General features: G+C 69.8%; 41 protein-coding genes and 2 pseudogenes (1 of these 43 only partly in view). 25 read left to right on the top strand and 18 right to left on the bottom strand.

The genetic code is table 11. The annotated features are described in order from the left end of the window. A protein-coding gene (locus KBZ12_RS09975; RefSeq protein WP_254957792.1) for a calcium/sodium antiporter crosses the window boundary here: on the bottom strand, nt 1-1,083 show its 5' portion. The gene continues 9 nt to the left of window position 1, outside the view; only the first 1,083 of its 1,092 coding nucleotides appear in the window; it begins with the start codon at nt 1,081-1,083; its stop codon lies off the left edge, out of view. Between the two features lie 147 nt (nt 1,084-1,230). On the opposite strand from KBZ12_RS09975, the gene KBZ12_RS09980 reads away from it, so the two are divergent. Next, nucleotides 1,231-2,844: a radical SAM protein gene (locus KBZ12_RS09980; protein ID WP_254957793.1), complete on the top strand. Its 1,614-nt coding sequence runs from the start codon at nt 1,231-1,233 to the stop codon at nt 2,842-2,844. Here the strand turns inward: KBZ12_RS09980 and KBZ12_RS09985 are convergent. Next, nucleotides 2,771-4,051 (bottom strand): O-antigen ligase, encoded by a 1,281-nt coding sequence (locus KBZ12_RS09985; RefSeq protein ID WP_254957794.1) that lies wholly within the window; start codon nt 4,049-4,051, stop codon nt 2,771-2,773. The two genes, KBZ12_RS09980 and KBZ12_RS09985, sit on opposite strands and share 74 nt — an antisense overlap. Before the next feature lie 49 nt (nt 4,052-4,100). Beyond that, nucleotides 4,101-4,955: a formyltetrahydrofolate deformylase gene (gene purU / locus KBZ12_RS09990; RefSeq protein WP_254957795.1), complete on the bottom strand. Its 855-nt coding sequence runs from the start codon at nt 4,953-4,955 to the stop codon at nt 4,101-4,103. Nucleotides 4,956-5,081: 126 nt separating this feature from the next. Between purU and psbQ the strand changes: the two are divergent. Both psbQ and KBZ12_RS10000 read left to right on the top strand, forming a co-directional pair. Continuing rightward, a pseudogene (gene psbQ / locus KBZ12_RS09995) lies at nt 5,082-5,537 on the top strand (photosystem II protein PsbQ); the annotation flags it as partial. 166 nt (nt 5,538-5,703) lie between these two features. After that, complete coding sequence (locus KBZ12_RS10000) at nt 5,704-6,801, top strand: FAD-binding oxidoreductase (protein WP_254957796.1); 1,098 nt, start codon at nt 5,704-5,706, stop codon at nt 6,799-6,801. A 76-nt stretch (nt 6,802-6,877) separates the two neighbouring features. Here KBZ12_RS10000 and dnaK read toward each other — a convergent pair whose 3' ends face one another. Further along, complete coding sequence (gene dnaK / locus KBZ12_RS10005; RefSeq protein ID WP_254957797.1) at nt 6,878-8,782, bottom strand: molecular chaperone DnaK; 1,905 nt, start codon at nt 8,780-8,782, stop codon at nt 6,878-6,880. 176 nt (nt 8,783-8,958) lie between these two features. On the opposite strand from dnaK, the gene KBZ12_RS10010 reads away from it, so the two are divergent. From KBZ12_RS10010 to KBZ12_RS10025, 4 genes are all read left to right on the top strand, one after another. Continuing rightward, nucleotides 8,959-9,873 carry a shikimate dehydrogenase gene (locus KBZ12_RS10010; RefSeq protein ID WP_254957798.1) on the top strand — a complete coding sequence of 305 codons (915 nt, stop codon included), beginning with the start codon at nt 8,959-8,961 and terminating at the stop codon, nt 9,871-9,873. Between the two features lie 36 nt (nt 9,874-9,909). Continuing rightward, the gene (locus KBZ12_RS10015) at nt 9,910-10,377 is read left to right on the top strand and encodes a Tic20 family protein (RefSeq protein ID WP_254957799.1); all 468 of its coding nucleotides are present in this window, start codon (nt 9,910-9,912) and stop codon (nt 10,375-10,377) included. A 91-nt stretch (nt 10,378-10,468) separates the two neighbouring features. Further along, entirely contained in the window at nt 10,469-10,831 is a 363-nt protein-coding gene (gene rpsF / locus KBZ12_RS10020; protein WP_216906981.1) for a 30S ribosomal protein S6, read from the top strand. Between the two features lie 114 nt (nt 10,832-10,945). Continuing rightward, nucleotides 10,946-11,542 carry a hypothetical protein gene (locus KBZ12_RS10025; protein WP_254957800.1) on the top strand — a complete coding sequence of 199 codons (597 nt, stop codon included), beginning with the start codon at nt 10,946-10,948 and terminating at the stop codon, nt 11,540-11,542. On the opposite strand, the gene KBZ12_RS10030 is transcribed toward KBZ12_RS10025, so the two are convergent. Together KBZ12_RS10030 and KBZ12_RS10035 are read right to left on the bottom strand one after the other, a co-directional pair. Next, nucleotides 11,505-12,752 carry an argininosuccinate synthase gene (locus tag KBZ12_RS10030; protein WP_254957831.1) on the bottom strand — a complete coding sequence of 416 codons (1,248 nt, stop codon included), beginning with the start codon at nt 12,750-12,752 and terminating at the stop codon, nt 11,505-11,507. The two genes, KBZ12_RS10025 and KBZ12_RS10030, sit on opposite strands and share 38 nt — an antisense overlap. Before the next feature lie 8 nt (nt 12,753-12,760). Next, nucleotides 12,761-13,018: a hypothetical protein gene (locus tag KBZ12_RS10035; protein WP_254957801.1), complete on the bottom strand. Its 258-nt coding sequence runs from the start codon at nt 13,016-13,018 to the stop codon at nt 12,761-12,763. A gap of 51 nt (nt 13,019-13,069) precedes the next feature. On the opposite strand from KBZ12_RS10035, the gene KBZ12_RS10040 reads away from it, so the two are divergent. The 3 genes from KBZ12_RS10040 (at nt 13,070) to KBZ12_RS10050 (ending at nt 14,743) form a co-directional block, all read left to right on the top strand. Then, nucleotides 13,070-13,321, top strand: coding sequence for a DUF3134 family protein (locus KBZ12_RS10040; RefSeq protein WP_216907275.1), 252 nt, complete (start codon nt 13,070-13,072; stop codon nt 13,319-13,321). A 34-nt stretch (nt 13,322-13,355) separates the two neighbouring features. Next, nucleotides 13,356-14,432, top strand: coding sequence for a phospho-N-acetylmuramoyl-pentapeptide-transferase (gene mraY / locus KBZ12_RS10045; protein WP_254957802.1), 1,077 nt, complete (start codon nt 13,356-13,358; stop codon nt 14,430-14,432). A 62-nt stretch (nt 14,433-14,494) separates the two neighbouring features. Beyond that, a complete protein-coding gene (locus KBZ12_RS10050) occupies nt 14,495-14,743 on the top strand; it encodes a hypothetical protein (RefSeq protein WP_254957803.1) in 249 nt (82 codons plus the stop codon). A 30-nt stretch (nt 14,744-14,773) separates the two neighbouring features. Here the strand turns inward: KBZ12_RS10050 and KBZ12_RS10055 are convergent, their stop codons facing one another. Beyond that, nucleotides 14,774-14,965: a 5'-phosphoribosylglycinamide transformylase gene (locus KBZ12_RS10055; RefSeq protein WP_254957804.1), complete on the bottom strand. Its 192-nt coding sequence runs from the start codon at nt 14,963-14,965 to the stop codon at nt 14,774-14,776. A gap of 61 nt (nt 14,966-15,026) precedes the next feature. On the opposite strand from KBZ12_RS10055, the gene purT reads away from it, so the two are divergent. Next, a complete protein-coding gene (gene purT / locus KBZ12_RS10060) occupies nt 15,027-16,232 on the top strand; it encodes a formate-dependent phosphoribosylglycinamide formyltransferase (protein ID WP_254957805.1) in 1,206 nt (401 codons plus the stop codon). A 135-nt stretch (nt 16,233-16,367) separates the two neighbouring features. Beyond that, nucleotides 16,368-17,297, top strand: coding sequence for an LCP family protein (locus KBZ12_RS10065; protein WP_254957806.1), 930 nt, complete (start codon nt 16,368-16,370; stop codon nt 17,295-17,297). Nucleotides 17,298-17,301: 4 nt separating this feature from the next. On the opposite strand, the gene KBZ12_RS10070 is transcribed toward KBZ12_RS10065, so the two are convergent. Genes KBZ12_RS10070 through KBZ12_RS10085 form a run of 4 tightly spaced genes read right to left on the bottom strand, consistent with a single transcriptional unit; the run spans nt 17,302 to nt 22,410 of the window. Beyond that, nucleotides 17,302-17,814 carry a TerB family tellurite resistance protein gene (locus KBZ12_RS10070; protein WP_254957807.1) on the bottom strand — a complete coding sequence of 171 codons (513 nt, stop codon included), beginning with the start codon at nt 17,812-17,814 and terminating at the stop codon, nt 17,302-17,304. 3 nt (nt 17,815-17,817) lie between these two features. Further along, on the bottom strand, nt 17,818-20,808 hold the full coding sequence (gene uvrA, locus KBZ12_RS10075) for an excinuclease ABC subunit UvrA (protein ID WP_254957808.1): 2,991 nt from the start codon (nt 20,806-20,808) through the stop codon (nt 17,818-17,820). A 51-nt stretch (nt 20,809-20,859) separates the two neighbouring features. Beyond that, a complete protein-coding gene (locus tag KBZ12_RS10080) occupies nt 20,860-21,795 on the bottom strand; it encodes an oxidoreductase (RefSeq protein WP_254957811.1) in 936 nt (311 codons plus the stop codon). 60 nt (nt 21,796-21,855) lie between these two features. Beyond that, nucleotides 21,856-22,410 carry a DUF4334 domain-containing protein gene (locus KBZ12_RS10085; protein WP_254957812.1) on the bottom strand — a complete coding sequence of 185 codons (555 nt, stop codon included), beginning with the start codon at nt 22,408-22,410 and terminating at the stop codon, nt 21,856-21,858. A 104-nt stretch (nt 22,411-22,514) separates the two neighbouring features. Between KBZ12_RS10085 and KBZ12_RS10090 the strand changes: the two genes are divergently transcribed. Continuing rightward, nucleotides 22,515-23,912, top strand: coding sequence for a glutamate decarboxylase (locus tag KBZ12_RS10090; protein WP_254957813.1), 1,398 nt, complete (start codon nt 22,515-22,517; stop codon nt 23,910-23,912). Here the strand turns inward: KBZ12_RS10090 and KBZ12_RS10095 are convergent. Beyond that, the gene (locus KBZ12_RS10095) at nt 23,878-25,908 is read right to left on the bottom strand and encodes an amylo-alpha-1,6-glucosidase (RefSeq protein ID WP_254957814.1); all 2,031 of its coding nucleotides are present in this window, start codon (nt 25,906-25,908) and stop codon (nt 23,878-23,880) included. The genes KBZ12_RS10090 and KBZ12_RS10095 overlap by 35 nt on opposite strands. Nucleotides 25,909-25,955: 47 nt before the next feature. On the opposite strand from KBZ12_RS10095, the gene KBZ12_RS10100 reads away from it, so the two are divergent. The 3 genes from KBZ12_RS10100 (at nt 25,956) to KBZ12_RS10110 (ending at nt 29,157) form a co-directional block, all read left to right on the top strand. Then, complete coding sequence (locus KBZ12_RS10100) at nt 25,956-26,177, top strand: hypothetical protein (RefSeq protein WP_254957815.1); 222 nt, start codon at nt 25,956-25,958, stop codon at nt 26,175-26,177. Nucleotides 26,178-26,179: 2 nt separating this feature from the next. Then, nucleotides 26,180-26,557: a type II toxin-antitoxin system VapC family toxin gene (locus KBZ12_RS10105; protein ID WP_254957816.1), complete on the top strand. Its 378-nt coding sequence runs from the start codon at nt 26,180-26,182 to the stop codon at nt 26,555-26,557. A 1,001-nt stretch (nt 26,558-27,558) separates the two neighbouring features. Continuing rightward, the gene (locus KBZ12_RS10110; protein ID WP_254957832.1) at nt 27,559-29,157 is read left to right on the top strand and encodes a B12-binding domain-containing radical SAM protein; all 1,599 of its coding nucleotides are present in this window, start codon (nt 27,559-27,561) and stop codon (nt 29,155-29,157) included. Nucleotides 29,158-29,201: 44 nt separating this feature from the next. Here KBZ12_RS10110 and recN read toward each other — a convergent pair whose 3' ends face one another. Then, the gene (gene recN, locus KBZ12_RS10115) at nt 29,202-30,920 is read right to left on the bottom strand and encodes a DNA repair protein RecN (protein ID WP_254957817.1); all 1,719 of its coding nucleotides are present in this window, start codon (nt 30,918-30,920) and stop codon (nt 29,202-29,204) included. A 164-nt stretch (nt 30,921-31,084) separates the two neighbouring features. Here recN and KBZ12_RS10120 point away from each other — a divergent pair, with 164 nt between their 5' ends. The 8 genes from KBZ12_RS10120 to KBZ12_RS10155 all read left to right on the top strand — a co-directional run bounded on the left by KBZ12_RS10120 (nt 31,085) and on the right by KBZ12_RS10155 (nt 42,258). Next, a complete protein-coding gene (locus KBZ12_RS10120) occupies nt 31,085-32,977 on the top strand; it encodes an AarF/ABC1/UbiB kinase family protein (protein WP_254957833.1) in 1,893 nt (630 codons plus the stop codon). A gap of 36 nt (nt 32,978-33,013) precedes the next feature. Then, nucleotides 33,014-33,616 (top strand): alpha/beta hydrolase, encoded by a 603-nt coding sequence (locus KBZ12_RS10125; RefSeq protein ID WP_254957818.1) that lies wholly within the window; start codon nt 33,014-33,016, stop codon nt 33,614-33,616. Between the two features lie 94 nt (nt 33,617-33,710). Then, nucleotides 33,711-34,769 carry a threonine synthase gene (gene thrC / locus KBZ12_RS10130; protein ID WP_254957834.1) on the top strand — a complete coding sequence of 353 codons (1,059 nt, stop codon included), beginning with the start codon at nt 33,711-33,713 and terminating at the stop codon, nt 34,767-34,769. A gap of 373 nt (nt 34,770-35,142) precedes the next feature. Next, nucleotides 35,143-36,315, top strand: a complete 1,173-nt coding sequence (dnaN, locus tag KBZ12_RS10135) for a DNA polymerase III subunit beta (RefSeq protein ID WP_254957819.1) — start codon at nt 35,143-35,145, stop codon at nt 36,313-36,315. A gap of 4 nt (nt 36,316-36,319) precedes the next feature. Further along, nucleotides 36,320-37,177 (top strand): RNA methyltransferase, encoded by an 858-nt coding sequence (locus KBZ12_RS10140; RefSeq protein WP_254957820.1) that lies wholly within the window; start codon nt 36,320-36,322, stop codon nt 37,175-37,177. 28 nt (nt 37,178-37,205) lie between these two features. Then, nucleotides 37,206-39,569: a phosphoribosylformylglycinamidine synthase subunit PurL gene (gene purL / locus KBZ12_RS10145; protein ID WP_254957821.1), complete on the top strand. Its 2,364-nt coding sequence runs from the start codon at nt 37,206-37,208 to the stop codon at nt 39,567-39,569. Further along, entirely contained in the window at nt 39,569-41,131 is a 1,563-nt protein-coding gene (gene purF / locus KBZ12_RS10150; protein ID WP_254957822.1) for an amidophosphoribosyltransferase, read from the top strand. Before purL ends, purF begins: the two co-directional genes overlap by 1 nt. A gap of 20 nt (nt 41,132-41,151) precedes the next feature. After that, entirely contained in the window at nt 41,152-42,258 is a 1,107-nt protein-coding gene (locus KBZ12_RS10155; RefSeq protein WP_254957823.1) for a glycosyltransferase family 4 protein, read from the top strand. Here KBZ12_RS10155 and KBZ12_RS10160 read toward each other — a convergent pair. The 4 genes from KBZ12_RS10160 to KBZ12_RS10175 are packed head-to-tail and all read right to left on the bottom strand — an operon-like array spanning nt 42,191 to nt 44,547. Next, complete coding sequence (locus tag KBZ12_RS10160; protein ID WP_254957825.1) at nt 42,191-42,958, bottom strand: phytochelatin synthase family protein; 768 nt, start codon at nt 42,956-42,958, stop codon at nt 42,191-42,193. The genes KBZ12_RS10155 and KBZ12_RS10160 overlap by 68 nt on opposite strands. A 47-nt stretch (nt 42,959-43,005) precedes the next feature. Further along, nucleotides 43,006-43,911, bottom strand: a complete 906-nt coding sequence (locus KBZ12_RS10165) for a GNAT family N-acetyltransferase (RefSeq protein ID WP_254957826.1) — start codon at nt 43,909-43,911, stop codon at nt 43,006-43,008. Further along, nucleotides 43,908-44,309, bottom strand: a complete 402-nt coding sequence (locus KBZ12_RS10170) for a type II toxin-antitoxin system VapC family toxin (protein WP_254957827.1) — start codon at nt 44,307-44,309, stop codon at nt 43,908-43,910. Before KBZ12_RS10170 ends, KBZ12_RS10165 begins: the two co-directional genes overlap by 4 nt. Next, the gene (locus KBZ12_RS10175) at nt 44,293-44,547 is read right to left on the bottom strand and encodes a type II toxin-antitoxin system Phd/YefM family antitoxin (protein WP_254957828.1); all 255 of its coding nucleotides are present in this window, start codon (nt 44,545-44,547) and stop codon (nt 44,293-44,295) included. Before KBZ12_RS10175 ends, KBZ12_RS10170 begins: the two co-directional genes overlap by 17 nt. 94 nt (nt 44,548-44,641) lie before the next feature. Here KBZ12_RS10175 and KBZ12_RS10180 point away from each other — a divergent pair, with 94 nt between their 5' ends. After that, on the top strand, nt 44,642-45,478 hold the full coding sequence (locus KBZ12_RS10180; protein WP_254957829.1) for an integron integrase: 837 nt from the start codon (nt 44,642-44,644) through the stop codon (nt 45,476-45,478). A gap of 30 nt (nt 45,479-45,508) precedes the next feature. On the opposite strand, the pseudogene KBZ12_RS10185 reads toward KBZ12_RS10180, so the two are convergent. Continuing rightward, nucleotides 45,509-45,880: pseudogene (locus KBZ12_RS10185) on the bottom strand (ISAs1 family transposase); the annotation flags it as partial. Nucleotides 45,881-46,057 lie beyond the last annotated feature (177 nt).

Genomic DNA, 46,057 nt, shown 5'->3' on the forward strand with positions numbered 1-46,057 from the left:
CCCCTGAACGGCCAGGAGCTTGCGCTGCTGCTTCCAGCGCAGCACCTGCCAGACCAGGAACACCATCAGCAGGGGCAGCACCGCCACCAACACCACGAACCGGAAGGTGTTGTCGACGATCTCACCGCCGGCGGTGGCCGCCAGGACCTGCTCCACCAGATAGAGCCCGTAAAGACCCAGCAGCAGCCAGCCCTCGAGGCGGCTGATCGTCCCGTTGCTCCAGAAGATCGGCAGGCAGGCCAGGGTGGTGGCCACCATGATCGGCAGGTCGCGGCTCACCATCACCGGGTCCACCGCCAGACCCTTGCCGCCGGAGAGCACGGCGCAGAGCCCCAGGATCACGATCTGGTTGAGCAGGTTGCTGCCCACCACGTTGCCGATGGCCAGGTCGGCTTTGCCCCGGTAGGCGGCCACCACGGAGGTGACCAGTTCCGGCATCGAGGTGCCGGCCGCCACGATCGTCAGGCCGATCACCGTCTGGCTCACCCCCAGGGCCACGGCCGCGGTGGTGGCCCCCTTCACCAGCAGCTGGGAGCCGAGCACCAGCAAGACCAGGCCGGCGGCCAGCTTCAGGCCGGCCACCAGCGGGGTGGCCCGCTCCGCTTCGTTGTCCTCGTCGTCCTCGGAATCCTCCGAGGCGGTGCGGATCTCCCAGACGAGATTGGCCACCGTCGCGAACAGCAGCGCCACCCCCGCCTGCCAGGTGAGCCGGCCCCCCGAGGCCATGCCCCAGACGGCCATCGAGATCCCCAGCAGCAGGGGCACGTCCCGCCGCACCAGACGGCTCCTGACGCGCAGGGGAACGATGGCCGCGCTGGCGCCCAGCACCACCAGGATGTTGAAGATGTTGCTGCCCACCACATTGCTGACGGCCAGGTCGGCATCGCCATTGAATGTGGACAGCACGCTCACGAACAGTTCCGGGGTGCTGGTGCCCAGGGACACCACCGTCAGGCCGATCACCAGCTGGGGAATGCCCAGAAGCAGGGACAGGGCGACGGAACCGGCCACGAACAGTTCCCCACCGCCGAACAGCACCAGGATGCCGAGGAGGATCTCAACGGAACTCGGCAGCGTGGGCATGACGGCTGTCGTAAAGGGCCCGAGCATAGGGAGACGCCACCGCGTCGGCTGGAGTGACACGCTGGAACTCCCAGTGCCGCCGCCCCCCTGAACCAGGAAACCCTGCTGTTTGAGCCGGCCCAGCCTGTCGCCGATGCCCTGCGCACCGTGCTGGCCTTCCCGAGCAGCTATTCGGTGGGGATCACCAGCCTGGGGTATCAGGTGGTGTGGGCCAGCCTGGCGCGTCGCAGCGACCTGGACGTGCGCCGGCTGTTCACCGATCAGGGGGATCCGCCGCACCGCCACTGCGACCTGTTCGGCCTGTCGCTCAGCTGGGAGCTGGACGGACCGGTGCTGCTCGACCTGCTCGAGCGCCAGGGCATCCCCCTCTGGAGCCACCAGCGGGGGGAGGACGACCCGATCGTGTTCGGCGGCGGCCCGGTGCTCACCGCCAACCCCGAACCCCTGGCCCCCTTCTTCGACGTGGTGCTGCTCGGCGACGGCGAGCTGCTGCTGCCGGCCTTCATCGACGCGCTCCTGGCCGGCCGCGCCCTGCCCCGCCCCGAACGCCTGCGGCAACTGGCCCGGGTTCCCGGGGTCTACGTGCCGGCGCTCTACGCCCCCCGCTACGACGCCGATGGCGCCCTGCTGGCGGTGGAGCCCACTGCCGCCGACCTGCCGGCCACCATCGCCAAGCAGACCTGGCGCGGCAACACCCTGAGCCATTCCACGGTGATCACGCCGGAGGCGGCCTGGCCCTCGATCCACATGGTGGAGGTGGCCCGCAGCTGCCCGGAGCTCTGCCGCTTCTGTCTGGCCAGCTATCTCACCTTGCCCTTTCGCACCGCCTCCCTCGACGACGGCCTGATCCCGGCGGTGGAAACGGGGCTGGCGGTGACCCAGCGGCTCGGCCTGCTGGGGGCTTCGGTGACCCAGCACCCCCAGTTCGGCGACCTGCTCACCTGGCTCGATCAGGACCGTTTCGAGGGCACCCGGGTCAGCGTCAGCTCGGTGCGTGCCGCCACCGTGACCCCCCAGCTGGGGCGGATCCTCGCCCGGCGGGGCAGCAAGTCACTCACGATCGCCATCGAAAGCGGCAGCGAACGCATGCGCCGGGTGGTCAACAAGAAACTGAGCGGCGAGGAGATCTTCGCCGCCGCCCGCTACGCCAGGGAGGGGGGCCTCAGCGGCCTGAAGCTCTATGGCATGGCCGGGCTGCCCAGCGAGGAGGACGCCGACATCGAAGCCACCGCCGACCTGCTGCTGGCCCTGAAGAAGGCCACCCCGGGGCTGCGGCTCAGCCTCGGGGTGAGCAGCTTCGTGCCCAAGGCCCACACCCCCTTCCAGTGGCAGGGGGTGCGCCCGGAGGCCCAGAAGCGTCTGCAGCGGCTGGCGCGGCGCCTGCAGCCGAAGGGCATCGAGCTGCGACCGGAGAGCTATGGCTGGAGCGTCATCCAGGCCCTGCTCTCCCGCAGCGACCGCCGCCTGGCGCCGGTGATCGCCGCGGCGCGGGGCCAGCACGACAGCCAGGGCGGCTGGAAGACGGCCTACCGGGCGGCCCGGGCCGGGGAGGTGGCCGCCCCCGCGGATCTGCCGTTCCCTCTGCCGCTGCCGCCCCCCTGGGAGGAGGTGGTCCACGCCACCTGGGCTGAGGAGAGGGTGCTGCCCTGGACCCATCTGGAGGGGCCCCTACCGCCGGCCACCCTGCTCAGGCACCGGCAGGAGGCGCTGGCTGGCGATAGCAGCGCAGACCCGCCAGCAGCACCCAGCCCGCCACATTGACCCGGCTGTCGTAGAGGGGGATGTCGGTGGCGTGCAGGGCCACCAGCACCAGGGTCGCCGCCCACCAGGCCCGATCGAACAGGCTGCCGCCGGCCATGCCCAGCCAGCCGGCCCGGCCCAGCAACCACAGCACCAGCCCCACCACAAGCACCGCGACCGGCACCCCGTGGCTCAAGGCCAGATCGATCGGCAGGTTGTGGGGATGGCCGTGCCAGAAGCCGGTGCGCATCGGGTAGATGATGCTGAAGGCGGCCGCCCCCCAGCCCAGCCAGGGCCGTTCGGCGATCAGCCCCACGGCCACCTGCCACTGGGCCAGGCGGGTGATCGCCAGCGGACGCTGGCCGCCGGAGTCCAGGTCGATCAGCCGGCCCCAGATCGCCTCGGGCACCAACTGGCGGGCCAGCTCCTGCGGGGTGGCCGGCACCCAGGGCAGGGTGGCCAGGCCGATCACCGCCAGCACCACCAGCAGCACCGGCAGCAGCCACACCCAGCTGAGCGGCCCCGCCACCAGGGGCACCGCCAGCAGCAGGGCCCCCCAGGCATTGCGGGAATCAGTGAGGAACACCGCCGCCACCAAGCTGGCGGCGATCACCAGCACCACACCCCGGCGCCGCCAGCCCCGGCGGGCTTCGAGCAGGGCCGCCAGGGTGAAGGGCCAGGCCAGGACCATCCAGGCCCCGGCGATGTTGGCGTAATCGAACAGGCCCGCCAGCCGCTGCGGCGGATTGCCGCCGGCCTTGATGTGCCAGATGATCAGGCCCCCCAGCGCCTGGAACGGTCCGCTCCAGCCCCACCAGAGCTGGCCCAGGCCGGTGAGGATCACCGGCACCGTGCCAGCGACCAGGGCCAGGGCCACCCGGCGGCGGGCGGCGGGGGTACCGAGATACACCTGGAAGCCCCAGAAGCCCCAGAAGAAGGGCAGCCAGTTGCCCATCCCCAGCCAGGCCAGCCCATTGCTCGCGGCCCGGAAGCAGCCCAGCACCATCAGCAGCGCCGCCACCAGAAGCACAGCATTGACCCGGTCGTCCAGGACCGGGCGGCGGCCGCGGCTGCCCAGGATCAGGGCCAGCAGCAGGGCCAGGCCACCCAGAAAGGCACTGCTGGCCAGCAGGAACATCCCCAGCTGGAAACAGCGCCAGCCCAACGGTGTGGCGGTGGCCGGCCGATGGGCCAGCAGGCGGTCGTCGAGGGCGGAAAAACGGATCACCGGGGCGGCGGCGGCAACGGGGGACCGACGGCGGGTCCCGGGGGAAGGCTCAATCAAACACAGCGGTTCGGCCGCGGTAGACCATCACCTGTCGCCGCAGAAACAGGCGCACCGCCCGGGCCAGGGCCAGCCGTTCGGTGTCGCGGCCCTTGCGGATCAGGTCCTCCACCTCGTCCCGGTGGCCCACGTGCATGGTGGCCTGCTCGATGATCGGGCCCCCGTCCAACTCCTCGGTGACGAAGTGGGCCGTGGCGCCGATCAGCTTGACGCCGCGCTCCCAGGCGCGGTGGTACGGCTGGGCCCCCTGGAAGGCGGGCAGGAAGGAGTGGTGGATGTTGATCACCTGGGAGAAGCGGGCCAGGAACGCCGGGCTGAGCACCTGCATGTACTTGGCCAGCACCACCAGCTCGATCCCTTCCTCCTCAAGCAGGGCCAGCTGGGCCTGCTCCACCTCCGAGCGGGAGGCCGCCGTGATCGGCAGGTGCACGAAACGGGCACCGAAATCAGCCGCGAGCGCCGCCAGATCCGGGTGGTTGGAGACCACCAGGGGCACCAGCATCGGCAGTTCCCCGGAGCGGGTGCGCCAGAGAAGGTCCACCAGGCAGTGGTCCTGACGGCTGGCAAAGATCGCCACCCGGGGCAGGGCATCGGAGACATGCACCTGGCCCTCACCGCCGAGGCGCCCCGCCAGGGCCGCCACCGCCGGCACGATCGCCTCGCGGGGCAGGCCAAAGCCCTCCAGGGCCCATTCGATCCGGCTCAGGAACAGCCCCGCCCCCGCATCGGTGTGGTGATCGGCGTGGAGGATGTTGCCGCCGTTGGCGGCCACCCAGCCCGAGAGTTCGCTCACCAGCCCTGGCCGATCGGGACAGATCAGCTGCAGGATCGCCGTGGGGGACCGCATCGATGATTCCGGAACGGAGCGAGGTCGGAACCGTCATGGTGGCGCAGGCGGGCCGGTAAAGTCACGGCACCAGCCACGTCACAGCACCGTCCCATGGCCGTCGCGTCGATCCCCGCCCCCATCGCCCTGATGGCTGGCCTGCGCCGCCTCGCCCTGCTCGCCGTGGCCCTGCTGCTCAGCGTGTCGCTGGTGGCCTGCTCGGGCGACCAGACCCGCAAGCCCCCGACGATCAGCCCCGCCGACATGACCCTGATCGCCCGTCAGGCCGAAGGGTTCCTGGCCTCGAAGGAGCGCCTGCCCGAACTGGCCGATCTGGTCAACGACCGCAACTGGGTCTTCACCCGCAACCTGATCCACGGTCCGATGCAGGATCTGGGTCGCCAGATGCTCTACATCAGCCAGCGCCTGCTGCCGGCCGACCGGGCCGAGGCCGGCAAGCGGGCCACCAAACTGAAGACCTCTCTCGCCAAGCTGGATGAGGCCGCCCGGCTCCAGGACGGCGAGAACCTCCGCAAGGACTACATCAAGGTGGCCACCGGCTTCAGCGCCTACGCCGAGGTGATCCCGGCCGAGGCCGTTGCCATGGCGAAAGCCTTCGCCGCCGAAGACAAACTGTCCAACGCCGTGCCCCCGGCCCCCTCGCCGACCACCCCTGCTCCCCAGCCGGTCTCGGTGAGCAACGCCGACGCCTGAAGCCAGCCCACCGCAAGGGCCGCCAACCGGCGCCGCCCCCAGCACGGTCATCGTGGTGGGGGCTGGGATTGTGGGCCTGGCCTGCGCCTGGTGGCTCCAGTGCCGGGGCCACCAGGTGCTGCTGCTGGATCCGGCCCTGGCCGGGGATCGACCGGGTGGCGACCCCGGGGGCGTGCAGCGCAGCGGCAGCCGGGCCGCCCTCGGCGTGCTGATGGCCGACAGCTTCCATCGCGACCGGGGCCGGGCCTGGGAGCTGCGACAGCGCAGCCTGGAGCTCTGGAGCCAGTGGCGCCGCGAGCTGGCGCAACGGGGACATCCGATCCCCTATCGGGCCGGGGTGCTGCTGCTGGCCGCCGATGGCGACGAGCAGGAACGACTGGCGGCGCTGGGAGCGCGCAAACGGGCCCTGGGCCTGCCCCTGGAACGGTGGGATCGACAACGGCTGGAGCCGCTCCAGCCCACCCTGCCCCAGCCCTGCCTGGAGGGGCTGCACTGCGGCCGGGATGGCCAGCTCGATCCCGCCGCCGCCCTGGCCGCCCTGGCGGCGGACGGCCGGCAGCGGGGACTTGCGCTGCGGGGAGACGCGGCCGTGGCCCTCCAGCCCGAGCGGGGTGGCTGGCGGGTGGAGCTGGCCGGTGGCGGCGCGGAGCAGGCGGCCTGGGTGGTGCTGGCGGCAGGGACCGGCGCAGGCGACCTGCTGGGGGCGGTCACCGGCGGCGACGGCAACCGCTGGGCGCTGGAGCCGGTGCTGGGCCAGGCCCTGGAGCTGGAACTGGCGGCCCCCCTGCCCACCAGCTGGCCGGGGACGGTGGTGTGGCGCGGCGTCAATCTGGTGCCCCGCCCGGACCTGGAGGGCGGCCGGAGACTGTGGCTGGGGGCGACCCTGGAACCCGGCGGCACGGCCGACCCCGACCAGCTCAGCCAGCTGCGCCAGCTGGGCGGTGCGGCACCGGAGTGGTTGCGGGGGGCCACGGTGGTGCGCCACTGGCAGGGCCTGCGGCCGAGACCGGTGGGCCGGCCGGCACCCCTGCTGGAGCAGCCGGCCGCGGGGCTGCTGCTGGCGGCCGGCCACTACCGCAACGGCCTGCTGCTGGCGCCGGCCAGCGCCGCCTGGGTGGCCGAGCGGATCGAGGCCGGCCCCCTCGGCGCCTGAACGCCGCAACGACCCATGAAAAAAGCCCCCCGAGGGGGGCTTGGTGCGGATGGATCCGGGCCGATCGGCCCAGAACTCACTTGCTCTCGGTGAACTCGGCGTCGATGACGTCATCGGCGGCGGCGGCGCTGCCGTTGCCATTGCCGCCGGGGGCGGCGCCGGCGGGAGCACCCTCGGCCCCGGCCTGCTGGTACACGGAGGCACCGGCCGCATAGAGGGCCTGCTGGAGTTGCTCGAGGCTGGCCTTGATGGCCGGGCTGTCGTCCTTCTCAAGGGCTTCCTTGAGGTCGGCGGAGAAGCCCTCCACCTTGGCCTTGTCCTCGGCGCCCACCTTGTCGCCCAGTTCGCCCAGCTGCTTCTCGGACTGGTAGATGAGGGTCTCGGCCTGGTTCCTCAGGTCGATCTTCTCGCGCTTCTCCTTGTCGGCGCTGGCGTTGGCCTCCGCATCCTTCACCATCTTGTCGACTTCGTTGTCGCTGAGGGTGGAGGCCCCGGTGATGGAGATGCTCTGCTCCTTGCCGCTGCCCTTGTCCTTGGCGGTGACACTCAAGATGCCGTTGGCATCGATGTCGAAGGTGACCTCGATCTGGGGCACGCCGCGGGGGGCCGGGGGGATGCCGTCGAGGCGGAAGGTGCCCAGCGACTTGTTGTCGGAAGCCATCTCGCGCTCGCCCTGGAGCACATGGATCTCCACGTTGGTCTGGCCGTCGACGGCGGTGGAATACACCTCCGACTTCTTGGTGGGGATGGTGGTGTTGCGGGTGATCATCTTGGTCATCACGCCACCGAGGGTTTCCACACCCAGGGAGAGCGGGGTGACGTCGAGCAGCAGGATGTCCTTGACTTCGCCGGCGAGCACACCGCCCTGGATGGCGGCACCCACGGCCACCACCTCATCCGGGTTGACCGTCTGGTTGGGGGTCTTGTTGGTGATCCGCTTGACCAGCTCCAGCACCGCGGGGATGCGGGTGGAACCACCCACCATGACGATCTCGTCGAGCTCGCTTGTGGAAAGCTTGGCGTCCTTGAGGGCCTGCTCCACCGGCACCCGGCAGCGGTCGATCAGCTTGGAGGCGAGCTCCTCGAACTTGGCCCGGGTGAGGGTGAGGTCGAGGTGCTTGGGACCTTCGGGGGTGGCGGTGATGAAGGGCAGATTGATCTCGGCCTGGGTGGCACTGGAGAGTTCGATCTTGGCCTTCTCGGCCGCCTCGGTGAGGCGCTGCAGGGCCTGCTTGTCCTGGCGCAGGTCGATGCCTTCGTTGGCCTTGAAGTTGTCGGCCAGGTGATCAACGATCACCTTGTCGAAGTCGTCGCCGCCCAGGTGGGTGTCACCGCTGGTGGAGAGCACCTCGAAGACGCCGTCGCCCACTTCCAGCACGGAGACGTCGAAGGTGCCGCCGCCGAGGTCGAACACCAGGATGCGCTCGTTGCTCTTGCGATCCAGGCCGTAGGCCAGGGCCGCGGCCGTGGGCTCGTTGATGATCCGCAGCACTTCAAGGCCGGCGATCTTGCCGGCGTCCTTGGTGGCCTGGCGCTGGGAATCGTTGAAGTAGGCGGGGACGGTGATCACCGCCTGGGTGACGGTTTCACCCAGGTACTTGCCGGCATCTTCAGCCAGCTTGCGCAGCACTTCGGCCGAGATCTCCTCGGGGGCGAACTGCTTGCTGAGCACCGGGCACTTGATCTTGACGTTGGAGCCGGCCTTCTCGACGCCGTAGCTGACTTCCTTCGACTCCTCGTTGACCTCATCGACCCGGCGGCCGATGAAACGCTTGACGGAATAGAAGGTGTTCTCCGGGTTCATGACCGCCTGGCGCTTGGCGATCTGCCCGACCAGCTTGTCCTGGTTCTTCGTGTAGGCGACCACCGACGGCGTCGTGCGGAAGCCCTCAGCGTTGGCGATCACCGTGGGCTTGCCGCCCTCCATCACGGCGACGCAACTGTTCGTGGTGCCGAGGTCAATACCGACGACCTTGCCCATGGATGACCAACTCCTGGTGTGAATGAATTTCTGGCTTCCGCCATCTTCCGCACCAGGGGTTGACCCAGGCGAGGGGTGGTTCCCGAACCGGTGCCGTACCGGGACGGGGCCGGCGGCCTGTCGGAGCCTGGGATCCGGCGGATCTACGGTCGGGCGGCAGCTGCCCGCGCGAGCCCATGGCGACCCCCCCGACAGCACCGGTGATCGGTGGCGGCACCGCCCTGGTGGGGGTGCTGGGGGATCCGGTGCGCCATTCCCTCTCGCCGGCGATGCACAACGCGGCGATCGCCGAGCTGGGCCTCGACTGGGCCTACCTGGCCCTGCCGGTGGCGGCGGCGGACCTGGCCGTGGTGCTGCGGGCCCTGGCGGCGATCGACTGCCGCGGCCTCAACGTCACCCTGCCCCACAAGCAGGCCGCGGCCGCCCTGGCGCAGGAGCTGACGCCGCTGGCGCGGCGGCTGGGGGCCGTGAACACCCTGGTGCGACGCGAGGGCGGCGGCTGGCTCGGCACCAACACCGATGTGGGGGGGTTTCTGGCACCGCTGCGGCCCCTGGCCGCCCGTGAGGCACTGGTGCTGGGCTGCGGCGGCAGTGCCCGGGCGGTGGTGGCGGGCCTGGTGGACCTGGGCCTGGACCGCATCCAGGTGGCGGGCCGCGACGCCGCGCGCCTGGAGCCGTTCATCCGCTCCTGCGCCGACTGGGCCCCCGGCCTGGTGCCCCTGGTCTGGGGACCTGACGGCACCGGCCCAGCGGACCCCCTGGGCGCAGCCTTGGCGAGCGCCGATCTGGTCGTCAACACCACGCCGGTGGGCATGGCCTCCTCGGGCGATCCCGCCGCCGCGGAACGCTCGCCCCTGCGCCCCGACCAGATCGCGGCCCTGTCACCGGCGACCACCGTCTACGACCTCATCTACACCCCCAGACCCACAGCCCTGTTGCGCCTGGCCCGCCAGCAGGGCTGCCGCACCATCGACGGCCTCGAGATGCTGGTGCAGCAGGGGGCCGCCTCCCTGAGGCTCTGGAGCGGGCTGCAGGAGATGCCGGTCATCGCCATGCGGACCGCCGCCATGGCCCGGCTGGAGGGCCCCTAGCCTGCGATCACTGTCCTGCCTTTGCCCAGAGCCCCCATGGAAGGTCCTCCGATCTGGCAGCGGCTGCTAGGAGCCCTGGCCTACCTGCTGCCCCTGAGCGACGCCCTGCGCTTCGGCCAGGCCCTGTTCGACATGTTCCCGCTGCTGCAGTGGGTGGCCGTGCCGGCCCTGCCGCTGGTGGTTCTGGAGCAGGCCATTCCCTTCGGCGGCCTGGTGCTGTTCCTGCTGCTGTTCCTGCTGGTGGTGCGCAACCCCAAGGTGCCCTACCCGATCCGCTTCAACGTGCTCCAGGCGATCCTGATCGACATCGTGCTGGTGCTGCTCACCCTCGCCTTCGACACGGTGCTGGCTCCCCTCGGCGCCGGCTTCGCCATCCGCACCCTCTCCAACACGATCTTCCTCGGCACCCTGCTGCTGGTGCTGTTCTCGGTGGTCCAGAGCCTGCGGGGCAAGGAAGCCGACATCCCCACCGTGTCGGAAGCGGTGCGCATGCAGCTCTTCTGAACGGCCCTTGCGAAGCGGCGGCGGTGCTGCGATAGGTTCATGGATCCGTCGCTGAGAGGCTCCGTGCCCCTCAGCCCCTCCCCAGGCGACCATGACGCAGCCTTACTACGAGACCATGTACATCCTCCGGCCGGACATTCCGGAGGAGGAAGTCGAGACCCACGTCGCCAAGTACCGCGACCTCGTGATCGAGGCCGGCGCCGAGGTGCTCGACACCCAGATGCGCGGCAAGCGCCGGCTGGCCTATCCGATCGCCAAGCATCGGGAAGGCATCTATGTGCAGCTGAACCACAGCGGCGATGGCCAGCAGGTGGCCGTGCTCGAGCGGGCCATGCGCCTCTCCGAAGACGTGATCCGCTACCTGACCGTCATCCAGGACGGCCCCATGCCTCCCCCCCGCAGCGTCCCCGGCGCCGCCGTCGAGGTGGCCCCCACCGAACCCGCGGCGGTCTGATCCCGGTTGTTCATCCCTGAGCGCTGGGCCTACAGTCCGCTCAATGGGTGCTAGGCGATGACAACTTCGGACAAGGAGGACTCCTATCCAGAGAGAACCCTCCCATCCCGTGTGGTGCCGCCCCAGCCGGCCTACAACCCCTCCGGTTGGCCCGCCAACCCGTCGACACCGGCACCGAGCGTGCTGACCCCCGGCCAGCCGGTGGCCCCTCTGGCGCCACCGCCGCCGGCCAGCTTCAGCTTCGGCGATGGGCCTGCCGCCCAGCTCCCCCAGGCAGACGCGGGGGCCTCGAGCCTCGCCCTCACCACCACCGGACCGGAGGCCCAGCAGCTCGAGATGGAGCTGGCGGCCGCCCGGGATGAACTGAAGGCGCTGCACGAAATGCTCGAGGACCTGCCCGAGATCTTCGAGCGCAAGTTTCAGCAGCGTCTGGCCACGGTGATGGAGCACCAGAAGCATCTGCTCGACGACAACCAGGCCCTGCGGGAGCGGCTGTACAGCCTCAATCCGGCTGCCGCCGACGGCCCCCCGCCCCCTGGCTCAGGCCGCCCCCAGCCCCTGCTGCTGCCCACGGTGGCCAGGAAGGAGGGTTGGGGTCAGGCCCTGAAGAGGGCCCTGCGGCTGGGCGGCCCGGACAGCAACGGGCGCCCGGGCGAGAGGTCAACCCAGAAGATCAGTCGCCACGACGACGGGCGGCCCATAACCGCGTAGGCATCCCCCAGACGTAGATGAAGCCCTCGGCGGCGCGGTGATCGAAGAGATCCTCCGCCCCGTAGGTGGCCATGTCGGGCACATAGAGGCTGTCGCTGGCGCTGGAGCGTCCCACCACGGTGGCGCTGCCCTTCTGCAGCCGGATCCGTACCAGGCCGTTCACCGTCGCCTGGGTGCGGTCGAGGAAGCCGTCAAGAGCGTCCTTGAGGGGGCCGAACCAGAGACCCTGGTACACCAGATCCGCCCAGCTCATCTCGATCTGGCGCTTGTAGCGGAGCACATCGGCGGCCAGGGTGAGGCTCTCCAGCTCCTGGTGGGCGCGGATCAGCAGCAGCAGGCCGGGGGTTTCGTAGATCTCGCGGCTCTTGATGCCCACCACCCGGTTCTCGATCATGTCGAGGCGGCCGAAGCCATGGGCCCCCGCCAGGGCGTTGGCCCGCCGGATCAGGGCCACCGGATCGAGACGCTCGCCGTCGATGGCCACCGGATTGCCCTGCTCGAAGGCGATCTCCACCACCTGCGCCTCGGCCGGGGCGTCCGCCACCGAACGGGTCATGGCAAAGACCTCCTCCGGCGGCTCCACCATCGGATCCTCCAGGGGGCCGGCCTCGATGCTGCGGCCCAGCAGGTTGAGGTCGATCGAATAGGGGGATTTCTTGCTCACCGGCGCCGGGATGTCGCAGCGCTCGCCGTAGGCGATCGTCTCCTGGCGGCTCATGCCCCACTCACGGGCCGGGGCCAGCACCTTGAGGTCGGGGGCCAGGGCGCCGATGGCGACATCGAAACGCACCTGGTCGTTGCCCTTGCCGGTGCAGCCGTGGGCCACCGCGTCGGCCCCCACCTCCCGGGCCACCTCCACGAGGCGACGGGCGATCAGGGGGCGGGCCAGGGCGGTGGAAAGGGGGTAGCGGCCCTCGTAGAGGGCATTGGCCCGGATGGCGGGGAAGGCGAACTCACGGATGAAGGGATCGATCAGGTCGTCCACCCGCGACTGGCTGGCGCCGGCCGCCAGGGCCTTGAGGCGGATCGGCTCGAGTTCGTCGCCCTGTCCCAGGTCGGCGGCGAAGGTGATCACCTCCTTCACCCCCCACTCGCGCATGAGATAGGGAATGCAGACGCTGGTGTCGACACCACCGGAATAGGCGAGCACCACCCGCTCGGCACGCGGCGTTCCTGTCGGCGGTGCACCGCCCGCCAACTGCTGCCCCATCTCCGCCATCAGTGACGCTCCTGCTCTGTGGCGACCGATTCTGTCGCCTGGGGCCATTCTCCCCCCTGGTCCGCCGCCGGCAGGCGCCAGCGGAGCAGAACCACCAGGGCCAGGAGCAGGGGCGGCCCGAGCACGAGGGCCGCCACCACCGCCGGCAGGATCGGCAGGGGCTGGGGCCAACGGACGGCGGCTGCGGCCAGCAGGCTGCTCAGCACGAGGGCCGCCGACCAGAGACGGCCCACTTCCAGGATCTTGGCGAGGGTCATGGGCGGCGCGGTAGGGTAATAAGTCGGTCCTTGACGACCCAGCCTGACGGCATGAGCATTCTCGACACGATCAATCCCTCCCTGACCCGCTACCGGCGCAACGAGCCGGCGCCGGTGCTGCCGCTGCGGGATGAGCCCGATCTGCTGAGCCTGCTGGAGGCCAGCGGCCGCCTGGTGGCCGATGAGGAAACGGCCAGCACCGATGTGAGCACGGTGGAAGAGGAGGAGCTGTCGGCGCTGATGGGCGAGAAAGAGGATTACAGCCCGGCCGACGAGCCCTCCGAGGAAGACTGGGAGGACTGACGGTCCGCTCCGTCACCACCCTGCAGCCCCTCCGATGGCCTCCCGCGACGGCCGCACGCCTGCGGCCCTGCTCGCCCTGATCCTGTTGGCCGCCTGCCTGGCCAGCGACGCCCTGGTGGCCAACTCCATGCTGACCCTGCCGCTGGTGGTGGCGGCCCTGGTCAGCGCGGGGGTGGCGGCCCTCGGGGTGCCCCGCCTGCGGGCCCTGAAGCTGGGCCAGGTGATCCGCGATGAGGGCCCCCAGGCCCACCACAGCAAGGCGGGCACGCCCACGATGGGGGGCCTGCTTGTGGTGCCCGTTGGGGTGCTGGTGGGAGGGCTGATCAGCCCGCAGGATCCCCGCCTGCTGGCGGTGGCGGCGGTCACCCTGGCCTACATGGCGATCGGTGCCGTCGACGACTGGCGCAGCCTCACCCGCCGCACCAACACGGGCCTGAGCCCCCGGGGCAAGCTGCTGCTCCAGGCCCTGGCCGCCGTCGGCTTCCTGGTCTGGGCCCACCAGGGGGGCTGGCTCGGGGGCGGCGTGCCCGGCGATCTGGGGCTGCCCTTCGGCCGGGTGCTCACCCTCGGGTTGCTGATCTGGCCGCTGGCCCTGTTCGTGTTCCTGGCCGAGAGCAACGCCACCAACCTCACCGATGGCCTCGATGGCCTGGCCGCCGGCTGTGGCGCCATCGTGTTCACCGGCATGGGGCTGCAGCTGATGCTGCGGGGCCACGGGGGCGATCCGGTGCTGGCCGCCTTCTGCACGGCCATGGCGGGCTGCTGGCTGGGCTTCCTCAGCCAGAACCGCCACCCGGCCCGGGTGTTCATGGGCGACACGGGCTCCCTGGCCATGGGGGCCGCCCTGTCCTCGGTGGCCCTGCTGACCGACAGCCTCTGGCCCCTGCTGCTGATGGGGGGAGTGTTCCTGGCCGAATCCCTGTCGGTGATCCTGCAGGTGGGGGTGTTCAAGGCCACCAAGGGCCCCGACGGCCAGGGGCGGCGCCTGTTCCGCATGGCCCCGCTGCACCACCATTTCGAACTGGGGGGATTGCCGGAGCAACGCGTCGTGCTCGGTCTGTGGGGCGCCAGCCTGATACTGGTGCTGGTGGGATTGGTGCTGCTGCCCTGAGCTGCCCCTGCCTGTCGTCGATCACGGCGACCCCCACCGACCGCTCCGTCGCACCCGGGCCCATGGCGTTTTTCACCTGGAAGGAAACGGGCCTCACCGCCGACTGCGCCAGCCTTGAGGCGATGGCGGCACGGTTCGAAGAGGCGGCCGCCCTGATGCGCCGCATGGCCGGCGAGGGCTTCAAGGTGGAGCGCCACCCGGAGGGGCAGCGCATCACCCACCCCGACCCGGCGGTGTTCGGGGCCTACGGCTTCGTGAGCGAGGAATCGGCCGAAAGCCAGCTCACCCTGCTGGACGAACCGAGCGCCTGAGCGCCGTAAGGCCGGAGCAGGCCAGGACCCTCAGCGGCGGACGTAGCCCACCAGCCACACCACCACAAAGGCCAGGGAGGAGACGCCCAGGTAGATCAGCGTCCATTTCTGGAAACCGGCCACATCCCAGCCGAAGGGCAGCAGCCCGTTGGCCGCGTCACCGGCGGTGCTGAAAGCGAGGGGGCCAACGCCAGGAAGAGTGGAGAGGAGAGCCGGAAGCATCGCGGCACGTTAGGGGAAAGGGCTCGCGCCGCGTCAGGATCGCCCCAGCCGCTCCCTCTCCATGGCACCAGTCCCTTCCCCTTTCCCGCGGACGGTGATGCTGCTGGGCAGCGGCGAGCTGGGCAAGGAGGTGGCCATCGCCGCCCAGCGGCTGGGTTGCCGGGTGATCGCCGTCGACCGCTACGCCGAGGCCCCCGCGATGGCGGTGGCGCAGGTGCGCGAGGTGGTGGCCATGGCCGACCCCGACGCCCTCAAGGCGGTGGTGCGGCGCCATCGCCCCGACGTGGTGATCCCGGAGATCGAGGCCCTGGCGGTGGACGCCCTGGCGGCACTGGAGGCGGAGGGCCTCACCGTGATTCCCACCGCCCGGGCCACGGCGGTGACCATGAACCGCGACCGCATCCGTGACCTGGCCGCCCGGGGCCTGGGGCTGCGCGCCGCCCGCTTCGCCTATGCCGAAAGCGCCGCCGAACTGGCGGCGGCGGCGGCCCCCCTGGGCTGGCCCGTGGTGGTGAAGCCGGTGATGAGCTCCTCGGGCAAGGGGCAGAGCGTGGTGCACGGCCCCGAGGCGATCGAAGCCGCCTGGGAGGCGGCGATGGCCGGTGCCCGGGGCGAGGGGGCGCGGGTGATCGTGGAAGAGTTCCTGCGCTTCAGCCTGGAGATCACCCTGCTGACGGTGCGGCAGTGGCAGGGCCCCACCCTGTTCTGCCCGCCGATCGGCCACATCCAGGAACGGGGCGACTACCAGTGCAGCTGGCAGCCCGCCCGGCTGGGGGAGGCCCAGCTGGCGGCGGCCCAGGCGATGGCGAAGGCCGTCACCGACAACCTGGGCGGCGCCGGCCTGTTCGGGGTGGAGTTCTTCCTCTGCGGCGAACCCGGCGCCGAGGAGGTGCTGTTCTCCGAGCTCTCGCCCCGGCCCCACGACACCGGCCTGGTGACGCTGGTGGGCCAGAACCTGAGCGAATTCGAGCTGCACCTGCGGGCGGTGCTGGGTCTGCCGATCCCCGAGATCCGCAGCCTTGGAGCGGCGGCCTCCCGGGTGATCCTGGCCGGACCCGAAGCCCCCGCCGGGCCCGGAACACCCAGCTACCTGGGCTTGGAGCGGGCCCTGGCGGCACCCGACACCCAGGTGCTCATTTTCGGCAAGCCCGCGATCCGGCCCTGGCGGCGGATGGGGGTGGCCCTGGCCCGCGGTGACGATGAGACGGACGCCCGCCGGCGTGCCGATGGGGCCGCCGCCCTCGTGCAGGTGCAGACCAGCGGCTGAACCGTCGCCACCACTGGTTTTTCCCCGCTCTGAACCCTATGGTGCGTCCCTGCGGATAGCACAATGACTCAGGCCCACTCACCCTCGAGGCTTTCTCGCTCCCGGAAGACCCGGCAGAAGAAGGAACTCGGGGCCGTGGCGCTGCCTGAGAAGACCAGCACCAGGCCCGATCCGAAGCACCGGCCCCCGTCCCAGCACCGCTCCAGGCGCCGCCCCCTGGTCACCTTCGGATTGGGTATCGCGGTGGGTGCCCTCCTGGCCGGTCCGCTGCCGGCTCGCCTCGCCCCGTTCCTGGCCGGCCTAATTCCCTCCTCCCGCGGCATCGGGGCGGTGCTGAATCCCCTCTCGATCGAGAACCGTCCGATCCTCGTGCTCGGCCGTGATTCCGTGGGTGAGAACACCGACGTGATGTTCACCGTGCGGCTCGATGGCGACATCACCCACATCACCCAGGTGCCCAGGGACACCTTCATCGAATCGCCCCAGCTGGGGGTCGTGAAGGCCAACTCCCTGTTCGCCCTCGGCGGCATCCAGACCGTCAAGGCGGAAGTGGGCAGCCTGCTCGCCTCCCCGGTGGAGCGCTACCTCAAGGTGAACCTCGACGCGGTCAACAAGCTGGCCGAAGCCCTCGGGGGCGTCGAGGTGGATGTGCCCAAGCACATGTACTACGTCGACAACGCCCAGGGCCTCTACATCGACCTCTACCCCGGCAGGCAGCTGCTGAAGGGCAACGACCTGGAGGGTTTCCTGCGCTTCCGCCACGACGAACAGGGCGACCTGGGCCGGATGGAGCGCCAGCGGCTGGTGATGGCCCAGGTGTTCCGCAAGCTGGCTGATCCCACCACGATCGCCCGGCTGCCGGCCCTGCTGGAGATCGCCGGCAACGACATGGTCACCGACCTGTCGCCGATCGAGATGACCCAGCTGATGTCCGCCCTCGGCAAGACGAAGCTGAGCACCCAGCGGGTGCCCGGCCGGCTCTACTGGCACAACGACCTCAGCTACTGGATGCCCGACAGCAACCAGGCCTACCCCAGCGGCAGCGGCGAAGAGCCGCTGCCCTGAGGCCTCAGGCGGCGGGGCCCCGGCCATCGTCCGGGGTGCGCCAGCCGGCGGTGAGCTCGGCCAACAGCTGGGCCAGCCCCTCCTTCCTGGGCAGATCGGCTTCGGCCGCCCACTCGATCTCCTGAATCCTGGCGTCATCCAGGCCGAGCAGCTCCACCAGGTGGCGGTAGGCCACCCGTTCCTGCGCGTTGATGCTGGACTCCGCCGGTGAGCGCCGGCCCACCCGCACCATCATGTAGCTGAGCTTGAGGGCCAGCTGGCGGTCGTCGGAGCCGCTGAGCTGGGTCACCAGATCGTCCAGGCCCGCCACCGGCAGCCGCTCGGCCAGAAAGGCCTCCAACTGTGCGTCGCCGAGGCTGTCGGGGCTGTCGCCCTGCAGGTGGGTGGCCACCTGCTCAGCCAGCAGCTCCCGCTCAGCAGTGGAGCATTCGCCGTCGGCCCAGGCGACGGTGCAGACGATGCGCAGCAGGGCCGCTTGCTCCTGGGAGAGGACCGCGGCGGAGGTGAGTTCAGCCATGGGTCAGGCCGCGAGGGGAATGGGGGGATGCTGCTCCAGCACATGCCGCAGGTAGCGGCCGGTGTGGCTGGCGGCATTCTCGGCCACGGCCTCGGGGGTACCGATGGCGACGATGTGGCCGCCCTTGTCACCGCCCTCCGGGCCCAGGTCGATCAGCCAGTCGGCGCAGCGGATCACATCGAGGTTGTGCTCGATCACCAGGATCGAGTTGCCCTTGTCGACCAGGCGCTGCATCACGTCCATCAGCTTGTGGACGTCGTAGAAGCTGAGGCCCGTGGTGGGCTCGTCGATCAGGTAGAGGGTCTTGCCGGTGGCACGGCGGGAGAGCTCGGTGGCCAGCTTCACCCGCTGGGCCTCACCGCCGGAGAGGGTGGGCGCGGGCTGGCCCAGCTTGATGTAACCGAGCCCCACGTCCACCAGGGTGCTGAGCCGGTCGCCGGCCTGGGGGATGGCGGCGAACACCTCGGCGGCCTGCTCCACCGTCATCTCCAGCACATCGGCGATGGTATGGCCCCGGAAGGTGACCTGCAGGGTCTCGCGGTTGTAGCGGGCCCCCTTGCAGACGTCGCACTGGACGTAGACGTCGGGGAGGAAGTTCATCTCGATCACGTTGACCCCCTGGCCGCTGCAGGCCTCGCAGCGCCCCCCCTTGACGTTGAAGCTGAACTGGCCCACCTGATAGCCGCGGGCCTTGGCCTCCACCGTGGCGGCGAACACCTGGCGGATCGGATCGAAGGCGCCCGTGTAGGTGGCGGGGTTGGAGCGGGGGGTACGGCCGATCGGCGACTGGTCGATGACGATCACCTTGTCGATCGCCTTGATGCCCCGCAGTTCCTCGAGACCGGAGGGGAAGGGCACCTTCAGGCCGAGTCGGTTCTCGAGGGCCGGATGCAGCAGCTCGTTGACCAGGGTGCTCTTGCCGCTGCCGCTCACCCCGGTGACGCACACCAACCGGCCGAGCGGGATCTCCACATCAATGCCCTGGAGGTTGTTGCGGGTGCAGTTGGCCAGGGTGAGCCGGCGGCTGCCGGCATCACGGCGCTCGGCGGGGGTGGGGATGGAGCGGCGACCGCTCAGGTAGGCACCGGTGAGGGAGTCCTCGGCGTTGAGGAGGTCGTCGAGGGAACCCTCGGCCACGATGTGGCCGCCATGGACGCCGGCACCGGGGCCGATGTCCACCAGGTAGTCAGCGGCGCGGATCGTGTCCTCGTCGTGCTCCACCACGATCAGGGTGTTGCCCAGGTCGCGCAGCTTGGTGAGGGTGGCGAGCAGGCGATCGTTGTCGCGCTGGTGCAGGCCGATGCTGGGCTCATCGAGCACGTAGAGGACGCCGGTGAGGCCGGCGCCGATCTGGGTGGCCAGGCGGATCCGCTGGGCCTCCCCGCCCGAGAGGGTCATGGCGGGGCGATCGAGGCTGAGGTAATCGAGGCCCACATCGAGCAGGAAGCGCAGGCGCATGCGGATCTCCCGCAGCACCAGGTCGCCGATCTGGATCTGGCGGCTGCTGAGCAGGGGTTCCGCCCCTTCGCTGGCCCCCACCCCCATCAGGGCCTCGATGCGCTCCAGGGTGACGGCCACGCTCACGGAGGTGAGCTCGTGGATGGCATAGGGCCCCACCCGCACCGCCAAGGCTTCGGGCCGCAGCCGCAGGCCATGGCAGCTTTCGCAGGGCACCAGCTCCAGGTACTTCTCCAGCTTCTGGCGCACGGATTCGCCACTGGCATCGCGCAGCTGGCGCTCCAGGATCGGCAGGATCCCTTCGAAGGGCCGCACGTAGCCCTCGCTCTTGCGGTAGCGGCTGTCGGCCTTGATGGCGATCGGCTCCTGGCTGCCCTGCAGCAGCACCTGGCGCTGCTCCTCGCTGAGCTGGTTCCAGGGGGTCTTGAGCTCGAAGCCGAAGGCCTCACCGACGCTGAACAGCAGCGAGAAGTAGTAGCTGTTCTCCTTGTCGCTCCAGGGGGCGATGGCGGCGTATACCGGCAGGGAGGGATCGGGCACGACCCGCTCCAACGTGAACTTGCGCAGGTGGCCGATGCCGTGGCAGTCGGGGCAGGCGCCGTAGGGGCTGTTGAAGGAGAACAGGCGGGGGGAAAGCTCCTCCATCACGGCGCCGTGCACGGGGCAGGCGAAGTTTTCGGAGTAGAGCCGTTCGCGTTCCACGCCCTCGGGCAGGGGCTCATTGGCCTTGGGCACCACCTCCACCAGCGCCAGGCCCTCGCCGCGCTTCAAGGCGGTGCGCAGGGAATCGGTGAGGCGTTCGTTGATGCCCTCACGGGCCACCAGCCGGTCGACCACCACCTCGATGTGGTGGGCGTGGTTCTTGTCGAGCTCGATGTTGTCGGCCAGCTCGCGCACCTCGCCGTTGATCCGCACCCGGGCGAAGCCCTCGGCCACCAGGCCCGCCAGCAGCTTCACGTGGGTGCCCTTCTTGCCCCGCACCACTGGGGCGAGCAGCTGGTAGCGGGTGCCTTCGGGCAGGGTGAGGATCTGGTCCACCATCTCGTCGATGGACTGGGGCCGGATCGAGCGACTGCACTGGGGGCAGTGGGGTTCGCCGGCGCGGCCGTAGAGCAGGCGCAGGTAGTCCTGGATCTCCGTGACCGTGCCGACCGTGGAGCGGGGGTTGTGGCTGGTGGACTTCTGGTCGATCGAGATGGCCGGCGACAGCCCCTCGATCGCATCCACATCCGGCTTGTCCACCTGGCCAAGAAACTGGCGGGCGTAGGCGGAGAGGCTCTCCACGTAGCGCCGCTGGCCCTCGGCGAAGATCGTGTCGAAGGCGAGGGAGCTCTTGCCGCTGCCGCTCACCCCGGTGAACACCACCATGCGGTTGCGCGGGATGGTGAGATCGACGTTGCGCAGGTTGTGCTGGCGTGCCCCCCGCACCCGGATCACATCCTCGAGGCTGCCGCCGTTGAGGGTGCGCAGAGCGGTCTCCACCACGGGGGTGTCTGCCTCGGCCTTGCTGGTGGTTCCGGCGCGGGCGCGGGGCATGGGGGGTGGTCGGCAGCCGATGAGTCTACGGCGGTCAGCCCTTGGACAGGCTCAGGCCAGGGCCGGCAGCGGGGCGGCCTGGGCGCAGAATTCCTGGCTCACCTCCCAGAGGCGCCGGCACTGGTCGGCGTCGAGGGCGGCCGGGGCGATGCGCACCTGCGTGGGCCAGCCCCGTAGGCCGCCCCACTGGTCGGGGCCGTAGTGGCCACCGGGCTTGGCATCAGGAGCTGTGGCGGCGAACAGCTGGGGCAGGGCCCCCATGGCGGCGCTCTGGAACAGGGGATCCATCAGCCGGTAGGCGAGGGGCTCAAGGCGGGAGCCGGTGGCGGCGATGGAGGTGGGCTGGAGATTGGTGCGGGCGAAGCCGGGGTGGGCGGCCAGGGAGAGGGCGGGGCTGCCCTGCTCAGCCAGGCGGCGCTGCAGCTCCAGGGCGAACATCACGTTGGCCAGCTTGCTCTGGCCGTAGGCGCCCCAGCGGTCGTAGCGGCGCTCGCCCTGGAGGTCGTCGAAGGCGATGCGACCGAAATACTGGGCCCCGGAGGTGACCGTGACCACCCGGGCACCGGGCCGGTCGCGCAGCAGCGGCAGCAGGGCGAGGCTGAGGGCGAAGTGACCCAGGTGGTTGGTGCCGAACTGGAGTTCGAAACCCTGGCGGGTGAGGCGGCGTGGCGGCGCCATGACGCCGGCGTTGTTGATCAGCAGGTCGAGGCGGCCGTAGCGCTCCGCGACGGTGCCGGCGGCGGCGGCCACGCTGGCCAGGTCGGCCAGGTCGAGGTGCAGCACGTCGAGGGCGCCGGTGGAGGCGGCGGCCGTGAGCAGCTCCTCCCGGGCCTGCTCGGCGTTCGCCAGCGAACGGCAGGCGAGCAGCACGGTGGCGCCCCTGGCAGCCAGGGCACGGGCTGTTTCCAGACCCAGCCCGCTGTTGGCGCCGGTGACCAGGGCGATCCGCCCGGACTGGTCAGGGATGTCGGCGGCGGTCCAGCGCATGGGGATCAAAAGAAGGGCAAAGCAATGCGGAGAAAGCGATCCCCTCGGAGAGGGGTTGCCTCAGCAAATCGTAACGGAATGTGACGGACCCGATCCTTCACGGCGCAGCCGAAAGAAGAAGGGCGTCTCCATGCCCTTGAAGTCCATCACGCCCAGCACGGTGTCGTCGTCCAGCTTGCGGAAGACATCGTTGATGGGGAGGTGGTCGTAAAGCATGGTGGCGCTCAGAACGCCGCGGTAGCTGGTCATCCGCAGCCGGGCACTGGAACGGGCCGTGCTGAGCAGGGGCATCAGCAACTGGAAGAGGCGGCCGGCCAGCGCCGATTTCGGGACCGGGAAACGGTCGCTCAGGCGCAGCCCGGGACCCATCGCCTTCGGCTCCAGGCAGATCAGGCCGCCGCCGAGGGTGGTGAACACCAGGGGGTGCACCGCCTCGGCGCTGTCGAAGCGCTTGCCGTGCCAATGGAAGGCTTCCAGGGCGCCGTCGAGGCGGTGGCCGGTGGGGACGCTCTCCCCCGTCCAGGCACCGAGCATGAAAGGGATCTCAACGGGGGGGAGCCCGTCGAAGCGGGCGAAGGCCTCGGCGGTGGTGGCGATGGGGGTGGGTGAACCCACAGCGGGCCTGGGCGTCAGGCGTCCATTGTCCGTCGCTGGCGCGGGCGGTGCGGCCCCAGGGCGGCCTTTAGTCTGAAACGTCCAGGTGAGCGCCGTTGCGATCGATGAGCATCCACGAGAAGCCGGCGACCAGATACTCCCTGGAGGACGACCTCTATTCCTCCTCCGACCTTTCGGTCACCCTGCCGAAAAGCCATTTCCCCAGCAAGGAGCACAATCCCCGCGCCGTGTTCGCCGCCATCCGCGACGAACTGATGCTGGATGGCAATTCCCGCCAGAACCTGGCCACCTTCTGCCAGACCTGGGTGGAGGACGAAGTGCACGCCCTGATGGATCTGTGCATCGACAAGAACATCGAGGACAAGGACGAATATCCCCAGACCGCGGAGATCGAAGCCCGCTGCGCCCGCATGGTGGCCGACCTCTGGCACGCCCCCGCAATCGAGGGGGCCATCGGCTGCTCCACCACCGGCTCCAGCGAAGCGGCCATGCTCGGGGGCCTGGCGATGAAACGCCGCTGGGAGGCCCGGCGCCAGGGGCAGGGGAAGCCCATCGATCGGCCCAACCTGGTGACCGGACCGGTGCAGATCTGCTGGCACAAGTTCTGCCGCTACTGGGACATCGAGCACCGCGAAATCCCGATGCAGCCCGATCAACTGCTGCTGACCCCCGAGGCGGCCCTCGGGCTCTGCGACGAGAACACCATCGGCGTGGTGCCCACCCTGGGGGTCACCTTCACCGGCCAGTACGAACCCGTGCAGGCGCTGGCGGCCGCCCTCGATGACCTGGAGACCCGCACCGGCCTCGACATCCCCATCCACGTGGACGCGGCCAGTGGCGGCTTCCTGGCTCCCTTCTGCGCCCCCGATCTGGTGTGGGATTTCCGCCTGCCGCGGGTGCGCTCGATCAATGCCTCCGGCCACAAGTTCGGCCTGGCGCCCCTGGGGGTGGGCTGGGTGCTGTGGCGCCAGACCACCGATCTGCCCGAGGAGATGGTGTTCTGGGTGAATTACCTGGGCGGCAACATGCGCGACCTCACCCTCAACTTCTCCAGGCCGGGGGGCCAGGTGGTCTGCCAGTACTACAACTTTCTGCGCCTGGGCCGGGAGGGCTACCGCAAGGTGCATGCCGCCTGTTACGCCACGGCCCAGTACCTGGCCAGGGAGATCGCCAAGCTGGGGCCCTTCGAGATCCTCTACGGCGGTGAGGATCAATCGGGCATCCCCGCCCTCTGCTGGAAGATCCGGGAGGGAAGCGACGTGAACTTCACCCTTTACGCCCTCGCCGACCGCCTGCGGGTGCGCGGCTGGCAGGTGCCGGCCTACACCCTTCCCGCCCACTGCCAGGACATCACCGTGCAGCGCATCCTGGTGCGCCATGGCGTCAGCCGGGACCTGGCCGATCTGCTGCTGGAGAACATCCGCCAGTCGCTGGATGGCTTCGCGAGCCACCCCAGCCAGGGCGCCCTCAACGGCCCGGAGCTCTCGGGGTTTCACCACTGATCGCCGTCCAGGCCGCCAGCACCTCCGCCACCGACCAGGCCTGGGCCATGCAGCCCCGCGGGGCATGGGGGGCGTCGCCGTCGAAGATCTCGCTGAGGCTGCCCAGCCCCGCCGCGCCCAGGTGATCGGCCATGGGCTCCAGGAACGAAAGCGCCAGAGCCGCATCGCCATGCAGCCGGAAATGGGCCCGGGCGAAGGGCCCCAGCCACCAGGCCCACACCGTGCCCTGGTGGTAGGCCCCATCCCGCCGCTGGGCGTTGCCGCCGTAGTGGCCGCAGTAGTCGGGATCGGCCGGATCCAGCGTGCGCAGCCCGTGGCGCGTCAGCAGCCGCCGGCCACAGAGCGCCAGGACGCTGGCGGACTGGGCTGGGCTGAGCAGGGGCTCCGGCAGCGACAGGGCCAGCAGCTGGTTGGGCCGCAGCCGGTCATCCGGGCGGCCCGAGGGGCCGTCGATGACATCAAAACAACAGCCCAGCTCCGGGTTCCAGAAGCGCTGAAAGCCCGCCGCGGCCCGGTCCGCCAGGGCCTGCCAGCGGCCCGGATCGGCCCCAGTGAGCCGGGAGAAACCGGCCATGGAGAACAGGGCGTTGACCCACAGGGCATTCACCTCCACCGGCTTGCCGTGGCGGGGGGTGATGGCCCGATCCCCTGGCTTGGCATCCATCCAGGTGAGCTGGGTTTCCCCCTCCCCGGCGGCCAGCAGCCCGTCGACCGGATCCATGCGGATCCCGAACCAGGTGCCGGAGATGTGGTGGTCAAGGATCACCTCCAGCTGGGGAAGCAGCTCCCGCACCAGGGCGTCGCTGCCGCTGGCCTGGCGATGCTCCGCCAGGGCCTGGAAGAACCACAGCGTGGCGTCCACCGTGTTGTAGGAGCGCCGGTCCAGGGGTTGGTCGGCCCGGTCGGGGAAGCTGTTGGGGATCAGCCCGTGGCTGCCATGGGCGGCGTAGGTGCGCAGGATGCGCTCGGCCCGGTCGCAGCGGCCCGTCGCCAGGGTGAGCCCCGCCAGGCTGATCATCGTGTCGCGGCCCCAGTCGTTGAACCAGGGGTAACCGGCGATCAGCGAGGCGCCCTCCGGGCCGCGTTCGACCACGAAGGCATCGGCCGCCAGCACCAGCTGGCGGATCCAGGCGGGTGCCGTCGGCGCCAGGGCGGGTTGGGCGGCGGCCCAGGAGCGCAGCAGAGCGTCCTCGTGGTCGCGGCGCTCGGCCAGGGCCCGCTGGCCATCGGTGCCGACGTCCCGGCAGGTGCTGGCCACGACGGTGACGCCCGGGTGGTGATCGCTGAGGGTGACGGTGAGGGTGGCCGCCCGCAGGTGCTCGGCCGTGCTCGCCAGCCCCCGCTCGGCCTCCGCCGCCAGGGGCACGCCCTCCACCCAGAGCGGCGGCTCCTCCAGGCACCAGTGGCCCCGGTCGCTGAGCAGCACGAACGGCGCCACCGCCAGCGGCCGCACCTCCACCCCCCTGGCCTGGGGCGCCAACACCAGGTCCAGCTCGGGACGCTCGCCGCCGTGGGGGGAGCGGTGCTGCACAAAGGCCGTCAGGCGGAGCTGGAGCGGGCCGCCGCGCACCAGCCGGTAGCTCACATGGGTGGTGTTGGCCCCCTGGGCCATCCAGATCCGCTTCTCCAGCAGGGTCTCCCCCCAGGCGAAACGCCAGCGGGGCACGCTGCCCTCGAGGGCAAAGGACACGATCCGCAGGGGCCCGCAGCCCTCCGGATCCCCATCCACCGACTCCTGCAGCTGGCTCACCAGCAGGGTGCGCTCCACCGGCGGCGCCAGGGCCGCGATCAGCAGGCCGTGGTAGCTGCGGCTCGGCGCCCCTGACACGGTGCCCAGGGCATACCCGCCCAGGCCGTTGGTGACCAGCCACTCCCGCTCAGCCGCCAGGCGGGGGTCGCCGCAGATCTCGCTGCCGAAGCTGATCAGGGGCCATGGCCCGGCGCTGCCGTTCCACACAGAATCCTGGGCCGAAAGGATGGAACCAGGCTGAACCACCGTGAGTGCCTACAGTGGTGGCAACCTGCAAGCAACCAGCTATACCAGTGCGAACGCTCTACCTGCGCAACGTCCCCGATGACGTGGTTGAGCGGCTTGAACGGCTGGCGGTCGAGGCGGGCCTGCCCCTGAGCTCTTTTGCTGTCAGGGAACTCGCCGAGGCCTCCCGACGGGCGAACGCGGCGGATCTTCTGGCCGCCCTCCCCGATCTGAAGGTGCCCTCCGACGACATCGTGGCCACCCTCCGTGCGGAAAGAGACGCCAGGTGATCGTGGCCGATGCTTCCGCCGTGGTGGCGGCCCTCCTCAACGACGGGCCGGCGCGGCAGAGCCTCTCCTCGCAGCCGGTCCATGCCCCCCATCTGTTGGATGCGGAGGTGCTTTCGGTGTTGCGGCGCCTGAACCTGGCAGGCCGGCTGGATCAGCACCTCGCCGAGGCGATGATCGAAGCCCTGGCCCAACTCGGGATCCGGCGCCATGGCGGCACCGAACTGTTGTTTCGGATCTGGGGTCTGAGGGGAAACCTCACCGCCTATGACGCCTCCTACGTGGCCCTGGCGGAATCGCTCGCCTGCCCCCTGCTGAGTGCGGATCGAAGACTGGCCAGGGCGGCAGGACCCTTGTGCGCGATTCACCTGGTGCCTGGATGAGCCCTGCCGCCGCGGGACATTTGTCCCGGAGGCTCCAGAGGGGGCCGCAGAAGTGACTCCCTCCTGGAAACGGTTTCAATCGAGCCATCTCTCCGTTCGACGCGTAAACTGCAGCAGTCCCGTCAGCAGTCCCGTCAGCAGTTCTGGAAGCAACCGAGAATAGCCAATAGCTCCATCTTATTGTATAGAATGTAATGAGGCTGGTCACTCGCCATGGCAGACCCAGGTTCAAGACAGCTTTTCGAATCAGGCGAACAGAGCATCTTTCGAGAGCTAGATGCTGAGTACATGAAATGATGTGAGGCCGCGGGAGTCGTCTGCAGTCGATAGGACTTCGCCCTGAAATGGCTTGGTCAATGCACCGGCAAATGTGAATTCCTCAGCCAAGAGTATGTCTCCGCAGCTTCTCACCTGCCTGCAAGAGTACACACTCAAAGCTGATGGGCCAACAAAAGTTGGAACAACCTGGTGGCACTCCACACCCACGAAGCCTGGTATTTGGCCCTGGCGCTTCGGCACGGTGCGGCGCTGATGAATCGCGGATAGACCGCTGGCGAAGGCCGTCCGGTTTCAGGACTGTCGCGTCTCAAGCCTCCGCAATGTCCACTGTGGAGACAGCAGCGACTCCCCCTTGAGCTTTCTCGAGCCCACCAATCTGCTGCTGCTGGCCTGCGCCCTCCTCTACGGCCTGATGGGGGAATGGATTGTTGCTCGCCGGCATCGGCCTGGGGTTGTGGCTGCTGCTGATGGCGTTCCCCGCCCTGCTGGTGGCCGGCCTGCTGAACCGCCAACTCACCTGAACCCGCCAGCATCGGCAGGCTCGGTCACCGTTCGTTGGTGGCTGCTGAAAACAGCAGCGCGGAGCAGCAGCCTTGCTGCATAAGCCATGACCTTATGCAGCAAATCCTCAGCCATTGGAATGGAGCAGGGAGGTTTCGTGTATGTTACGCTACATCTGGTTAATTCTGCTGATACTCAGCACCAGAAAAGGGTACCAGCGCTTGAATGTTCTGCTTGTTTACCCAGAATTCCCGAAAACATTTTGGAGCTACGAAAAGATTCTTGAGCTGGTGAACCGCAAGGTTCTGCTGCCGCCACTCGGGCTGGTCACCGTAGCCGCCATTCTTCCCCAGGATTGGAACTTCAAGCTGGTGGACGTCAATATCAGGCCAGTCTCCGATCAGGAGTGGCTTTGGGCCGATCTCGTGATCATGTCGGCCATGATCGTCCAGAAAGACGACATCGTCCGCCAGATCAATCTGGCCAAGCGCCATGGCAAGCCCGTGGCCGTCGGGGGACCCTACCCAAGCTCCACACCCGAAGAACTGGTGGCCGCTGGGGCCGACTACCTGATCCTCGATGAAGGGGAGATCACCCTGCCCCTGTTCGTTGAGGCCTGGCAACGGGGCGAAACAGGCGGCCGCTTCAGCTCCGATGGCGTCAAGCCGGATGTGTCCACCACACCCATCCCCCGCTACGACCTGCTCGAGCTCAGTGCCTACGACTCAATGAGTGTGCAGTTCTCGCGCGGCTGTCCTTTTCAGTGCGAATTCTGCGACATCATCGTGCTCTATGGCCGCAAGCCACGCACCAAGACGCCGGACCAACTCATCGGCGAACTCAACTGCCTCTTCGACATCGGCTGGCGCGGTGGGGTGTTCATGGTGGATGACAACTTCATCGGCAATAAGCGCAACGTCAAGCGGATGCTCACGGTGCTTGAGCAATGGCAGAAGGTCCATGGTTATCCCTTCCGCTTCGATACCGAGGCCTCCCTTGATCTGGCTGACGATCAGGAACTCATCGACCAGATGCTGGCGTGCAACTTTGCCGCCGTCTTCATGGGCATCGAGACGCCGGACACCGACAGCCTCGCAGCCACGATGAAGTTCCAGAACACGCGCTCACCCCTGCTCGAATCTGTCGACAGGGTGACCCGCTCCGGCCTGAGGGTGATCGCGGGATTCATCATCGGCTTTGATGGCGAAAAGGAGGGCGCCGGCCAGCGGATCGTGGCCTTCTCGGAGGCCGCAGCGATCCCCACAACCACCTTCGCGATGTTGCAGGCTCTGCCCCATACGGCCCTGTGGCACAGACTGGAAAAGGAAGGGCGGCTGATCGACAAGGTCGGCAACATCAACCAGACCACCCTGATGAACTTCGTACCGACCCGGCCGGTGGAAGACATTGCCAAGGAGTATGTGGAGGCCTTCTGCCAACTATACGAACCTCATCGGTATCTCGATCGAGTTCATCGCTACTTTCTGAAACTCGGCCCCCCCAGGGTGAGGAGCGCCTTCAAGCTTCCCGAACGCGCAGTGGTCCGCGCATTGCTGATCGTCTGCTGGCGACAAGGCCTTAAACGCTCCACACGCTGGGCCTTCTGGCACCACCTGTTCCACATCCTCTGGGCCAATCCCAAGGTGGCGGAGCAATACCTCGCCGTCTGCGCCCACAACGAGCATTTCATGGACTATCGGGACATCGTGCGGCTGCAGATTGAGAATCAGTTGGCCGCCTATGGCCACCAACAGGCACAGGCTCGCCAGGCGCTGATCGATCGTCCTCGTATCGAGAACGCGACAGTGACATCCCCGTGACATCGCCGTGAAGAGGGACCGGTTCGGTGCCGACGGTTGGGAGCTCAGGCCGCCCGTTTGAGCTTGGTGGGTTCGCTCGTGTCCGCGAGGCCCAGGAGGCTGGCGGCGTAGCTGTGGGCCTCGCCGGAATCGCCGCCGGCCAGTTCCGCCAGCTCCGCCTGGCGCTCGTGAGTGTCCCGCAGGTGGGACACCCGCGTGTGGGTGAGGCCGGCCTCAACGCTCTTGCTGACCCGGAAGTGGTGCTGGGCCGCGGCGGCCACCAGGGGCTGGTGGGTGATGCAGAACACCTGGCGCTGCTCCGCCAGCCGCCGCAGCAGCTGGGCCATGGCACCGCTGACGCGCCCGCTCACGCCCGCATCGATCTCATCGAAGAGCAGCGTGACGTGGGGGTCGGCTGCCGCCAGGCAGGTTTTCAGGGCCAGCAGGAAGCGGCTCATCTCGCCGCCCGAGGCCACCTCCGCCAGGGGCGCCGTGGGCTGACCCGGGTTGGCGGAGAACAGGAACTGCACCGCATCGGCCCCCTCCTCGCCGGGCTCGGCGGCACTGATGGCCACGGCGAAGCGCACGTTGGCCAGGCCCATGGGCCGCAGAGCCGCCATCAGCTGCTCCTCGAGGCGCCGGGCGGCGGCGGTGCGTCCCTGTGTGAGCAGGGCATTGGCCCGATCACGCCCCTTGCGGGCAGCGGCTTCGGCAGCCTCCAGGCCCGCCAGGGCAGCCTCGGCATCCGCCCCGGCCAGCTGCTCCCGCAGGCTGTCGCGCCGAGCGATCAGTTCGGGCAGGGTCTGGCCGTGACGGCGCTCCAGGGCCTTGAGCTGGGCCATGCGCTCCTGCAGCAGGGCCAGGCTCTCCGGATCGCTCTCCAGCAGGGAGCCGTAGCGATCCAGATCCCTGGCCAGGTCCTGCAGCCCGGCCAGGGCATCGGCGCAGGCCCCGTGCAGGGCCACCACGCCGGCGTCGAGTGCGGCCATGGTCTGCAGCTCCTGGTCGCAGGCCGCCAGGTGGTCGAGCACCGACGGGGCGGCCTCAGCCCCCTCCACCAGCCGGCCGATCAGGGCCATCACGCCCTGCTGCAGCCGCACCGCGTGGGCCAGGCGGTCCTGCTCCCCCTGCAGCCGCTGGCGTTCGGCGGGATCCTCCAGCGCCGCGGCCTCCAGCTCCGCCAGCAGTTCCTCCTGGCGGTCCCGCGCCAGGACGAAGCGCTCCCGGTCGGCGCGGGCCCGCGCCAGGGCGTCGGCCTCCCCCTTCCACTGCAGCCAGGCGGAGCGGGTGGCCTCGAGGGCCGCGGCCAGGCCCTCCCCGGCGAAGCGATCCAGCCAGCGGCGCTGCTGGCCAGGGCGGCCCAGCTGCTGGGTCTGGCCCTGCACGGTGAGATCGAGCAGCAGGGGCCGCAGTTCCAGCACCTGGCCGCGGCCCACCACCACGCCGTTGAGCCGGTGGCGGCTGCTGATCCGGCCCTCCTGCAGGCGCCAGTCACGGCTGAGCAGCAGCTCGCCCTCCTCGGCCTCCAGCTCCTGGCGCTCCAGCCAGTCGCGCACCGGGGGAGACAGGCTGAAGCTGGCCTCGATGCGGCCCCGCTCGGTGCCACGGCGCAGCAGACGGGCCCCCTGGCTGCCCTGGGCGCCGCCGAGCAGGGCATCGAGGGCATCGAGCAGGATCGACTTGCCGGCACCGGTCTCGCCGGTGAGCACGGTGAACCCGGTCGAGAACGCCAGCTCCAGCCGCTCGATCAGGGCGATGTTCTCGAGGCGCAGACCCGTGAGCACCCAGGCCTCCGGTGAGCGATCGGTACGTGGCCCGACCGTAGCGGCTGTGACTTTCGTTTAGAAGGGGGTTTCGCCTGCCGGCGCCACGGCGGTGCCTCCAAGCCATGGTTTCCTCCCCCCCAGCCCCCGCCGCGACCCCCGAGCGCCTGACCGCCACCGTCGAGATGGGCATCGAGATGGGGGACTTCCTGGAGGCAGCCGGCCTGCTCAGCTACGACCCGGCCGCCATCACCCGCATCTACGCCGGCCACCCGATGCGCCTGGTGCGGCGGGTCTGGCAGACGCTCGTGCCGATCGGCCTCTATCTGCTCGGGGTGGGCGTCGACAAGATCACCGGCCAGCTGGCCAACCCCGGCCGGGCGCGGCAACGGGCCCGGGAGTGCGCCGAACTGCTGGTGGCCCTGGGGCCTGCCTTCATCAAGGCCGGCCAGGCCCTCTCCACCCGTCCGGACATCATTCCGCCGGTGCTGCTCGAGGAGCTGGCCCAGCTGCAGGACCAGCTGCCGGGCTTCGACAGTTCCCTGGCCATGGCCTGCATCGAGGAGGACCTGCAGGCGCCGGTTGAAACGATCTTCGCCGCGCTGGAGAAGGAACCGATTTCCGCCGCCTCCCTCGGGCAGGTGCACCGGGGGGTGTTGATGGGCGGCGAACGGGTGGCGGTGAAGGTGCAGCGGCCGGGATTGCGGGAGCAGATCACCCTCGACCTCTACATCGTCCGCAACATCGCCGCCTGGCTGAACCGGAATGTGGGGCTGATCAAGAGCGATCTGGTGGGGCTGATCGATGAACTCGGCAAGCGGGTCTTCGAGGAGATGGACTACATCAACGAGGCCACCAACGCCGAAACCTTCGCCCGCCTGCACAGCCATAACCCCCGCATCGCCGTCCCCGCCATCTACCGCCAGGCCACCAGCCGCCGGGTGCTGACGATGGAGTGGATCGACGGGGTCAAGCTCACCAACCTGGACGCGGTGCGCGCCCTCGGGGTCGACCCCGACAAGATGGTGGAGGTGGGGGTGAACTGCAGCCTGCAGCAGCTGCTGGAGCATGGGTTCTTCCACGCCGATCCCCACCCCGGCAACCTGCTGGCCCTTGCCGACGGGCGGCTGGCCTACCTGGATTTCGGCATGATGAGCGAGGTGTCGCGGGAAGCGCGCACCGGCCTGATCGAGGCGGTGGTGCACCTGGTGAACCGCAACTTCGGGGCGCTCTCCAAGGACTTCGTGCAGCTCGGCTTCCTGGGCGAGGCGGTGGATCTCGAACCGATCGTGCCGGCCTTTGAAACGGTGTTCGGCCAGGCCCTGGAGATGGGCGTCAGCCGCATGGATTTCAAGGCGGTCACCGACGACCTCTCCGGGGTGATGTACCGCTTCCCCTTCCAGGTGCCGCCGTACTACGCCCTGATCATCCGCTCGCTGGTGACCCTCGAAGGCATCGCCCTGAGTGTCGACCCGGACTTCAAGATTCTCGGCGCCGCCTACCCCTACTTCGCCCGCCGGCTGATGGAGGATCCCGATCCGGAGCTGCGCCGCAGCCTGCGGGAGATGCTCTACGACGGCGATGAATTCCGCTGGCAGCGGCTCGAAAGCCTGGTGGCCAGCGCCTCACTCCAGGAACAGCTCGACCTCGACGGCCTGCTCGACCAGGTGCTCGATTTCCTCTTCTCCCCCACCGGCGGCCTGCTGCGCCAGCAGCTCGTCGATGCGCTGGTGCAGCAGATGGATGCCCTGGCCTGGAACACCACCCTGCGGCTGGGCCGGCGGCTGCCGAGCCGCTTCCTGCCGCCGGGCCTGCGGGCCCTGCCCCCCACACCGGCGACCCCACCGCTGCTGGACCTCGAACCGATCCAGCAATTGCTGGCGATCCTGCGCGACCTGCCCGGCTTCGAGCCGTCCCTGCTGCTGAAGCGTCTGCCGCGGGTGCTGGGGGAGCCAGATCTGCGTCGCATGGGACTGCAGGTGGCCAAGGGTCTGGCGGAGCGGGGGCTGGTGCACCTGCTGCGGGATGTGCTGGTGACACCGGCGGTGCGCCAGGCGGCCGGTGTCTCCGGCGCCTGAGATCCGTAGAGTCGGGTCAATGAAAGGGAGTCATCTGTGAACAAGCGGCGAAGGCTTGTGGCCGCTGTGCTGGGTCTGGGACTGTGCTGGTCGACTCCCGCGGCCTTCGCCACCGAGAATCTGGTGTTCACCAGCGGCGCCTTCCGACGCTCGATCCCCGTGGCGGATCTGGAGCACTTGGCCACCACCGGCGAGGCCAGAGGTCTTCTGGGGGATGTGCTGCGCCTCGGCCGCCAGAACCCGAAGGACGTCAGCAAGCTGCTGAATGAATCGGTACAGCTGCCGATCGTTCTGATGAGCCGCCTGCTCAACACCCGCATCGGCGAGGCGATCCTGGCCCGCCTGGCCCGGATCCTGTTCCCCCTGAGGGCCCCGGAGGCCGGCGTGCCCGCCCTGCGCGCCGCCATGGTGCTGGGTACCTACGAAGGCAAGGGGTCGCTTTCGGCGATCAGCTTCCTGCGGGCCTACCCGACCCGGGAACTGGAGGTGAGCATTCCGGCCCTGCTGGGTCTGATCTCCAAGGCGTCCTCGATCAGCGAGCTGGTGCGCTTCTTCTCCGAATCCCCCCTCGACGGCCTGCGGGGCAACGAGCCCCAGGCGGCCCCCGCCACGCCGGCCCCGACCAAACCCGCCCCCTGACGTCCCAGACCGGAGCCTTACATTGACGTCAGCCTCGCCGCTGTCCCCTGTGCCCCTGCTACGAGCCCTGCGACGCCTGGGCCGGCAGCCCACCATGCAGGACTGGCCAGGGCTGATCGAGGCCTACCGCTCCTGGCTGCCGGTCAGTGACGCCACGCCGGTGGTGACCCTGCGCGAAGGGGCCACGCCCCTGATTCCGGCGCCGGTGATCGCCGAACGGGTGGGCCGGGGCGTGAAGGTGTTCCTCAAATACGACGGCCTCAACCCCACCGGCTCCTTCAAGGACCGGGGCATGACGATGGCCATCAGCAAGGCGAAGGAGGCGGGCTCGGAGGCGGTGATCTGCGCCAGCACCGGCAACACCTCGGCGGCCGCGGCGGCCTATGCCCGCCGGGGCGGCATGCGGGCCTTCGTGCTGATTCCCGACGGCTACGTGGCCCAGGGGAAGCTGGCCCAGGCCCTGCTCTACGGCGCCGAGGTGCTGGCGGTGCAGGGCAACTTCGACCGGGCCCTGGCCATCGTGCGGGACGTGGCCGACCGCTACCCGGTCACCCTGGTCAACTCGCTCAACCCCTACCGGCTGCAGGGGCAGAAGACAGCCGCCTTCGAGGTGATCGATGCCCTCGGCGAGGCCCCCGACTGGCTCTGCATCCCGGTGGGCAACGCCGGCAACATCAGCGCCTACTGGATGGGCTTCAAGGAGTACCGCCAGGCGGGCCACAGCACGGTCCTGCCGCGGATGATGGGCTTCCAGGCCGCCGGTGCGGCGCCGATGGTGCTGGGGCACACGGTGGAGCAACCGGACACGATCGCCACGGCGATCCGCATCGGCAATCCGGTGAACAAGGAGAACGCCCTCAACGTGCGCAAGGAGAGCAACGGCGATTTCATGGCCGTCACCGACGCCGAGATCATCGAGGCCTACAAGCTGCTGGGCCAGGGGGAGGGCATCTTCTGCGAGCCCGCCAGCGCCGCCTCGGTGGCGGGTCTGCTGAAGCGACGGGAGGAGGTGCCAGCCGGCGCCACGGTGGTGTGCGTGCTCACGGGCAACGGCCTCAAGGACCCGACGACGGCGATCGAGAACAACGACGCCACCTTCCACACGGGCATCGCCCCCGACACCGAGACCGTGGCCAAGGTGATGGGCTTCTGAGCCGCTGACGCTGGCCCAACCGTCTGGGGAAATCCTGGGAGTTTCCCCCCTTCCTCGCTGGAGAGTCCGGGGAGGGGATCACCGCCTGGGCAGACGCTGAATTCCCCAGGCCCGGGAATCGGGGGAAAACGCCCCGAAACGGCCCACTTGTACGGCCGATTCCCCAGCCCTTCGCCCGGCAAACGCCAGTGAGGCCAGGGGAAGACAGCCTGTTTACCCGTTTTCCCCCGCCCCTACGGCGACAGGCTGTTTCTCTTCTTCCCAATCCTTGATTGATCCTCTGAACAGTCGGAAGACCACCCGTTGCGCTTTGGGGCGCCCTGTGAAACCGTGGGGCCTCAAGAACGCCGTTCTGCCGTCGCCGGCACCCGCCATGAAGCTGGTCTGCTCCCAGGCTGAACTCAACGCCAGCCTGCAGCTGGTCAGCCGGGCGGTGGCGACGCGGCCCACCCACCCGGTGCTGGCCAACGTGCTGCTCACCGCCGATGCGGGCACCGGCCGCCTCAGCCTCACCGGCTTCGACCTCAGCCTCGGCATCCAGACGAGCCTGCCCGCCGCCGTCGAGACCAGCGGCGCCATCACCCTGCCGGCGAAGATGTTCGGCGAGATCGTGGCCCGCCTGGCCACCGACAGCCCCATCAGCCTCAGCTGCCCGGAGGGCGAGGAGCAGCTGGAGCTGACCAACCTCTCGGGCAGTTACAAGATGCGGGGGATGCCCGCCGACGACTACCCGGACCTGCCCCTGGCCCAGAGCGGCACGCCGATCCGCTTCCACGCCGAGGCCCTGGTGAAGGGCCTGCGGGCCACCCTGTTTGCCAGCAGCCAAGATGAGAACAAGCAACTCCTGACCGGCGTGCACCTGCGCCTGGATGGCGAGGGTCTGGAGTGCGCCGCCACCGATGGCCACCGGCTGGCCGTGCAGCGCCTCTCCCATGCGGTGGAGGCCGCCGCCAGCCCCGAGGCGGAGGTCGCCGGCGCCGATGGCGCCGATTTCGCCGTCACGGTGCCGGCCCGCTCGCTGCGGGAGCTGGAGCGGATCCTCTCGGGCCGTGGCTCCCAGGAGCCCCTGAGCCTGTTCTGCGAGCGCGGCCAGGTGGTGGTGCTCTCCGCCGACCAGGTGCTCACCAGCCGCAGCCTCGATGGCACCTACCCCAACTACCGCCAGCTGATCCCCCCGTCGTTCCAGCGCCGCCTGGTGCTCGACCGTCGCGCCTTCATCGCCGCCCTGGAGCGGGTGGCGGTGCTGGCTGATCAGCACAACAACGTGGTCAAGATCAGCGCCGACCCCGCCGCCGGCACGGCCACGATCCGGGCTGATGCCCAGGACGTGGGCAGCGGCTCCGAATCGCTGGCGGCCACGATCGAGGGGGAGGCGATCGAGATCGCCTTCAACGTCCGCTACCTGCTCGATGGCCTCAAGGCCATGGGCTCCGACCAGGTGGTGCTGCAGTGCAATGCAGCCACCACCCCGGCCGTGCTTTCGCCGGTGGGGGCCGACGAGGCCTTCACCTACTTGGTGATGCCGGTCCAGATCCGCACCAGCTGAACGCGTGGGCCTTCCCGACCAGCTGCTGCTGAGCGATCTGTTGCGGCGGCAGGTGCGTTGCGATCAGGGCCTCGAGCGCGGCGCCGGGGTGCTGGCCTGGATGCACCCGCCGGTGCACCGGCTGCTGGGCTGGGCCAGCCGGCCGTCGGCCTTCGCCCAGAAGCGGCTGGTCTGGCGGCTGGATCAGCTGCGGGGGCTGGGGGAGCAGGAGGTGTTCGTGAAGGGGGAGCCGGCGGAAACGGACGCGGTCACCCTGGAGCGGCTGCCTACCCTGATCGATGCGGCCCTCAGCGGCGCCGATGACGTGCCCCTGGGGCTGGTGGCCGACGCCGCCGTGGAGCTGCGCAGCGGCCGCATCCTGCACTACCTGGTGGCCCGCAGCGATCCGCGGCTGCCGGGCACCAGCCGCTGGCGCCTGAGCCCCGACCGGATCGTCGACCAGCAGCCCGGCCGGGTGTTCACCGCCCTGCGGGGCCTCGATGACCTGCCGGTGGCCCGGGCCAGCGTGCGCCAGCAGCTGCTGCGGCGCTCCCGCCGCTGGAAGGAGCAGGTGCAGGAGGTGGGCGGCCGCGTCGAGGAGCGGCTGGAGGGCTGGCTGGAGGAGCCCCCCTGGCCGGAGGCCTTCCGCGAGGAGATCCCCTGGCCCGAGCGGGACCGGGACCCCGAGCGGGACCCCCGCGACCGCTACGACGGCGACCCCTATCCGGAGCAGCGCTACGCCAACGATCGCGACGAGCCGGACCCGCTCGAGGATTGGCCCGAGGAGGAGGAACCGGAGGCGCCGTTGCCGGAGCCGCCGGCGCCCCGTCGCGATCGCTACCGGGGACGGGAACCCCACGGGGACGACGACCCCTGGATCTGATACTGGAGGGCCGTTGCCGCGCCCCCCGGTGGTTTCTGCCTCGACTGCGTCCTTCTCGGTGCCCGAGGCCCTGCGCAAGGAGGGCCTGAGCCAGGGCGATTACGACGAGATCGTGCGTCGCCTCGGCCGGCCCCCCAACCGGGCCGAGCTGGGCATGTTCGGGGTGATGTGGTCGGAGCACTGCTGCTACCGCAACTCCCGCCCCCTGCTGGGCCAGTTCCCCACCAGCGGCCCCCGCATCCTGGTGGGACCGGGAGAGAACGCCGGCGTGGTGGACCTGGGCGAGGGCCAGCGGCTGGCCTTCAAGATCGAGAGCCACAACCACCCCTCGGCGGTGGAGCCCTTCCAGGGGGCGGCCACCGGGGTGGGGGGCATCCTGCGGGACATCTTCACCATGGGGGCGCGCCCGATCGCCCTGCTCAACGCCCTGCGCTTCGGGCCGCTGGAGGACGAACGCAACGTGGGCCTGATGGAGGGGGTGGTGGCCGGCATCGCCCACTACGGCAACTGCGTCGGCGTGCCCACGGTGGGCGGTGAGGTGGCCTTCGACCCCAGCTACGGCGGCAATCCGCTGGTCAACGCCATGGCCCTGGGCCTGATGGAGACCGACGACATCGTCTGCTCCGGGGCGGTGGGCGTCGGCAATCCGGTGGTGTACGTCGGCAGCACCACCGGCCGCGACGGCATGGGCGGCGCCAGCTTTGCCAGCGCCGAGCTCACCGAGGCCTCCCTCGACGACCGGCCCGCCGTGCAGGTGGGCGATCCGTTCCTGGAGAAGGGGCTGATCGAGGCCTGTCTGGAGGCCTTTCAGAGCGGCGATGTGGTGGCGGCCCAGGACATGGGCGCCGCCGGCCTCACCTGCAGCTGCTCGGAGATGGCCGCCAAGGGGGGCCTGGGCATCGAACTGGATCTCGATCGGGTGCCGGCCAGAGAGTCGGGAATGACGGCCTACGAATTCCTGCTGAGCGAATCCCAGGAGCGGATGCTGTTCGTGGTGGCGGCCGGCCGGGAGGAGCCCCTGATGGAGCGCTTCCGCCGCTGGGGCCTGCAGGCGGCGGTGGTGGGCCGGGTGCTGCAGGAGAACGTGGTGCGGGTGCTGCAGCACGGCGAGCTGGCGGCCGAGGTGCCCGCCAGCGCCCTGGCGGACGACACGCCGATCAACCACCACGAGCTGCTGGCCGAACCCCCGGCCGAGATCCAGGCCCACTGGACCTGGAGCGAAGCCGAGCTGCCGGCGGCGGCCGGCGGCCTTTGCCTCGCGGAGGGGGTGCTGGGCTGGGGCGACGTGCTGCTGCGTCTGCTCGATGACCCCACCATTGCCAGCAAGCGCTGGGTGTACCGCCAGTACGACCACCAGGTGCAGGCCAACACCGTGGTCCTGCCCGGTGGCGCCGATGCGGCCGTGATCCGGCTGCGGCCCCAGCAGGGGCCGGGGGCGATGGCGGCGGCGACGCGCGGCGTGGCAGCGACGGTCGACTGCCCCAACCGCTGGGTGGCCCTGGATCCGGAGCGGGGCGCCATGGCGGCGGTGGCGGAGGCGGCCCGCAACCTCTCCTGTGCCGGGGCCGAGCCCCTGGCTGTCACCGACAACCTCAATTTCCCCTCCCCCGACACCGCCACCGGCTACTGGCAGCTGGCCATGGCCTGCCGCGGCCTGTCGGCGGCCTGTAGCGCCCTGGCCACGCCGGTCACCGGCGGCAACGTCTCGCTGTACAACGAGACCCGCCTGCCCGACGGGCGGATGCAGCCGATCCACCCGACTCCGGTGGTGGGCATGGTGGGGCTGGTGCACGACCTGACCCAGGTGACGGGGCTGGCCTGGCGCCAGCCCGGTGATGCCATCTGGCTGCTGGGGGTGCCGCTCCAGGAGAGCGGCGACGGGCGCCTGGGGCTGGGGGGCAGCAGCTACCTGGAGGTGGTGCATGGCCGGCTCACGGGACGCCCGCCCCTGGTGGATCTGGACCTGGAGGTCCGGGTGCAGGACTTCCTGCGCCGGGCGATCGCGGCGGGCTTGGTGCGCTCCGCCCACGACCTCTCCGATGGCGGTCTGGCGGTGGCGCTGGCGGAGGCCTGCATCGCCTCCGGCCTGGGGGCAGAGCTGGATCTGCCCGCCGGAGAGGCCCGACCCGACCGGCTGCTGTTCGCCGAGGGCGGGGCGCGGCTGCTGGTGAGCGTGGCCCCCGTAGAGGAGGCGACCTGGCAGGCCGCCCTGGCGGCGGCTGGTGCGGCCGTGCCGGCCCAGCTCCTGGGCACGGTGACGGCGGAGTCCAGCCTGGTGGTGGCGCGGGGCGGCGAGCCGCTGCTGGCGCTGGCAGTGGAGCAGCTGCGCGACACCTACGAGCAGGCGATTCCCGGCCGGTTGCGGAAAGCCGGGCCCCCGCCTGACAGGTAATGGGCCAAGATGAAGCCGGTCCTTGGTCCGAGCCTGCCGTGCCCTTCGCCGATTACCGCGATGCGCACGCTTCCCTGACCACCACCGCCTCCGAAGCCCAGGACGGCCTCGACAGCGACCGCCCCGACAAGCCGGAGGAGGCCTGCGGGGTGTTCGCCGTGCTGGCGTCGGGTCAGGCGGTGGCCAACCTCACCTATTTCGGGCTTTACGCCCTGCAGCACCGGGGCCAGGAGTCGGCGGGCATCGCCGTCTTCGATGACGTCAAGGTGCGGCTGCACAAGGACATGGGCCTGGTGAGCCAGGTGTTCGACCAGGAGGTGCTGGAGCGGATGCCCGGCCAGTTGGCCGTGGGCCACAACCGTTATTCCACCACCGGCAGCAGCAAGGTCTGCAACGCCCAGCCCGTGGTGCTGATGACGCGGCTGGGGCCCCTGGCCCTGGCCCACAACGGCAACCTGGTGAATGCGGCCGAGCTGCGGGACTCGCTCGCCCACCTGGCGGGGGAGTTCACCTCCACCACCGACTCGGAGCTGATCGCCTTTGCGCTGCAGGAGGCGGTGGATTCCGGCCTGGGCTGGAACGCGGCGATCCGGGCGGCGGCGGCCCGCTGCCGCGGTGCCTTCAGTCTGGTGATCGGCACCCCCGACGGCCTGTTCGCCCTGCGGGACGGCCACGGCATCCGGCCGTTGGTGTTCGGGATGCTGGGCGAACTGGAGCAGGGCCAGTGGGTGGCCAGCAGCGAGAGCTGCGGCCTCGACATCATCGGCGCCAGCTTTGTGGATGATGTCCAGCCCGGTGAACTGATCCACTTCCGCCAGGCCGATCCGATCCCCGAGCGGCAGCGCTGGTGTGAGGAGCCCAGTAAGCTGTGCGTCTTCGAGATGATCTACTTCGCCCGGCCCGACAGCCGCTTCTTCGGCGAGTCGCTCTACAGCTACCGGGTGCGGATCGGCGAGGTGCTGGCCCGGGAGAACCCTGTGGCGGCCGACATTGTGATCGGTGTGCCCGATTCGGGCATCCCGGCGGCGATCGGCTATTCGCACACCAGCGGCATCCCCTTCGCCGATGGCCTGATCAAGAACCGCTACGTCGGCCGCACCTTCATCCAGCCCACCCAGGCGATGCGGGAGGCGGGCATCCGCGTGAAGCTCAACCCCCTGCCGGATGTGCTCTCCGGCAAGCGGGTGGTGGTGATCGACGACTCGATCGTGCGCGGCACCACCAGCCGCAAGCTGGTGGCGGCCCTGCGGGATGCGGGCGCCACCGAGGTGCACATGCGGATCAGCTCGCCCCCCGTCACCCACCCCTGCTTCTACGGCATCGACACCGACACCCAGGACCACCTGATCGCCGCCCGGCTGACGCTGGAGGAGATCGAGCGGCACCTGGGCGTCGACTCACTCAGCTACCTGAGCAAGGAGGGCATGGTGGAGGCGGCCCAGGCCAACTCCAGCCATTTCTGCACCGCCTGCTTCGACGGCAACTACCCGATCGAGATGGACGAGGAGGTGCGCAACAGCAAGCTGATGCTCGAGCCCACCGGTCTGGCGGCGCGGGTGTAGGCCCGGCGGCCGGCCGCACCATGCGCATCGCCTTTCTCGATTCCTGGCTGCAGGACGTGGCCGAGGGCAGCGGCACGGCGGCGGCCATCGGCGGCCTGGCCGGGGCCCTGGCGGCCCGGGGCCACACGGTGGAGCGGCTGGTGCCCGAGGGGGCCTGGCCCCGCAACCTGCTGCTGCGCCGCCTCTGGTTCAACCTCAGCCTGCCCCGGCGTCTGGCGGCTGCCGAGGGCCGCTACGACCTGGTGGTGGGCTTCGACATCGATGGCTTCCGGGTGGCGCACCGCTGCCCGGTGCCCTACGTGTGCTGCATCAAGGGGGTGCTGGCGGAGGAGTCGCGCTGCGAGAGCGGCTGGCCGCGGCTGATGCTCTGGGGCCTGTCGCGGCTGGAGCGCCTCAACGCCCGCCGGGCGCCGCTGGTGCTCTCCACCAGCCGCTACTGCTGCGAGCGAATCGAAGCCCACTACGGCGTGCCCGCCGCTCGGCTGCGGCTGGTGCCGGAGGGGATCGATACCGGGCTCTGGAACCCGGCGAGCGAAGACGCCACCGCCCTGGCCGCCCTCGACGACGCCCGCCAGCCCCACACGGTGCTGTGCGTGGCGCGCCAGTACCCGCGCAAGCGGGTGGGGGATCTGATCACCGCGTTCCAGAGCGTGCAGCAACGGCTGCCCAGCGCCCGGCTGGTGGTGATCGGTGACGGGCCGGAGCACGGGGCGCTGCGGGAGCTGGTGCAGCGGCTGGGGCTGGGTGACGTGGTGCAGCTGCTGGGGGCCCTGCCCGACGACACGGCCGTGCGGGAGTGGTACCGCCGCAGTGCGGTGTTCTGCCTGCCGTCGATCCAGGAGGGCTTCGGGATCGTGTTCCTTGAGGCGATGGCCAGCGGGCTGCCGGTGGTGAGCACCACGGCCACGGCGATCCCCGAGGTGGTGCCCCACGGCCGGGCTGGGTTACTGGTGCCGCCGCGGGATCCCCAGGCGCTGGCCGAGGCCCTTCTCAAGTTGCTCACCGATCCCGAACTGCAGGCCAACTGCAGGGCGTTCGGCCGCGATCACGTGGGGCCGTTCAGCTGGGACCGGGTGGCGGAACGGTTCCTGGAGGCGGTGTCGCCCCCGGCAGCCGCCGGATCGTGACCAGGCCGCGGCTGCGGCCCGAGGTGGAATCAAGGGTGCGGATCGCCTTCCAGAGGTCGGCGACCGGAACCCACACCGAGGGGTAGCGGTAGCGGGCCACATCGAGGATCAGCACCCGGTCGGTGGGGGCGTGGAAAGCCGCGAGGGGGGCGATGTGGCCGCCGCCGGCCTGGCCGAGGGTCGGGCGCAGGTAGTTGGCCAGGAGGCGGTCGCCGGGCTGGCTGAGGTTGGCGCGCAGCAGGGCGCGGAACTGCTCCAGGCTGAGCCGGTCGCCGTGGATCGCTTCGGCCTTCACGCCATGGCTGGAGAGCAGGGCGGCCAGCTCGGCCAGGGTCATGCCCTGGCGCCGCACCACCTCGGCGTTCACCACCTGGCTGCCGGCCGGCACCTCGAAGACGTTCTCCTGGGTCCAGAAGCGGTAACGGCCGTAACCCGGCACGGCCGGGGCGGGCACGGCCAGGCTGTTGAGCACCATGGCGGCACTGGCCACACCGCAGTAGGCGAGGTTGGCCTGGGTGAGGAACTGTTCGGCCAGGGGGCCGTAGTCGGCCCGCTCGCCGCTGGCCACCAGCAGCTCCATGCCCGCCGGCTCCATCAGCGGGATCGGCGCCGCCTGCAGCCGCCCGGCCGCCAGCGGCGCCGCCAGGGCCAGCGACAGCAGCACCAGGCCGGAGAACGGGGATGGGGGGCGCGACGGCATGGCATTGAAGGTAGGGGAGCCATCAGGGTGCTGGGGCGCGCCCGTGATCAGCCGAGTTCCAGGCAGGCCAGGCCGTAGACATCGCGAAGGGACACCACCGGCGGAAGGCCCCGGTACATGCGCAGGGTGCGGGAGACGGGACTGAATCCCAGCGACGCCAGCAGCGGGGCGGCGGCGGCATTGGCGCCGGGGGCATCGATCAGCACCGTGCCGGGATGGCGCTGCAGCAGGCCCTCGAGCAGGGCCCGGGCGGCGGCGGGTCCATCGGCCACCAGGGGCCCGAGGCGCCAACCGTCGCCGTTGGCCAGCAGGCAGGGCCGCACCCGGCCGAAGCCGTGGCAGGCGCCGCCGCGATCCACCAGGGCCAGCACCGTGCCGGCCGGATGGCGGAGCCACTGGCGCAGGAAGTGGGGGCGGGGCGAGGGTTCCCGCTCGGCATCGAAGCGCTGCACGGCGGCGGTCGGGATGGCACCGCCCTCCAGCAGGCACCAGGGGGGTTCCGGGGCGGCGGACACCGGAGCCGGGGCGCCGGCGGCGGGTAGCCGCTGCCAGCGGCTGGTGGGGGAGGCGAGCGCAAAGCCCCAGCCGGCGTAGTCGTCGATCCGGTCGGGGGCGGCCTCCAGGCCGATGCAGGGCACGTCCGCCAGATGCTGGAGGGCGTGACGCCACAGCTGCAGGCCGTAGCCCCGGCCCCGCTGGGCCGGCACCACCAGGAACAGGCCGATGAAGCCGTAGGACGCGTTGTAGCGGACCCCGGCGATGCACCCCACCGGCTCATCGCCGAGCCAGCTCACCCAGAGGCCCTGGCGGTCGGTCTGGCGGTAGATGGCCACATCGCCCACCCCCGGCGCGAAGCCCTCCTGGCGGGCCCAGCCGGTGATGGTGGGGATGTCGGCGCTCTGCAGCGGGCGGATGGTGAGGGGGGAGGGGCGGCTCCGGTCGGGCGTGCTCACCAGATCGTCTCCAGCTCCGGAATGGCGCGGAGCTTCTCGTCGGCGCTGATCAGGGGCCGGCGGCCCTGCAGGGCCGTGGCGGCGATGAGGCGATCGGCCGGGTCGCCATGGCGGAACTGGGGCCCCCGAGAGAGCAGGGCGATCTCGGCGGTGATCGGCAGCACCTCCAGCCGCAACGCTTCGAGCAGATGGCGCAGGTAGAGGGCCGGGGGTACGGCTTCCGGGAGGGTCAGCCGCCCGCGTTCGTGCAGCAGGGCCAGCTCCCAGAGGCTGATGTCGGCGATGGCCAGCTGGCCCTGGGCGCGCCCCTGCGTCAGTGCCGCCGCGGCGCGTCGGGACAGCCGGGCGGGCTCATGGGCCCAGAACAGCAGGACATGGGTGTCACAGATGGTCAGCATCACCGGCGCCTTCGAGATCGGCGTCGCCATCGGCGATCGATGCAACGACATCCCCCAGCGTGACGCTGCCGCCCAGCCCCTCCAGCCAGCGGCGGGCCTCCTCGGCCGGGTCCTGTTCCGGCTCGATGCGGGCAATTACCCGGCCATGGGAGGTGACCTGAATGGCTTCCCCGGCCTGCACGCGCTTGAGCCAGGCCGGCAGGTTCTGGCGCAGGTGGGTCACGGAGACGCGCGCCATGGTGGGCGTCTGTCCATGGGGTCTGTACAGATTAGGGCGTATCTGGATTGGTCTGGCGTGGGAACTCTCAAGAGTCCCCCCCACTTTCAAGGCCATGGTCGACGCCTGCCGTTCCCCCGGCCTGATCCAGCGCTATCGCGAGGAGCTTCAGGTGCGCCATTACGCCCGCCGCACCGTGAACACCTACGAGCAGTGGCTGCGGCGCTTCCTACGGTTTCACGGCAGGCGCCACCCGCGCGAGATGGGCAGTGCGGAGGTGAATGCCTTTCTGAGCCACCTGGCTGTGGAGCTGCAGGTGAGTGCCTCCACCCAGAACCAGGCATTGGCAGCGCTGCTGTTTCTGTACCGACAGCTGCTGAAGCGGGATCTGGAGCTGGAGGGGGTGGTGCGGGCGCGGACACGGCGCCGGCTGCCGGTGGTGCTCAGCGAAGCGGAGGTGCGGGCGGTGCGCCAGCGACTGGAGGGAGAGCCAGCCCTGGTGGTTGGGCTGCTGTATGGAAGCGGGCTCAGGCTGATGGAAGCGCTGCGCCTGCGCGTGAAGGATTTGGATGTTCAGCGACGGGAGCTCACGGTGCGCGACGGCAAGGGCGGCAAGGACCGGCTGACGGTGCTGCCCCAGAGCCTGGTGCCTCAGCTGCAGGAGCATCTGCTGAAAGTGCGCCATCTGCATCGGGGTGATCTGGCGGCGGGCTGGGGCCGGGTGGTGATGCCCTATGCCCTGGAGAGGAAATACCCGAAGGCGGACCGGGAGTGGGCCTGGCAGTGGGTGTTTCCCCAGGGCCGACTGAAAGTCTCGTTAATCCCTCTCCAGCGCCTGGATCCCGCTCCAGCCGAGCATCCTGTTGATGTCGTGGGCCACGGCCATCAATCCAGCCCTGATGGAGCGGAAGCCATTGGTCCGCAGCAGGTTGAGGCCCAGGGTGCGCAATAGCGCCAGAGCCTGAACGCCGTTGCGTTCGGCATAGCGGTGGGCGTCCTCGCCAAGTTGCACATCACGGACCCAGTGCCACTCGTTCTCGATTGCCCAGCGCTGCCGCACAAGGCGCAGCAGGGCCTTTGGGCTGGTACGCATCGTCGTGATGAATTGGTGGACGTGGCGGAATGGCTTGCCGTCACGTTGGCCTGAGGACACCAGTTCAATGATCCAGCTGGCGCCGATCCAGCGTTCGCGGATCGCCTCTGTGGCGTTGCGGGCTCTCAGTTCCCAAAGCACCTGGCGGCCGTGACTTTTCTCGAAATCGCTCTCCTCGACAGGGAAGTGACGCTGGTATCGGAACTGATCGGCGATCTGCCGGTGCAGTGTGCGCTGATTTTTCTTGACGGTCAGGAGCAAGTCGGCCCCCTGTTCTGCTGCGAGCTGAAAAAAGACGGTGAGGTGTGGAGGGCCGCGTCCCTTTGCGTGGTGTAAAACTCGAGGCCCGAATGCCCTGATCAGAGGGTGAACAGGTTGGAATGACGGGCTGTCATTCCGGAGGTGCAGATGTACCTCATCGTTCCACGATGAATTGGA

Origin of the sequence: Cyanobium sp. Cruz CV13-4-11 (assembly GCF_024346055.1) — a bacterium.
GTDB lineage: Bacteria > Cyanobacteriota > Cyanobacteriia > PCC-6307 > Cyanobiaceae > Cyanobium.

Bases quoted from the DNA above. Each gene is read 5' to 3' on its own strand.
- mraY (WP_254957802.1), top strand. From the start codon at position 13,356: ATGGCCTCCCGCGACGGCCGCACGCCTGCGGCCCTGCTCGCCCTGATC.
- KBZ12_RS10015 (WP_254957799.1), top strand. From the start codon at position 9,910: ATGGAAGGTCCTCCGATCTGGCAGCGGCTGCTAGGAGCCCTGGCCTAC.
- KBZ12_RS10040 (WP_216907275.1), top strand. From the start codon at position 13,070: ATGAGCATTCTCGACACGATCAATCCCTCCCTGACCCGCTACCGGCGC.
- uvrA (WP_254957808.1), bottom strand. From the start codon at position 20,808: ATGCCCCGCGCCCGCGCCGGAACCACCAGCAAGGCCGAGGCAGACACC.
- KBZ12_RS10070 (WP_254957807.1), bottom strand. From the start codon at position 17,814: ATGGCTGAACTCACCTCCGCCGCGGTCCTCTCCCAGGAGCAAGCGGCC.
- KBZ12_RS10120 (WP_254957833.1), top strand. From the start codon at position 31,085: ATGGGCATCGAGATGGGGGACTTCCTGGAGGCAGCCGGCCTGCTCAGC.
- dnaN (WP_254957819.1), top strand. From the start codon at position 35,143: ATGAAGCTGGTCTGCTCCCAGGCTGAACTCAACGCCAGCCTGCAGCTG.
- thrC (WP_254957834.1), top strand. From the start codon at position 33,711: ATGCAGGACTGGCCAGGGCTGATCGAGGCCTACCGCTCCTGGCTGCCG.
- dnaK (WP_254957797.1), bottom strand. From the start codon at position 8,782: ATGGGCAAGGTCGTCGGTATTGACCTCGGCACCACGAACAGTTGCGTC.
- KBZ12_RS10030 (WP_254957831.1), bottom strand. From the start codon at position 12,752: ATGGGGCAGCAGTTGGCGGGCGGTGCACCGCCGACAGGAACGCCGCGT.
- KBZ12_RS10090 (WP_254957813.1), top strand. From the start codon at position 22,515: ATGAGCATCCACGAGAAGCCGGCGACCAGATACTCCCTGGAGGACGAC.
- KBZ12_RS10050 (WP_254957803.1), top strand. From the start codon at position 14,495: ATGGCGTTTTTCACCTGGAAGGAAACGGGCCTCACCGCCGACTGCGCC.
- KBZ12_RS10035 (WP_254957801.1), bottom strand. From the start codon at position 13,018: ATGACCCTCGCCAAGATCCTGGAAGTGGGCCGTCTCTGGTCGGCGGCC.
- purF (WP_254957822.1), top strand. From the start codon at position 39,569: ATGGGCCAAGATGAAGCCGGTCCTTGGTCCGAGCCTGCCGTGCCCTTC.
- KBZ12_RS10175 (WP_254957828.1), bottom strand. From the start codon at position 44,547: ATGGCGCGCGTCTCCGTGACCCACCTGCGCCAGAACCTGCCGGCCTGG.
- KBZ12_RS10155 (WP_254957823.1), top strand. From the start codon at position 41,152: ATGCGCATCGCCTTTCTCGATTCCTGGCTGCAGGACGTGGCCGAGGGC.
- KBZ12_RS10170 (WP_254957827.1), bottom strand. From the start codon at position 44,309: ATGCTGACCATCTGTGACACCCATGTCCTGCTGTTCTGGGCCCATGAG.
- purU (WP_254957795.1), bottom strand. From the start codon at position 4,955: ATGCGGTCCCCCACGGCGATCCTGCAGCTGATCTGTCCCGATCGGCCA.
- KBZ12_RS10080 (WP_254957811.1), bottom strand. From the start codon at position 21,795: ATGCGCTGGACCGCCGCCGACATCCCTGACCAGTCCGGGCGGATCGCC.
- KBZ12_RS10180 (WP_254957829.1), top strand. From the start codon at position 44,642: ATGGTCGACGCCTGCCGTTCCCCCGGCCTGATCCAGCGCTATCGCGAG.
- KBZ12_RS10010 (WP_254957798.1), top strand. From the start codon at position 8,959: ATGGCGACCCCCCCGACAGCACCGGTGATCGGTGGCGGCACCGCCCTG.
- rpsF (WP_216906981.1), top strand. From the start codon at position 10,469: ATGACGCAGCCTTACTACGAGACCATGTACATCCTCCGGCCGGACATT.
- KBZ12_RS10055 (WP_254957804.1), bottom strand. From the start codon at position 14,965: ATGCTTCCGGCTCTCCTCTCCACTCTTCCTGGCGTTGGCCCCCTCGCT.
- KBZ12_RS10160 (WP_254957825.1), bottom strand. From the start codon at position 42,958: ATGCCGTCGCGCCCCCCATCCCCGTTCTCCGGCCTGGTGCTGCTGTCG.
- purT (WP_254957805.1), top strand. From the start codon at position 15,027: ATGGCACCAGTCCCTTCCCCTTTCCCGCGGACGGTGATGCTGCTGGGC.